The sequence below is a fragment of the Rhodococcus sp. NPDC055024 genome, assembly GCF_053608585.1.
The window spans coordinates 113303-169620 of sequence record NZ_JBSGVT010000013.1 but is presented as its reverse complement, the minus strand read 5'-3'; the positions used below and the strand labels follow the sequence as shown (position 1 = coordinate 169620).

General features: G+C 62.9%; 57 protein-coding genes (2 of these 57 running past the window's edge). 35 read left to right on the top strand and 22 right to left on the bottom strand.

All coding sequences use genetic code 11. From position 1 onward, the window contains the following. The 4 genes in view from ACWF6P_RS24980 to ppk2 are tightly spaced (at most 47 nt apart) and all read right to left on the bottom strand, a layout consistent with a single transcriptional unit that may run on beyond the window. Positions 1 to 859, bottom strand: partial view of an endonuclease/exonuclease/phosphatase family protein gene (locus ACWF6P_RS24980; protein ID WP_452622893.1) — the 5' portion only. It extends 107 nt beyond the left edge of the window; only the first 859 of its 966 coding nucleotides appear in the window; it begins with the start codon at positions 857 to 859; its stop codon lies off the left edge, out of view. A gap of 47 nt (positions 860 to 906) precedes the next feature. Beyond that, positions 907 to 2601 (bottom strand): SulP family inorganic anion transporter, encoded by a 1695-nt coding sequence (locus ACWF6P_RS24975; RefSeq protein ID WP_452622892.1) that lies wholly within the window; start codon positions 2599 to 2601, stop codon positions 907 to 909. A gap of 18 nt (positions 2602 to 2619) precedes the next feature. Next, a complete protein-coding gene (locus tag ACWF6P_RS24970; RefSeq protein ID WP_452622891.1) occupies positions 2620 to 5361 on the bottom strand; it encodes a cation-translocating P-type ATPase in 2742 nt (913 codons plus the stop codon). Positions 5362 to 5388: 27 nt separating this feature from the next. Beyond that, the gene (gene ppk2 / locus ACWF6P_RS24965; protein WP_452622890.1) at positions 5389 to 6237 is read right to left on the bottom strand and encodes a polyphosphate kinase 2; all 849 of its coding nucleotides are present in this window, start codon (positions 6235 to 6237) and stop codon (positions 5389 to 5391) included. Between the two features lie 172 nt (positions 6238 to 6409). On the opposite strand from ppk2, the gene ACWF6P_RS24960 reads away from it, so the two are divergent. After that, positions 6410 to 6661, top strand: coding sequence for a three-helix bundle dimerization domain-containing protein (locus ACWF6P_RS24960; RefSeq protein WP_452622889.1), 252 nt, complete (start codon positions 6410 to 6412; stop codon positions 6659 to 6661). A gap of 130 nt (positions 6662 to 6791) precedes the next feature. Beyond that, complete coding sequence (locus tag ACWF6P_RS24955; protein ID WP_452622888.1) at positions 6792 to 7169, top strand: SHOCT domain-containing protein; 378 nt, start codon at positions 6792 to 6794, stop codon at positions 7167 to 7169. Here ACWF6P_RS24955 and ACWF6P_RS24950 read toward each other — a convergent pair. Both ACWF6P_RS24950 and ACWF6P_RS24945 read right to left on the bottom strand, forming a co-directional pair. Continuing rightward, positions 7147 to 8544 carry a hypothetical protein gene (locus ACWF6P_RS24950; protein WP_452622887.1) on the bottom strand — a complete coding sequence of 466 codons (1398 nt, stop codon included), beginning with the start codon at positions 8542 to 8544 and terminating at the stop codon, positions 7147 to 7149. The genes ACWF6P_RS24955 and ACWF6P_RS24950 overlap by 23 nt on opposite strands. Before the next feature lie 78 nt (positions 8545 to 8622). Continuing rightward, positions 8623 to 9021: a DUF7144 family membrane protein gene (locus ACWF6P_RS24945; RefSeq protein WP_378449497.1), complete on the bottom strand. Its 399-nt coding sequence runs from the start codon at positions 9019 to 9021 to the stop codon at positions 8623 to 8625. 162 nt (positions 9022 to 9183) lie between these two features. Here ACWF6P_RS24945 and ACWF6P_RS24940 point away from each other — a divergent pair, with 162 nt between their 5' ends. Next, positions 9184 to 9777, top strand: a complete 594-nt coding sequence (locus tag ACWF6P_RS24940) for a GNAT family N-acetyltransferase (RefSeq protein ID WP_378545775.1) — start codon at positions 9184 to 9186, stop codon at positions 9775 to 9777. A 17-nt stretch (positions 9778 to 9794) separates the two neighbouring features. On the opposite strand, the gene ACWF6P_RS24935 is transcribed toward ACWF6P_RS24940, so the two are convergent. The 4 genes from ACWF6P_RS24935 to ACWF6P_RS24920 all read right to left on the bottom strand — a co-directional run bounded on the left by ACWF6P_RS24935 (position 9795) and on the right by ACWF6P_RS24920 (position 12579). Beyond that, the gene (locus ACWF6P_RS24935) at positions 9795 to 10871 is read right to left on the bottom strand and encodes an ABC transporter substrate-binding protein (RefSeq protein WP_452622886.1); all 1077 of its coding nucleotides are present in this window, start codon (positions 10869 to 10871) and stop codon (positions 9795 to 9797) included. A gap of 142 nt (positions 10872 to 11013) precedes the next feature. After that, a complete protein-coding gene (locus ACWF6P_RS24930; protein WP_452622885.1) occupies positions 11014 to 11850 on the bottom strand; it encodes an AraC family transcriptional regulator in 837 nt (278 codons plus the stop codon). Positions 11851 to 11905: 55 nt separating this feature from the next. After that, positions 11906 to 12232: a DMT family transporter gene (locus tag ACWF6P_RS24925; RefSeq protein ID WP_452622884.1), complete on the bottom strand. Its 327-nt coding sequence runs from the start codon at positions 12230 to 12232 to the stop codon at positions 11906 to 11908. After that, positions 12229 to 12579, bottom strand: coding sequence for a DMT family transporter (locus ACWF6P_RS24920; RefSeq protein WP_452622883.1), 351 nt, complete (start codon positions 12577 to 12579; stop codon positions 12229 to 12231). Before ACWF6P_RS24920 ends, ACWF6P_RS24925 begins: the two co-directional genes overlap by 4 nt. A 70-nt stretch (positions 12580 to 12649) precedes the next feature. Here ACWF6P_RS24920 and ACWF6P_RS24915 point away from each other — a divergent pair, with 70 nt between their 5' ends. The 5 genes from ACWF6P_RS24915 (at position 12650) to ACWF6P_RS24895 (ending at position 17370) form a co-directional block, all read left to right on the top strand. Then, positions 12650 to 13387 carry a transglutaminase domain-containing protein gene (locus tag ACWF6P_RS24915; RefSeq protein ID WP_378630950.1) on the top strand — a complete coding sequence of 246 codons (738 nt, stop codon included), beginning with the start codon at positions 12650 to 12652 and terminating at the stop codon, positions 13385 to 13387. Between the two features lie 29 nt (positions 13388 to 13416). Then, positions 13417 to 14274, top strand: coding sequence for a type I methionyl aminopeptidase (gene map / locus ACWF6P_RS24910; RefSeq protein WP_378533654.1), 858 nt, complete (start codon positions 13417 to 13419; stop codon positions 14272 to 14274). A gap of 8 nt (positions 14275 to 14282) precedes the next feature. After that, a complete protein-coding gene (locus tag ACWF6P_RS24905; RefSeq protein WP_452622882.1) occupies positions 14283 to 15794 on the top strand; it encodes a cobyric acid synthase in 1512 nt (503 codons plus the stop codon). 96 nt (positions 15795 to 15890) lie between these two features. After that, a complete protein-coding gene (locus ACWF6P_RS24900; protein WP_452622881.1) occupies positions 15891 to 16460 on the top strand; it encodes an RNA polymerase sigma factor in 570 nt (189 codons plus the stop codon). 76 nt (positions 16461 to 16536) lie between these two features. Next, positions 16537 to 17370, top strand: a complete 834-nt coding sequence (locus ACWF6P_RS24895; RefSeq protein WP_452622880.1) for an ANTAR domain-containing protein — start codon at positions 16537 to 16539, stop codon at positions 17368 to 17370. Here ACWF6P_RS24895 and ACWF6P_RS24890 read toward each other — a convergent pair. Both ACWF6P_RS24890 and ACWF6P_RS24885 read right to left on the bottom strand, forming a co-directional pair. Then, positions 17367 to 17792, bottom strand: a complete 426-nt coding sequence (locus ACWF6P_RS24890) for a DUF6069 family protein (RefSeq protein WP_452622879.1) — start codon at positions 17790 to 17792, stop codon at positions 17367 to 17369. The two genes, ACWF6P_RS24895 and ACWF6P_RS24890, sit on opposite strands and share 4 nt — an antisense overlap. An 84-nt stretch (positions 17793 to 17876) precedes the next feature. Next, on the bottom strand, positions 17877 to 18746 hold the full coding sequence (locus tag ACWF6P_RS24885) for a PhzF family phenazine biosynthesis protein (protein WP_452622878.1): 870 nt from the start codon (positions 18744 to 18746) through the stop codon (positions 17877 to 17879). Between the two features lie 121 nt (positions 18747 to 18867). On the opposite strand from ACWF6P_RS24885, the gene ACWF6P_RS24880 reads away from it, so the two are divergent. Both ACWF6P_RS24880 and ACWF6P_RS24875 read left to right on the top strand, forming a co-directional pair. After that, positions 18868 to 19329 (top strand): PPOX class F420-dependent oxidoreductase, encoded by a 462-nt coding sequence (locus ACWF6P_RS24880; protein ID WP_452622877.1) that lies wholly within the window; start codon positions 18868 to 18870, stop codon positions 19327 to 19329. Between the two features lie 192 nt (positions 19330 to 19521). Beyond that, positions 19522 to 20067 (top strand): alpha/beta fold hydrolase, encoded by a 546-nt coding sequence (locus tag ACWF6P_RS24875; protein ID WP_003942671.1) that lies wholly within the window; start codon positions 19522 to 19524, stop codon positions 20065 to 20067. An 80-nt stretch (positions 20068 to 20147) separates the two neighbouring features. Here ACWF6P_RS24875 and mtr read toward each other — a convergent pair whose 3' ends face one another. Together mtr and ACWF6P_RS24865 are read right to left on the bottom strand one after the other, a co-directional pair. Continuing rightward, on the bottom strand, positions 20148 to 21524 hold the full coding sequence (mtr, locus tag ACWF6P_RS24870; protein ID WP_452622876.1) for a mycothione reductase: 1377 nt from the start codon (positions 21522 to 21524) through the stop codon (positions 20148 to 20150). Further along, positions 21521 to 22570: an alpha/beta hydrolase gene (locus tag ACWF6P_RS24865; RefSeq protein WP_378533644.1), complete on the bottom strand. Its 1050-nt coding sequence runs from the start codon at positions 22568 to 22570 to the stop codon at positions 21521 to 21523. Before ACWF6P_RS24865 ends, mtr begins: the two co-directional genes overlap by 4 nt. Positions 22571 to 22716: 146 nt before the next feature. Here ACWF6P_RS24865 and mqo point away from each other — a divergent pair, with 146 nt between their 5' ends. From mqo to ACWF6P_RS24815, 10 genes are all read left to right on the top strand, one after another. Continuing rightward, entirely contained in the window at positions 22717 to 24255 is a 1539-nt protein-coding gene (mqo, locus tag ACWF6P_RS24860) for a malate dehydrogenase (quinone) (protein ID WP_452622875.1), read from the top strand. An 11-nt stretch (positions 24256 to 24266) separates the two neighbouring features. Beyond that, on the top strand, positions 24267 to 24743 hold the full coding sequence (locus tag ACWF6P_RS24855; RefSeq protein WP_003942808.1) for a GNAT family N-acetyltransferase: 477 nt from the start codon (positions 24267 to 24269) through the stop codon (positions 24741 to 24743). A gap of 224 nt (positions 24744 to 24967) precedes the next feature. Then, positions 24968 to 26899, top strand: a complete 1932-nt coding sequence (locus tag ACWF6P_RS24850; RefSeq protein WP_452622874.1) for a magnesium chelatase subunit D family protein — start codon at positions 24968 to 24970, stop codon at positions 26897 to 26899. Between the two features lie 21 nt (positions 26900 to 26920). Then, entirely contained in the window at positions 26921 to 27535 is a 615-nt protein-coding gene (gene cobO / locus ACWF6P_RS24845; protein ID WP_019748043.1) for a cob(I)yrinic acid a,c-diamide adenosyltransferase, read from the top strand. Next, complete coding sequence (locus tag ACWF6P_RS24840; protein ID WP_452622873.1) at positions 27529 to 28905, top strand: cobyrinate a,c-diamide synthase; 1377 nt, start codon at positions 27529 to 27531, stop codon at positions 28903 to 28905. The genes cobO and ACWF6P_RS24840 overlap by 7 nt, the downstream gene beginning before the upstream one ends. Beyond that, complete coding sequence (locus ACWF6P_RS24835) at positions 28889 to 29302, top strand: cobalamin biosynthesis protein (protein WP_452622872.1); 414 nt, start codon at positions 28889 to 28891, stop codon at positions 29300 to 29302. The genes ACWF6P_RS24840 and ACWF6P_RS24835 overlap by 17 nt, the downstream gene beginning before the upstream one ends. Next, positions 29299 to 30525 (top strand): uroporphyrinogen-III C-methyltransferase, encoded by a 1227-nt coding sequence (cobA, locus tag ACWF6P_RS24830; protein WP_452622871.1) that lies wholly within the window; start codon positions 29299 to 29301, stop codon positions 30523 to 30525. Before ACWF6P_RS24835 ends, cobA begins: the two co-directional genes overlap by 4 nt. A gap of 59 nt (positions 30526 to 30584) precedes the next feature. After that, entirely contained in the window at positions 30585 to 32051 is a 1467-nt protein-coding gene (locus tag ACWF6P_RS24825) for an MFS transporter (RefSeq protein ID WP_452622870.1), read from the top strand. A gap of 80 nt (positions 32052 to 32131) precedes the next feature. Further along, positions 32132 to 32560 carry a CBS domain-containing protein gene (locus ACWF6P_RS24820; RefSeq protein WP_452622869.1) on the top strand — a complete coding sequence of 143 codons (429 nt, stop codon included), beginning with the start codon at positions 32132 to 32134 and terminating at the stop codon, positions 32558 to 32560. A gap of 35 nt (positions 32561 to 32595) precedes the next feature. Continuing rightward, a complete protein-coding gene (locus ACWF6P_RS24815; protein ID WP_452622868.1) occupies positions 32596 to 34104 on the top strand; it encodes a protein adenylyltransferase SelO in 1509 nt (502 codons plus the stop codon). Positions 34105 to 34120: 16 nt separating this feature from the next. Here ACWF6P_RS24815 and yaaA read toward each other — a convergent pair whose 3' ends face one another. Continuing rightward, a complete protein-coding gene (gene yaaA / locus ACWF6P_RS24810) occupies positions 34121 to 34864 on the bottom strand; it encodes a peroxide stress protein YaaA (protein ID WP_452622867.1) in 744 nt (247 codons plus the stop codon). 55 nt (positions 34865 to 34919) lie between these two features. On the opposite strand from yaaA, the gene ACWF6P_RS24805 reads away from it, so the two are divergent. From ACWF6P_RS24805 to ACWF6P_RS24785, 5 genes are all read left to right on the top strand, one after another. After that, positions 34920 to 36665, top strand: coding sequence for a proline--tRNA ligase (locus ACWF6P_RS24805; protein WP_378449472.1), 1746 nt, complete (start codon positions 34920 to 34922; stop codon positions 36663 to 36665). A 79-nt stretch (positions 36666 to 36744) separates the two neighbouring features. Next, entirely contained in the window at positions 36745 to 37416 is a 672-nt protein-coding gene (locus tag ACWF6P_RS24800) for an O-methyltransferase (protein WP_452622866.1), read from the top strand. Positions 37417 to 37438: 22 nt separating this feature from the next. Next, positions 37439 to 38098, top strand: a complete 660-nt coding sequence (locus tag ACWF6P_RS24795) for a rhomboid-like protein (protein ID WP_003942804.1) — start codon at positions 37439 to 37441, stop codon at positions 38096 to 38098. A 58-nt stretch (positions 38099 to 38156) separates the two neighbouring features. Next, a complete protein-coding gene (locus ACWF6P_RS24790; RefSeq protein ID WP_452622865.1) occupies positions 38157 to 39887 on the top strand; it encodes an acyl-CoA dehydrogenase family protein in 1731 nt (576 codons plus the stop codon). Continuing rightward, positions 39884 to 40663 carry a nuclear transport factor 2 family protein gene (locus ACWF6P_RS24785; protein ID WP_452622864.1) on the top strand — a complete coding sequence of 260 codons (780 nt, stop codon included), beginning with the start codon at positions 39884 to 39886 and terminating at the stop codon, positions 40661 to 40663. Before ACWF6P_RS24790 ends, ACWF6P_RS24785 begins: the two co-directional genes overlap by 4 nt. Before the next feature lie 77 nt (positions 40664 to 40740). On the opposite strand, the gene ACWF6P_RS24780 is transcribed toward ACWF6P_RS24785, so the two are convergent. Further along, the gene (locus ACWF6P_RS24780) at positions 40741 to 41166 is read right to left on the bottom strand and encodes a pyridoxamine 5'-phosphate oxidase family protein (protein ID WP_317555043.1); all 426 of its coding nucleotides are present in this window, start codon (positions 41164 to 41166) and stop codon (positions 40741 to 40743) included. 156 nt (positions 41167 to 41322) lie between these two features. Here ACWF6P_RS24780 and ACWF6P_RS24775 point away from each other — a divergent pair, with 156 nt between their 5' ends. Beyond that, positions 41323 to 42618: an MFS transporter gene (locus tag ACWF6P_RS24775; protein ID WP_452622863.1), complete on the top strand. Its 1296-nt coding sequence runs from the start codon at positions 41323 to 41325 to the stop codon at positions 42616 to 42618. 43 nt (positions 42619 to 42661) lie between these two features. Continuing rightward, positions 42662 to 43666, top strand: coding sequence for a DMT family transporter (locus ACWF6P_RS24770; protein WP_452622862.1), 1005 nt, complete (start codon positions 42662 to 42664; stop codon positions 43664 to 43666). Here ACWF6P_RS24770 and ACWF6P_RS24765 read toward each other — a convergent pair. From ACWF6P_RS24765 to ACWF6P_RS24755, 3 genes are all read right to left on the bottom strand, one after another. Beyond that, complete coding sequence (locus ACWF6P_RS24765; RefSeq protein WP_452622861.1) at positions 43628 to 44461, bottom strand: SDR family NAD(P)-dependent oxidoreductase; 834 nt, start codon at positions 44459 to 44461, stop codon at positions 43628 to 43630. The genes ACWF6P_RS24770 and ACWF6P_RS24765 overlap by 39 nt on opposite strands. Next, positions 44458 to 44955, bottom strand: a complete 498-nt coding sequence (locus tag ACWF6P_RS24760; RefSeq protein ID WP_452622860.1) for a nuclear transport factor 2 family protein — start codon at positions 44953 to 44955, stop codon at positions 44458 to 44460. Before ACWF6P_RS24760 ends, ACWF6P_RS24765 begins: the two co-directional genes overlap by 4 nt. A 93-nt stretch (positions 44956 to 45048) precedes the next feature. Continuing rightward, on the bottom strand, positions 45049 to 45684 hold the full coding sequence (locus tag ACWF6P_RS24755) for a TetR/AcrR family transcriptional regulator (protein ID WP_452622859.1): 636 nt from the start codon (positions 45682 to 45684) through the stop codon (positions 45049 to 45051). Between the two features lie 83 nt (positions 45685 to 45767). Between ACWF6P_RS24755 and ACWF6P_RS24750 the strand changes: the two genes are divergently transcribed. Further along, positions 45768 to 47192, top strand: a complete 1425-nt coding sequence (locus tag ACWF6P_RS24750) for an MFS transporter (protein ID WP_452622858.1) — start codon at positions 45768 to 45770, stop codon at positions 47190 to 47192. A 54-nt stretch (positions 47193 to 47246) separates the two neighbouring features. Here the strand turns inward: ACWF6P_RS24750 and ACWF6P_RS24745 are convergent, their stop codons facing one another. Together ACWF6P_RS24745 and ACWF6P_RS24740 are read right to left on the bottom strand one after the other, a co-directional pair. Continuing rightward, positions 47247 to 47702: a ferritin-like domain-containing protein gene (locus tag ACWF6P_RS24745; RefSeq protein WP_452622857.1), complete on the bottom strand. Its 456-nt coding sequence runs from the start codon at positions 47700 to 47702 to the stop codon at positions 47247 to 47249. Further along, a complete protein-coding gene (locus ACWF6P_RS24740; protein ID WP_452622915.1) occupies positions 47699 to 48151 on the bottom strand; it encodes a hypothetical protein in 453 nt (150 codons plus the stop codon). Before ACWF6P_RS24740 ends, ACWF6P_RS24745 begins: the two co-directional genes overlap by 4 nt. A gap of 271 nt (positions 48152 to 48422) precedes the next feature. On the opposite strand from ACWF6P_RS24740, the gene rimP reads away from it, so the two are divergent. The 5 genes from rimP (at position 48423) to ACWF6P_RS24715 (ending at position 53909) form a co-directional block, all read left to right on the top strand. Then, positions 48423 to 49031, top strand: coding sequence for a ribosome maturation factor RimP (rimP, locus tag ACWF6P_RS24735; protein WP_452622856.1), 609 nt, complete (start codon positions 48423 to 48425; stop codon positions 49029 to 49031). Further along, positions 49028 to 50059 carry a transcription termination factor NusA gene (gene nusA / locus ACWF6P_RS24730; RefSeq protein ID WP_452622855.1) on the top strand — a complete coding sequence of 344 codons (1032 nt, stop codon included), beginning with the start codon at positions 49028 to 49030 and terminating at the stop codon, positions 50057 to 50059. The genes rimP and nusA overlap by 4 nt, the downstream gene beginning before the upstream one ends. Positions 50060 to 50103: 44 nt before the next feature. Beyond that, complete coding sequence (locus ACWF6P_RS24725; protein ID WP_452622854.1) at positions 50104 to 50454, top strand: YlxR family protein; 351 nt, start codon at positions 50104 to 50106, stop codon at positions 50452 to 50454. A gap of 108 nt (positions 50455 to 50562) precedes the next feature. Continuing rightward, a complete protein-coding gene (gene infB / locus ACWF6P_RS24720; RefSeq protein WP_452622853.1) occupies positions 50563 to 53505 on the top strand; it encodes a translation initiation factor IF-2 in 2943 nt (980 codons plus the stop codon). 113 nt (positions 53506 to 53618) lie between these two features. Then, complete coding sequence (locus ACWF6P_RS24715) at positions 53619 to 53909, top strand: DUF503 domain-containing protein (protein ID WP_003942205.1); 291 nt, start codon at positions 53619 to 53621, stop codon at positions 53907 to 53909. A 3-nt stretch (positions 53910 to 53912) separates the two neighbouring features. Here ACWF6P_RS24715 and ACWF6P_RS24710 read toward each other — a convergent pair whose 3' ends face one another. Next, a complete protein-coding gene (locus ACWF6P_RS24710) occupies positions 53913 to 54656 on the bottom strand; it encodes a glyoxalase (protein ID WP_452622852.1) in 744 nt (247 codons plus the stop codon). 249 nt (positions 54657 to 54905) lie between these two features. On the opposite strand from ACWF6P_RS24710, the gene rbfA reads away from it, so the two are divergent. Continuing rightward, entirely contained in the window at positions 54906 to 55385 is a 480-nt protein-coding gene (gene rbfA, locus ACWF6P_RS24705; protein ID WP_283303841.1) for a 30S ribosome-binding factor RbfA, read from the top strand. Positions 55386 to 55397: 12 nt separating this feature from the next. Next, positions 55398 to 56318 carry the 5' portion of a DHH family phosphoesterase gene (locus ACWF6P_RS24700; RefSeq protein WP_452622851.1) on the top strand. 72 nt of this gene lie beyond the right edge of the window, so 921 of the gene's 993 nt are visible here — the first part of the coding sequence; the start codon lies at positions 55398 to 55400; its stop codon lies beyond the right edge, outside the window.

Sequence of the window (56318 nt, the reverse complement as noted above, 5' to 3'; positions counted from 1 at the left end):
TGCCGACTATCGCAGGGAACCGCTTGTCAGCGGGATAGGTGGGAACGATGCCGACGCCCAATTGGTCTGCGGCGTCGGAGTAGCCGACGTCGAGGAGGTCTCGGAATTGTTTGTGCATGAAGGTCGTATTGAAGTCACCGCTGACGATGACGGTGTCCTCGGCGGCAGCGGCGTCGAGCGCGTTCCGGAGAGTGCTCAGCTCGGCAGTCCACACGTCGGGCGGGGTCACGTACGCCGGTCCGGGGTGCACCGCCAAAAGCGTGAACGGGGTAGAGAAACCTACTGTTGCAACCAGATTCGTGGGTCCGAAGCCGTTCAGCTCTCGCGTATCCGTCAGCGGGAAGCGGCTGTAAATCCCTGCTCCACCGCCGCCGGCGTTGTCCGGCATCAAGAAGCGGTACGGCAATAGTTGTTCGAGGCCCTGATCTCGCAGGGATCCTTCGAGTGATTCGGTCAGTTCCTGAACTGTCAGGACGTCGACTGCCTTCTCGCGCACCGTCGCGGTCAAACTGGCAGGGTCTGCTTGTCCGAACAGGAGATTCGCCTGCATCACCCGCAGGGACGGCCCGTCGATTTCGGAACCGTTCGCGACGTACAACGGGCTGATCACCGAAGCGCCGATCGCTATGAGCGCAACCGAGATCGCCAGGAGGATCCAGCGCCGAAAGGCCAGGCAGATCAGAGATGCGACGAGCGTGACTGCAAGCAGAATCGGGACGAAAGAGGCCACGGCGATCAACGGGTTGATCGGTTTGGAGGAGTACAACGCGATCAGCGCGACAACGCCGACGGCAATGCCGCCCACACCGGCGACCTGAGCGATACGGCGTGCCGGAACATTGTCCGTCGTGAATCCCATACCGAACGGTACCCAAAACGACCGATGCTCCCAACTTCGTCGTGCAGTCAGTCGCTGTTCCTGGCGCGGAATGCGCTCACCGCAGCCTCGAGTGTCGGGAAGAAATGCGTCGAATCGAACCGATCCCCGACGCCGAATCGGATGAGTCGATCCTTGATCGGACCTTTCATCTCCGCGAACGCCAATCGAATTCCTTTGCCTTCGAGGAATGTATCCAGATCGACGAGTTCGTCGACAGCCGTGGTATCGAGTCCGGTGATCGGTTCGGCGGCAATCACCACCCACTCGACCGGGTCCGGCGCCTTGGCGACGACGGAGCGAACGTACTCGTCGAAGATCTCGCCGTTCGCGAAGAAGAGTGGAGCGTCGAACCTCACCAACACCAACCCGGGGATGCGATGCCCATCTGGATGGCGTTCGACGTCGTGGAAGCCGGCCAGGTCACCGGTTTCGACGAGTTCGGTTCTGTGCGGTTGCCACACCTGCGCGATGACTGCCGCGAAGGACAGTCCGATCGCAACCAGGATGCCTTGAAGCACGCCGACCAGCGCGACCCCCAGGAATGCCGCGACAGCGAGGCCGAATTCGACAGTGCTCATCCGCCACATTCGAACCATGCCGCGCACGTCGATCAGCGCACACGCGGCGACGATGACGACGGCGGCCAGTGTCGCATCGGGCAGATAGGCCGTGAGTCCGGGAGCAACGAGCACAAAAACCAGTACGGCGAGCGCCCCGACGACGCCGGCCAATTGCGTATGCGCCCCGCTCTGTTCGGCTACCGGAGTTCGTGACCCGCTCGCCGAGATAGGGAATCCGCCGAAGAGACCGCCGGCCACGTTCGCGACACCGATTGCCTTCATCTCGGTACTGCCGTTCACGTCCTCGCCGTGTCGTGCGGCGAAGGTGCGCGAGAGAACGCCGGTGTCGGCAAAGGCAATCAATGCGATACCGGCCGCCGGCCCGATCAGATGGCCGACGTCCTGCCAGGTGACTCCGCCGACAGAGGGGAGGGGAAGTCCTTCCGGCAGTGCTCCCACCATGCCGATGTCATCGGTGAGACCGGCGACGGCGGACAAGACTATTGCCGCGACAACGGCCACCAGCACGCCGGGCACAACAGGTACCCAGAGTCGGAAGGCGACTATGACAACGAGTGAGCCGACACCGATGGCCGCAGCGAGTGGGTCGACATCGCCACCGATCAGGGCCTTCCCGATTTCACCGATTTCACCGAGGAGGCCCGATGCGTCGACCGAGAATCCGAGCAGCTTGGGAATCTGACCTACCACGACAACGACTGCAATGGCGTTGAGGTAACCGAGGCGGATCGGTTTCGAGAGGAGCTCGGTCACGAAGCCCAGACGAAGGAATCCGCCGATCACGAGGATGAGTCCGACAAGAATGGCGAGAACCCCGGCGAGTGCAAGCGCGTTCTCCGAATCCCCGACCACAGCCAGCGGTATGACCGCGGCGGCGATCAGCGGTGCCAGCGACGAATCAGGTCCGAGTACAAGAATTTTCGACGGTCCGACCAGCGCGTACGCCAGCAGCGGCACAATGGTGGCGTACAGCCCGGCGTACGCGGGCAGTCCGGCGGCTTCGGCGTAGCCCATACCTGCCGGGATCAGCAATGCCGTCAAGACAAGTCCGGCAGTGATGTCTGTTCGCAGCCATTCGCGGCGATACCCGCGGGCAGTCGCGATGCCCGGTAGCCGACCTAGACTCTCCGCCCACATCATCGTGTGATTGTCCCTCCCTCAGCGGAGTACACGCGCGCGTTCGGGGGCAACCGCAGCGGCCGCGGGCATCGGGACAGTCCTCTGTGCCAGGCGGCGGCGTCGGATCGCCTTCTCCAACTCGACGACAACCGGGATGACGAGCGACCATCCGAGGCAGGCGAGCCATTGGGCGCCGGTCAGTGAGGTGGTCATGAGGAGGTCCTGGAGGACACCCGCCTCAACGGCAAACACGGTGACGACCGTGGGAATCGTCAAGATTTTGACAGCACCGAGAACCGGCGGAACGAGACCCGACTCGGGATCGCGCCGCATGGTCAACCCCGCGAATATGGAACCGAGAGAAAGGACGACGAATGCGGTGGTCATGGGGACGTTCGCTTCGGTAGTGCTCATTTCACCCGGTGCGAGAAGCATCGCCGCGAGGGTCACGGCAAATTGCAGGACGCCGTACGCGAGCCACTGCGCGACCGCGCTTCGATGTGCGATCGGCATCTTGGGATCACGTGGCGGCTTGTTCATCAGATCCGGAGGCGGCGGGTCGAGCATGATCACGGCGACGGGGAACAGAGCAATGAAGAAGTGCTGGAACAGCACCATCAGCGGCGTCAGCGCGACACCCTCGTTGATGTTGAAGATGCTGGCAGCGAGGAAGAGGAGGACCAACGAGAAGAGCTTCGACATCTGATAGCGGATGTACGAGACGATCTTCCCGTAGATGTTGCGGCCCAAAGTGATCGCAGTGATGAGTGTTCCGAAGTTGTCGTCGGTGAGCACCATCTTGCCCGCCTGTTTGGTCACTTCGCTGCCAGAGCCCATGGCGACGCCGATGTCTGCCTTCTTCAACGCGGCGGCATCGTTGACGGCATCGCCGGTCATCGCGACGACGGCGCCACTGCGCTGCATGACATCGACCAATCGAAGTTTGTCCTGCGGGGTGACTCGGCCGAACACGTGCAGGTTCGGCAATGCGGTCGACAGTTCGTCGTCGGTCATTGCTTGCACATCGCTTCCGCTCACGGAACCCGGGCCGAGCCCGAGTTCGGCACCGATTGCGGCGGCGGTGACGGCATGGTCGCCGGTGATCATGCGGACCTCGATGCCGGCGCGGTGCGCGGTGCGCACCGAATCGACTGCCTCCGGCCGCAGCGGGTCGATGATGCCTGCCATGCCGACAAACGTCAGGTCCTCGACAAAGGACATGGGGTCCGCCACGACGGCTTCTTCCCGTCCGTCGAGTCGTCTGACAGCGAAAGCCAGCACCCGAAGACCCTTCTCGGACATGGACTGATTTGCTGCCGTCAGCTCGTCACGGACTTCGTCGATCGGTACCGGTCGACGGCCGGGGAGGAAGGCCGAACCACACCGAGCGAGGACGACGTCAGGCCCGCCTTTGACCAGTTCGACGAACTGACTTTCGCCGTCGACTTCGAGATGGTGGTACGTCGCCATGAACTTGTACGCGGAATCGAACGGAACCGTTGCGACTCGCGGATAAGTCCGTCTGGTGAGTGGGGCGTCCGCACCGATCTTCGCCGCGAGCACCACAAGTGCGGCCTCGGTCGGGTCGCCGACAACCTCTCCGGAATCGGAAACCGTTGCATCGCTGTCGAGGCACAACCCGTAGGCGAGGAGCGTGAAGTCGGGTGGTGCCTCGCCGGCAACCTGCGTGATCCTTCCGGTCTTGGCGTAACCTTCGCCGTCGACCGTGTACCACCGGCCGTGGACGTACAGCGATCGCACGGTCATCTGGTTCATGGTCAACGTGCCGGTCTTGTCCGAGTTGATCGCACTGGTCGCGCCGAGTGTCTCGACATCGGTCAGGTTCTTCACGACTGCCTTGGCGTCTGCCAGTTGACGGGCACCGTACGCCAGCATCGCCTGAACGAAAGTTGGTAAGCCGGTCGGTATTGCAGAGACCCCCATTGCGATACCGAGCAGCAGAAGCGTTGTCAGATCCTGCCCGCGAATCAGTCCGATGACGACGATGACGATCACCGCCGTCCACGCGATGATCCCCAGAAGTTTTGTGAGAGAGTCCAATTCTCGTTGCAGCGGCGACTTTCCCGGGGCGACCGCCGACAACATCGACGCTATCTGGCCGATCTGCGTCTGCATCCCGGTCTCGGTGACCACCATGGTTGCCGTGCCGCGAGTGACCGAGGTGTTCTGGAACACCAGATTGCTCCGGTCTCCGAGAGGAATATCCTGATTGCTCAGCGTTTTCGGGTCCTTCGGGATCGGTGCGCTTTCACCGGTCAGTGCGGCTTCTTGCGTCTCCAGGGTGGTCGAGGCGAGCAACCGTCCATCGGCGGCGATGATGTCTCCCGCCTCGACTTGGACGACGTCACCCGGCACCAGTTCGGTAGCGTCGAGCTCAATCAGGTTCGCGTCACGAATGACCCGCGCTCGAGGTGTCTGCATCTTGGCGAGCGCGTCGACGCTGGCCCGCGCCTTCAACTCCTGTCGAGTTCCGAGGACGATGTTGAGCACGACGAGCACGGCCACCACGATTGCTGTCGGTACTTCACCGATGGCGATGCTGACCGCAGCAACGGCGACCAGCATCAAGTTCATCGGATCTTTCAGTTGTAACAGCGCGATCGACCACGTCGACGGAGGTGGTGTCGACGTGATTTCGTTCGACCCGTATCGTCGTCGGCGCTGGTCGGCATCAGCCGATTGCAGCCCGCGCTCCTGGTCCGACTGCAGTGCGGACACGACTGACTCGCCGCTCTGCGCATGCCACGGCGTGGGGCTCATGACCGCACGTCCTTTCCTTGGCGATCGTCAATACCGGGTCGGAATCCAGTGCAGCGGTTGTTTGGGCGTCTGGTAGCCGTGGGCCTTCTGCCGCTTCGGCAACGTGATGTCCGTCGATTGCAACGGTTCGTAAGGGATCTGACTCAGAATGTGGCTGATGATGTTGAGTCGCCCGCGTTTCTTGTCGTCGTTGTTCGCGACATACCAAGGTGCCCAGCCGGTGTCGGTGAAGCGAAACATCTCGTCGCGGGCACGCGAGTAGTCGTACCAATGACTGAACGACTTCAGATCCAGATCTGACAGCTTCCAGATCTTTCGAGGGTCGTCGATTCGGCTTTGCAAACGCAGAAGCTGCTGCTCTTCGCTGACCTCGAGCCAGTACTTGAGCAGAATGACGCCGGATTCCACGATCGCGCGCTCGACGGTCGGAATGAGCTGGAGAAACTGATGTGACTGTTCTTCGGTGCAAAAGCCCATCACCCGTTCGACACCGGCACGGTTGTACCAACTTCGGTCGAAGATGACGATCTCACCAGCCGCCGGAAGATGCGGGACGTAACGCTGGACGTACATCTGCGAGTGTTCGCGTTCGGTCGGGGCGGGCAGCGCAACGACCCGGAATACTCGCGGACTCACTCGCTCGGTGATGGCCTTGATGACACCGCCCTTCCCCGCGGTATCTCGCCCCTCGAATACGACGCAGACCTTGGCGCCAGACGATTTGACCCACTCCTGCAAAGCCACGAGTTCGCCGTGGAGAGGCTTGAGTTCGCGGCGGTACGCCTTGTTCTTCATCGGCTTTTCTGCGACGGGTGCCGCGTCGTCGTGAAGAATCGACGCCGTGTCGTCGCGGCGAGTCCGAGCGTTCTTTCCCACTTCGACTCCCTGCCATCGTGAGCGCATCGTGAGCGTGCGGGGATCGTCCGCTCGTATGTGTATGCCCCGTATTCGGTCAACCTATTCTCCCCGTGATCGAGACCCGAATCGTGTTGTTTTCGAACCTGTTTCGAGTCTTGACGTGCTCGTCTGGACGGACGACCATTAATGGATGACTGGCGACGAAGAGTTGCTCCACGTCGAGCGGGTGATCACTCGCCTGATTTCCCGCTATCCCGCCGTTTCGCCAGCGGAGATGGAAGCCAGAGTGCGCAAAATTCACGAGCGCTTTGTCGGCTGTCGGATCCGTGACTTCGTACCTCTCCTCGTCGAAAAGGCGGCCACACAAGAGATCTTGAATCGGAGAATCGTGATTCCGATACTGGATGAGCGGTCGGCGAGCCTCAACTCACTCGAGCTGTAGCCGGAACGGACGTCGTCGGCGCATACTGAAATGACCTTGGACCAGGGAGTTCTGGCCGCATGCGGATTTCAGGCGCGGAACGTCAGTCTCCCGACTCCTTATATGGAAACCGAGTACAGGGAGCGTTGACATGGAAGGCTTCTGGGAATTCTTCTGGTTCATCTTCGTTTGCTTTGCGTTTGTGGCCTACTTGAGTGTGCTGTTCTCGATCATCACCGACTTGTTCCGTGATCAAGAGACTTCGGGCTGGGCCAAAGCTTTATGGATGATATTCCTCTTCGTCATTCCATTCTTGTCCGCAATGATCTACGTGGTCGTCAAGAATGACGGAATGACTCGGCGGTCGATGGAGGCCGCCCAACAGCACATACACGCGCAAAGTGACTACATCCGAACCGTCGCCGGCAAATCTCCGACTCAGCAGATCGCCGACGCCAGAGAGCTTCTCGACTCCGGCGCGATCAACGAACAGGAATTCCAGGCCGTCAAGGCAAAGGCGCTGGCGTAGTTTTCTCGTTTTCCTGTGCGGCAGCGCGGGCAGGACGAACCAGCACTTCCAGTGCGACGAGTGCGACCAAGGCAATCACGACGATCCAGCCCACGACCAATCCGGTGGGGTAGCGCCAGAAAAGCAGCAACAGTGCGGCGATGCCGATGATTGTGCAGCGCAGCGGAACACGAAGCTGATTGGCCCATCGCTCGACCTGATTCGGCCTACGGCCGCTTGCAGAATGGCGGACGAAGTCCAACGCCTGCCCGTAGCCTCGACGAACCGCGATCGCCGACGACGACCCACCGACGAGGTAGGCGCCGAGTCCCACCACCACGCCGAGGACCGCAACCGCGCGCAGGCTCGTCCGCAGCGGCACCAGAACAGTGTCGATGACCGCTGTGGCGGCGTCGGGCGAGAGAATGTCGGTGGGGACACTGTCGAGGTAGATTGCACGCCCGATCAGAATTCCGATCGCGAGAACAAGCATTCCCAAGGCGATCGACAGGCCGACCAGGGACAGTGCACGGAGCCTTCGACCGCTAGGGGCAACGGCGACTGCGGCTGCGGCGCAGGCGATTCCCAGCCATGGCAACACCGACGACACTTTGTCGAGTGCCGAGACAGCTCGCTGGGCCTTCACCAGTTCGGGGGACTGGAAGAGGACAAATTCCTTGTCCACGGAGGGGATTTTGTCTGCAAAAGCGAAGCCGCGGTCGGTCAAGGCCGTTTTCACCCGGTCGATGATCGTGCTCAGTGAAATGCTGACGGTTCCGCTCTGGTCGACCTCGACGGAGTCGGGGCCGTAGTTTCCGGTCATCACTGCGACGAGAGAGTTGTGCGCCGCTCGGTTGGCTTGAATCCACAGGTCTTCGAACTGCTGCGTCTGTACGAGTGAGCCCACTGTGTCGTGGACGAAACTCTTCGCCTGGCCGGCGATCACCGGTGCCAAACCCACCAGCGCCTGGTCCACTCGAGGCGCGTTGGCTGCGAGATTCGAAACGTCCGTCAATGCGGTGAGTGCCTCGGTGGTGAGCCCCTCGACGTCGACGCGATCGAATATCTCGTCCGTGACTTGATTCGTGATCTCCGCTTGCACGGCTGGATTCTCACCCAGCGGCGCTACCGTGCTGACGTAGCGGTCCGTGTCGAGGATCTGACTTCGAACGAAGCGGGTGGTTACCGACAAGACTGCGAGTAGTGCTACCAGCACCAGCAGGATAGTCACCGCGGTCCACCGCAGCCCGTGTCGAGGTGGTCGGGAGACTTTCTCGACGGTCGTTTCGCGGGCGCTGGGAGTCTGCTCGCGAAGTGTTGTTACTTCTTCGCGTAACCGGGCTAGTTCGGCACGTTCGTCCTCGTGGAGTGGGCCGTCGCTCGTGCCGTTTGCCATCGTGTTCCTCTCCGGAGGGAAACTGCTGCCGCACAGATGAAAACGTTGAAGTCGAGGGGTGGAACCGAAGGTGTGGCCTCAGATCACGTCGGGATTCCATGTCGCGACAGCCCAGATGACGAACACGTCGAGCGCGATGATGGTGATCGACCACCACGGCGAGTGGGGTAGCCACAGGAAATTCGCGAGGATCGACAGCGAACAGAAGATTATCGCGCCTACCCGTGCCCACGTCGCGCCGGTGAAGAGCATGATTCCGACAGCGGTGACGAGCACGCCGAGTGCGAGGTGAATCCATCCCCAGGAGGTGAGGTCGAATTGGTACGCGTATTCAGGGCCGACGACAATAACGTCGTCCTCGGATATCGCCGAGATGCCTTGGAGAATTTCGAGCACACCGACAGTGACGAGGAGAACCGCTCCGCCCAGGGCGCTTCCTTTTGCTACACCCTGCTTGACCAGTGAATCCTCGGACATGACCGCCCCTAGATTTCAAGTGCGAAATTGCCTGGCATAACTCCGTATTCCGACCTTTTACGGTGGTGAAGTAGCCCGTCGGAGGGCAAATCAAACATTGAGCGCTGCACGGCATTGCGATATTCATTCGCCTGCGAATTCGAAAGAACCTACCGTGTCGGCATGGATATGGCGGACGTAGGTGAGGCGACGACGACTGCACCGGAAATGATTCGGACGGATCGGTTGGTGCTTCGTACCTACCGTCCAGGCGATCACCGGGATCTCCTCACCTTCTACGGGCGCAGCGACGTATGCCGGTATTTGCTGAACGATCCCTGGGATCTCGCGGAGGCTCGAGAGGCTGTGCAGAGCAGGATCTCTCGTCGTGACCTTGCTGCCGGAGCGGTAGCACTTGTCGTTGAAAGTGACGGCATGGTTGTCGGAAGTGTGAGTGCCTGGCTAGTCGAGGAATCGGGTTGCACAGCCGAAACCGCGCACACGGCTGAAGTCGGGTGGGCATTCTCGCCCGACTTCGGCGGCCGAGGATTCGCGACGGAAGCTGTGACCGCTCTGATCGACCTGGTGTTCGCAACACCCCGATTACGCCGTGTGGTTGCGCAGATGGATGCGAGAAACGAATCCTCGGCACGACTCGCGCGGCGAATCGGGATGCGGCGAGAGGCGCATTTTCGGCAGAACGCGTGGATCAAGAACGAGTGGACCGACACTGTGGTTTTTGCAACGCTGCGCAGTGAGTGGCCTTCAAATCTCTGATCAGGAGGGTCGAGCTGCTACTTCGCAACCAGTTCGGTCAACTGAGGCACGAGCTGGTCGGTTGCCCACGGGACGCTCAGAACACTGACGTACATGGTCGCGGCCGTCAGGCGATTGTCGGTGATCCACAAGTCTTTTCCGTTGGCGATGACCGGCCACCGTGCAAACAGAGTGTTGGCCAACGTGCTGTCGACCTCCGACTGATCGCTTGCCCAGCCGAGATAAACGTCGGTGTTGATCGTGTCGAGCTTCTCCATGCTGATGCCGAACAAGAACGAGTCGCCGGCGAAGTTCTTGGCGCCGTTCACTACGTCGGGAGCGACTGTGAGCCCGAGGTTTTCGACAAACTTGACGCGTGGATCGTCCGGGCCGTAGATGGCGGTTTCGGTTTCTCCTTCGCGGATATAGGACCCGAAGGCAAAGGTGACTCCGTTGAATTCGGGATGGCTCGCCTTCGACTCCTGAACCGTTTCCTCAACCGACTTGATCAGCGCTGCGGTCTGAGCGGGACGGCCGAGGGCCTTGCCGACATCGGTGGCGAGGTTTTGCCACGAGCTCGGCTGATACGGCTTGGTGTCGTAGGGAAGGGTAGGTGCGATCGAGCTCAGCCGCTGGTAATCCTGCTCGGAGAAGCCCGAGTACGGGGCAAGAATCAGATCGGGCGCGGCATTGAGAATCTGCTCGAACAGAAGCTCACCGCTGTCGGAGTAGTACGGCGCGGGGGTGGGCAGCGTCTGGCCTGACTTTTCGAGTTCGGCCCGCGTCCACGGCAGGAACCCGTCGGCGTCGCCGGCCCACGAGTCCTTCTGCATCGCGATCGGGGTGACGCCGAGGGCGATGACGGTGTCTGCCGCCGCGGAATCGAGGGTGAGGATCCGTGTCGGTTCCTTGTCGATGGTGGTGCCGCCGAATGCGTGCTCGATCGTGACGGGATATGCGCCGTCCTCGACAGCGGATGCCGACGAACTATTTTCCTGGGCGTCCGATGACGACTGCGTGCAGCCGGTCAGAGGCAGTGCGGCCGCCACCATCAGCGCAACGACAATTCGCCTCTTCCGTTGCGGACGAATTCTCTGACGGGCAGATCTGAACACGCGAAACTCCTCGGGATTGATCGGGGAAGTGCTTGCACGACTCAGCGCGGTACGCACATGAGAGCAGGCTTACCTAAGTGAATGTAGGGCGCGTGCGTGTAGCGAAGGGGCCAGCCGATGTCGACAACAGGTCAGGCTCGAGTCAGTTGACAGCGGCGAGCGCATTGCCGGGGGTGTAGCCGACCGTCTTGCGAAAAGCGGCGATGAAGGAACTCGACGTCCCGTAACCGACACGGCGGCTGACGGCGTTCACACTCATTCCGGTCCCGAGCATGCCGAGGGCTGTGCTCATGCGAACCAGAGTGCGCCACTGCGCAAAACTCAGGGCGAGTTCTGCGGCAAAAATCCGGGTGACCGTGCGTCGGCTGAGGCTGAGAACGTGCGCCCACTGATCGAGTGATCGATCGTCGGCGGGGTCCGACAGCACCTTGTCGACGAGTATCCGTAGCCGCGGATCGCGGGGGATCGGCACGTCGAAATGCGGAGCCGATGCGGGAGTGAGGAGATCGACGCAGACCTGCTGCGCCCGAAGGCGTTGTTCGGCAGGCATTCCGGTGTGCGCGAGGTGGATGAGCAGTACCCGGGCCGCTTCACTCAACGTCACGATGCACGGTTCGTTCCAGGCGGGAGTCCACAACTCGGGCGTGAAGAGGGTGGCACGGAATGCGACGTGGGGATTGGCCTGACCTTCGTGGAGGACTCCGCGAGGGATCCACAGGCCGACGCCGGGCGTGACGGTCCAGAGTTGATTGTCGATGATCATGTTGACGACGCCCCGATCGGACCAGATCAGTTCGTGCTCGGCATGAGCGTGCTGTGGCCACCGGGTGATGTGGTCGGTCTCGACGATGTACGTCGTCAGTTGAAATGGCGCCGGGACGGCACGCGCCATCGGAGTGTGGCGGTCGGTTTCCCGCACGTGGGGACCGTCGTCCAGGTGTGGACCGTCGTCGATTTCACGAAGGGCAGGGATCAGCACCGCGGACTACCTCCAGAGCAAAGTTAGGTAAACCTTACACTGAAATGTGCTGGGCTCAGTGACCCGCTCCGAGTTCGATGAGAAGCACGCCTGCGGCGATGAGACAGATCCCTACGATCATCAGTTTGGTCAGCGGTTCGCGAAAGAGAATGCGGGATGCGATTGCGGTCAGCGCCACCCCGCACGCGGTCCAGATGCCGTACGCCACGCCGATCGTCAGGCCCGCGTCGAGTGCGAGTGTGAGGAAGGCAAAAGCGGCGAGATACCCCACGGCGACAACTGCAAACCAACGCTTGTCGCTGCCGTCCTGCGACGCCATCCTCAGTGAGAGTGTTGCGGTGACCTCGGAAATAATCGCAGCGATCAGAAACACGAAGGTCATGCCGGATCCGCCGGTCCGCTGTCGGCTGCTGCCTGAGAGCCGAGTTCGACGCACAGCACTCCGCCGATGACCAATGTAATCCCAACGCCCATGGTGGCCGTCAGAGGATCCCCGAAAAGGGCAGTCGCGAACACCGCGGTCAGGACGACTCCGGTTGCGCCCCAGATTCCGTATGCAACACCGAGTCCCATGCCCTCTCGCAGGACGAACGACAAAGCGGTGAACGCCGCCAGATATCCGGCGACGACCACGACGTACCAGGCGGGGTGATCGAGGGCCGCGCGCAACGACAGGGTCGCAGACACCTCGGTCAGGATCGCGGTGATCAACAGCAGCCATTTCTTCACGGGTCGGATTCTGTCAGGCTCGACGGATTCCGGTCGCGCACTGGTTCCGGTCGCACACTACGGTCGAGCCATGACGTGCGTGCTGCTCGGCGGGATCCGCGACGGTGACATCCGCCACGACGCGTCGGGTGGCGATGTAGCCGCGACGCCGATTCTCGACTGGGGCAACGACGACGTGGCCCGCCTCTACGACGACATTGCGGGAGGTGCAATTCAGTCCGCGCAGGAGTTCTTGGTGTCGGCGCATCGCAGCGTCGGCGCAAGGATTCGGGCGGTCTACGGGCTCGACGACCGGCAACCCGTGTCGGTGACATTGAGTCGACGACGCGGATCGTGCAGTCAGAGACTTGCCGTCGTCGAAGCGTTGGCTCGCCGCCGCGGTATCGCCACCCGAGTGCGCGGTCTCGTACTCCGTGGGGAGTTCTGGTATCCACGATTTCGGCATCTACATGCGGTGATTCCGAAATCAGTGCTGCTGGCCTGGCCGGAATTCCTGGTCGACGAACGCTGGCGGGATATCTCCGAGATCGTTTCACTCCCGGCCCTTCCAGAAGTCTCTGCGGTCTCATCTGTCGAACCGTTCACGAACGCCGGCGAGGAAACTCTGTTCGACGCGATCGGACGTGCTCCGATCAGTTGGGGTAAGTCGGTTTCATGTGATTGCTTGGACTTCTCCGAATTCGTCGACCGTGATCTGGGCACCTTCGAATCCCGTGACGAACTCTTCGAGAAATTCGGACAGACGATGTCGACCCCCGTCAGGGTCCTGCTCGATCCTGCTTTCCGGAACTGGAGTGCATCCGGCTGACGTGCGACGCGAGGTCTAGGCTGTTCTGCATGTCTGTGCGCACCCCATTGGTCCCTGGAACCGTCTCTCCCGTCCTCGCAGTGCCCTCGAAGATCGAGCGGCCCGAGTACGCGTGGAAGCCGACCGCCAAAGAGGGCAACGAGCCCTGGGTTCAGACGCCGGAGACTATCGAGGCGATGCGCATCGCCAGCAAGATCGCCGCAGGCGCACTCCAGGAAGCCGGCAAGGCGGTGGCTCCCGGTACCACGACCGACGAGCTCGACCGCATCGCACACGAGTTCATGCTCGACCACGGCGCCTACCCGTCGACGTTGGGCTACAAGAGCTTTCCCAAGTCGTGCTGCACGTCCCTCAACGAGGTGATCTGCCACGGAATCCCGGACTCGACCGTGATCCAGGATGGCGACATCGTCAACATCGACGTCACCGCGTACATCAACGGGGTACACGGGGACACCAACGCGACGTTCCTTGCCGGTGATGTGTCCGAGGAGAACCGCTTGCTCGTCGAGCGCACACACGAGGCAACGATGCGAGCCATCAAAGCCGTCAAGCCCGGCCGCGCGCTCAACGTGATCGGACGCGTCATCGAGTCGTACGCCCACCGCTTCGGGTACGGCGTCGTCCGGGATTTCACCGGGCACGGAATCGGTGAGACCTTCCACAACGGTCTCGTGATCCTGCACTACGACGAGCCCGCGGTCGAGACCATCATCGAACCGGGCATGGTCTTCACGATCGAACCGATGATCAACCTCGGTGGTATCGACTACGAGATCTGGGAGGACGGCTGGACCGTCGTCACCAAGGATCGCAAGTGGACGGCACAGTTCGAGCACACCCTGGTGGTCACCGAGAGCGGTGCAGAGATTCTCACCCTGCCTTGAGTTCGGAGATGCATGGCGCTCTGCTGGTAGCGGGCACAACGTCCGATGCCGGCAAGAGCGTTCTGGTGGCCGGATTGTGTCGCATGTTGGCGCGTCGAGGCGTCCGAGTCGCGCCCTTCAAAGCACAGAACATGTCGAACAATTCCGTCGTCACGCTCGACGGCGGAGAGATCGGCCGTGCGCAGGCCCTTCAGGCACGGGCGTGCGGGCTCGAACCGAGTGTTCGATTCAATCCGGTGCTGCTCAAGCCGGGCAGTGACCGGACGTCGCAGCTTGTCGTTCGGGGCAAGGCGACCACCACGGTGGGTGCTCGCGACTACATGCAGCATCGCCAGTGGCTTCGAGGAGTCGTGGCCGAGGATCTCGAATCGCTTCGATCCGAGTTCGACGTCGTGATCTGTGAAGGCGCCGGTTCACCGGCCGAAATCAACCTACGCGCAACGGATCTTGCCAACATGGGGTTGGCAGAGGCCGCACGGATTCCGGTCGTCGTCGTCGGTGACATCGATCGCGGCGGCGTTCTGGCCCATCTTTTCGGCACCGTAGCGGTGCTCTCGCCGAGCGATCAGTCGTTGATCGCCGGGTTCGTGATCAACAAATTCCGCGGCGACGTTGCCCTGTTGGAACCCGGCCTCGAACAACTGCACAGCCTCACCGGTCGGCCGACGCTCGGCGTGATTCCCTTTGCCGACGACCTCTGGCTCGATGCCGAAGACTCGTTGGGGGTGACCGGGAATGCTCCCGTCGGCCGACCGCGTCCGCCTCTGGGGGATCGGTGGTTGAGCGTCGCCGCGATCAGGCTGCCGAGGATCTCCAATTCGACGGACGTCGAGGCACTGGCATGTGAACCGGGCGTTGCGGTTTCGTGGATCACCGACGCGGCACGTATTCGCGACGCGGACCTCGTGGTGATTCCGGGGAGCAAGTCCACTGTCAGCGATCTCGAGTGGTTGCGCAGTACCGGTCTGGCCGACGAGATCATCGCTCGCGCAGGTCGCGGGCAGGCAGTGCTGGGAGTCTGCGGTGGCTATCAGATGCTGGGCAAGTCCATCGTAGACGACGTCGAATCGGGGTCGGGTACCACGGCGGGACTCGGACTGCTGGATCTCGAGATCGAGTTCGCACCCGACAAGGTGCTGACGCAGGTGACCGGCACGGCAGACGGTATCTCGGTGTCCGGGTACGAGATTCATCACGGCCGGGTAGTCCGCAACGGCGACCGTCCACTGTTGGAGGGTTCCGAAGGCACACCGGAAGGTAGCGTGCGAGGGTCTGTTCGAGGAACCCACTGGCACGGACTCCTCGAAAGTGACGACTATCGGCGCAGTCTGCTGCGGGAGATCGCGGTTACCGGTTTTGTTGTTGCACCCGACACCTCGGTTGCCGCCGTGCGCGAGCAACAACTCGACCTGCTTGCCGACCTGGTGGAACAGCATCTCGACCAGGATCTGCTCGAGAAACTGATCAACGGCGGGGCGCCGCGTGGGCTCCCCGTCATTGCCTCCGCACTCGACGGCTGAGAGCGCTCCCGCAGGCTTCGATGTGGACGTCTGCTTGGACGCGGTAGAATAGCCAGGCCTCACTCCCGCGACGGCTCCCTAGTAGGAGTGTGCGCGGTGGCAGATCAATTCGACGGCTTGCTGGCCGACTTCAGTGACGAGGTGCTGGTCGAGTCGGCAATGCTCGGCGATCACGCAGCCTTCGATGTCATCGTTCGCCGATACGGCCCGCACTTGTATCGATTTGCCCGTCGACTGCTCGCGAGCGAGAGTGACGTCGACGACATCGTCCAGGAAACGTGCGTTGCCGCGTGGCGCCAACTTCCGGGGTTTCAGCGGCGCTCGAGCATCAAGACGTGGTTGTTCGCGATCTGTTCTCGCAAGATCGCGGATTTCTATCGAAAAGTCGGCTCCTGCGCCGCCGACGTGGACGAACTCCGCGAAGAAGCCGATCCCCGATTACGCGATCCGAGCGAAGAAGTATGCGGCACAGCATTTCTCGACGCCTTGGAATCCGAACTCGATCGCCTGCCCCTGCACCAGCGCGCCGCCTGGGTCCTGCGGGAAGTGGAGGGTATGACGTATCCGCAGATCGCGACAGTTCTGGAACTGAGCCCGGACGCGGTTCGCGGCCAACACACTCGGGCGAAAAGAAATCTCGGCGCCGCACTCCACCGATGGCGATGACAGCTCGCCGGTTTGCCGGGTTTTGTCGCCGAACTCACTCTCCTTCCTGCCCTCGAAACTGGAAGAATGCTTCGTCGTGGATACCGCTTTCGACCCCAGAGGCTTCGACCCGCGAACCGAGGATTCGGTCCCGTCGGTGATGCCGGACGATGCGACGGCAGCCGGCGCTGACGTCGCCGTCGAGGCTGCGGAAACTCGACTGACTGCAAGCGCGGTCCGAGAGTTGCTGGTAGCGCTCGGGGGAAGTATCGGCGACGAGGACGAACTCGTGATCCTGCTCCAGCGCGCCGTCGAAATCGCGAACGACGCCATCGACGGGGCCGACAGCATCGGGGTCACGATCGATCTGGCGGGACAGACCTACACCGCCGTTCACACAGATTCGCGGACTCTACGCGTCGACATCGAGCAGTACGACGCCGGCGACGGACCGTGTCTGCACGCAGCCCGAACCGGTGAAACCGTTGTCGTCGACGCCGAGAGAAGTGCGGAACGCTGGCCACGGTTCGCGGCGGCGGCGAAAGACGAAGGAATCAAGTCATTTCTCGCGGCGCCGCTCTTCACACCGGATCAACGGCTCGGTTCGTTCAACCTGTACGGACGCGCTCCAGCGGCCTTCGACAGCGTCGACGCGGACGTCATGGAGATCCTCACGACAACAGTCTCACGCGCGATCGGCGACTTCTCTCGCTTCAAATCTGCCAGGGCGGTGGCTGATGCCCTGCAACGCGCGCTCGAGACCCGGGCGCCGATAGAACAGGCCAAAGGCATGCTGATGGCCATCCATCGGATCGACGCCGACACCGCATTTCACATGCTGCGCAAGCAGTCTCAGACCACGAACACCAGGTTGCGCGACGTGGCAGCCGAAATCGTCGAGACGTATTCCGCGCCGCCAACCGCGGTCTAGTTCGACGGAGACCGACGTACAGCCTCGAGCGCGACGACGACGCCCGCGGCGACAACCACGTGCATCAGAGCGAGCATGACCGTGCTGGCGGCGTCGAAGTCCGCAGCGATCGTCAGAGCGATGGTGCCGAGCGCAAACACTGCACCCACGACCTGAGCCACGCGGATGATCGGCTCCCACTTCAGTGAGATCAACATTGCGAGCGACAAACCGACCAGCAACGGCACTACCGTCAGTGTGATGACCCCGCCGGGCGCGACGCTCGCCACCTTTCCCTGATCTGTCATCTCGAACGATCCGCCCAATGCCAGGCCGACCAACCACAGGATCAGGTTGACGACGAGGGCAATGACGGTGGCGCCGAGTACGGCACGCGGCTTGGTGAGGTGGAGGTTGTGTGCGGTTGACGCGATTGCAGACATGATGTTCTCCCGGTTCGATGCCATGGTCTTGTGACGGTGTGGTGATGTAGACCTGCGGACCCGGAGAAACTCATCGCCGGGCAGCTACCGCGGATCGGTGATGGGCACGGAGGTGCCCGTGACCGCGATACCGCCGTCGACCGGGATCTCGACCGCGAGAACGCTGGGTCGCCCGACGTGTCGGCCCTGGTGGATGGTGATCCGGCGAGGAGTGGCCGCGGGTTCGAGTTTGCGCAGGTAACCGCCGGTCGACGCCGCTGCAGACCCGGTCGCGGGATCCTCGACGATGTTTCCGACCGGAAACAGATTTCGAGCTTCGAAGGTGTTGTCGTCGAGGGGATGCAGGATCGTCACCGTGCCCGCCCACCCCTGCGCGTCCATCAGAGTTCGCATTGCGGATGGATCGAAGGTGAACTCGTCGAACGTCCCCTGATCCCGAAGGACAACGATCGGGTGCGTGTTGCCGGCGTACGAGAGCATGGCGGGATACCGCTGGTCCAGTGCAGACGAATCGACGCCGATGAGCCCGAGCAGTGCTGTGAGCACAGCATGATCGATCGGCGTGACCGATGGTTCGACGCTGGTGAAGGTCGCGGTGGATCGCCCGTCTTCGTCGGTCGCCGTGTCGATGGATACCGGTCCGATCGGTGTTTCGAAAACGAAGGTTCCGCTGCCGTCGCGCTCGGTGAGTGCTACGGCTGTCGCGATGGTGGCATGACCGCAGAACGGTACTTCGGCGATGGGGGAGAAGTAGCGGATCCTGCTGTGGCGCGGGTTGTCTCCGAGTTCCGGTTCGGTGAGAAACGCCGTCTCTGCATACCCGATTTCGGCTGCAACAGATTGTAATTCGGAGTCGTCGAGCCCACGGGCGTCGAGCAGCACGCCGGCCGGATTGCCGCCGGCCGGTTCCGAACTGAACGCAGTCAACCGGAGAATATCGCGAGAATTTGCCATGTCGACCATCTTCGTCCGCCGCAGTCGATCGGGGGAAGAGCAGTCGCGCGATTGCGGTCCGCAATCTTCGAACTGGACTGCCTCCGGAACAAACCGGCCGCACGGCGTCGTTGGTGCAGTCATGAGCAATGACACAGGCACTGACGACGCGTTGTTCGCACTTGTGGCCGAGGGAAAGCAAGGCGTGCTGGCGACCGTCAAACGTGACGGCCGTCCGCAGCTTTCCAACATCATCTATCGATGGGACGCCGAGTCGAAGACGGCTTCGGTGTCCATCACCGCAGATCGTGCCAAGAGCCGTAATGCTCTGCGCGATCCGCGGGTTTCCCTACACGTCAGCGCGCCCGACTTCTGGAGCTACGCGGTGATCGAAGGCCTTGCCGTCGTGACACCCGTAGCGGCCGATCCCCACGACGAAGTGTCGGACGCACTGGTCGAGCTCTACCGGGACATCAGCGGTCAGGAGCATCCCGACTGGGAGGAGTACCGCGAAGCGATGGTGGCAGAGCGTCGACAGATCCTCACGGTGCGCGCTGATCACGTCTACGGAATGACGCGGCTCCCGAAGCCGTCCGGCACCTAGCCTGCCCCACCCCCACTTCGAGCGAACGGTACGTCTGTCGCCTCAGATGCGCCGAAAGCCACTTTCGCTCAGGGGGGAGGCGATGCAGAGCGAACAAATCGGACTCGCAGGCGGTGGCGAGAATGTATGAGTGGTCATACTTCTGTCGACTCCAGGGTCCTCCACAGTGTGGATCGCGTACCGTTTCCAGACATGGAATTGACTCGAGTAGCGGTGGGCAGTGGTTCGTGCACCGTTCGGATCGACGGGCCGGTCAGCAAGCATGCGGTACTCCTGCTCCCCGGCAAGGGCGACCCCGTCGACTTGTACGACGATGTGTGTGAGCGACTGCATCATTCGGATCTGCGGACCGTCGCGGTGGAATCGATCGAGAATCTCGACGAGACATCAGCAGTGGTACTTCTGGATGAGTTGAACATCGCCTGGGTGAACCTGGTCGGTCACCGGGAGGGGGCTGATCTCGCCTGGCTGTTGGCGGCACGGCAGTTCGGCCGCTTCGCGAGTCTGATCGCGGTGGACCGCGGACATCCCTCGGCAAGCGATATTGCCGGCGTTCCACCGGTCGAGGTTCCGACCACGGTCGTCGTGGGCAGTGGAGGTCGGGCCATTGCCGACGCCAGCGGTCGTTTCGTGTACTCCGATTTCCGCGTGACGGAACTTCCGGGTGTCGACGACGTCGTGAAGTCTGCGCCGGCCGAACTCGCAACCGAGATCGTGCTGCGTACCAGCCCCTGGTGAAACACTGACATACGAAAAAGGCGGGCACTCCCATTGTGCGGAGTGCCCGCCTTTTCGTATGTCGTACGGGGTGCGGGGGCTCAGATGTCGAGGCCGAGCAGCGCGTTCTCGACTACTTCGGCCAGGGCCGGGTGGATCCAGTACTGGCCGCGCGCCATGTCCTGCGCCGACAACCCGAAGCTCATCGCCTGGATGAGCGGCTGGATCACCGTCGGAGCCTGCGTACCCATGACGTGGGCACCGAGAATGCGTCCGGTGCCGCGCTCGGCGATCACCTTGCAGACACCCTCCTGATCCTCCATCGCCCAGCCGTACGCGACGTCTCCGTATGCCTGCACCTTGACGGTGATGTCGAGTCCGGCGTCGCGGGCCTGCTTCTCCGTCATTCCGACATCGGCGATCTGCGGGTCGGTGAACACTGCGGCGGGTACGAAGCGGTGATCAGTGCTGCGAAGCCCGGACGTGTCCTTCCACGCATCCTGAAGCAGGTTGTGCTGAACAACGCGCGCTTCGTGGTTGGCGACGTGCTTGAGTTGGTACGGCGACGAGACGTCGCCGAGTGCGAAGACGCCCTCTGCGGTTGTGCGTTGGTATTCGTCGACGACGATCGACCCCTTGTCGTCGAGTTCGACGCCGGCCTTGTCGAGATCGAGCAGATCGCCGTTGGGCCGGCGACCCACCGCGACTAGGAGGACGTCACCGGAAACGACTGTGCCGTTTGCCAGTTCGACGGCGACGTTGTCGCCGTCACCGCGCACTGACGTGAGGGGGGAGCCCAGATGAACGTCCCACTTCTTTTCGGCCAACTCGGTGAAACGCTCGGAAATCTCGTCGTCGAGGTGCCGCAGCAGTCGCTGGCTGCGACCGATGATCGACACGCGAGAACCCAACGCGGAGAACACGTGTGCGAATTCGGTGGCGATGAATCCGGAGCCGACGATGACCAGGTGCTCGGGAAGTTCGGGCAGTCGCATGATGTCTTCGTTGGTGTAGTACTTCACCCCACTCGACGCGATCTCGTCCGGGATGATCGGACGTGACCCGGCCGCGATGACCACCTGATCGGCGGTGATCGTCTCGCCGGTTCCGGTGTCGATCGTCTTCTCGCCGGTGAACGTCGCGTGGCCGCGGTAGACGGTGGTGTTGGGGCTGTCTTCGCTGCGATACCGCTCGCCACCTGCGGAAATGGGATCGATGCGGCCGAAGACGCGCTTGACGATGTCGGACCAACGGACGCCGTCGAGCGTGGCGTCGACGCCGTACTTCTCGGCAGTGGTGATGGTGCGTGCCACCTCGGCGGCGTAGACGAACATCTTGGTCGGGATGCACCCGACATTGAGGCACGTGCCGCCGAACGTGCCCTCTTCGAGGATTGCGATCTTCTTGCCGTCGAACCGTTCGTCGGGCAGCGAGTTCCCGGATCCGCTGCCGATGATTGCAAGGTCGTAGTGCGTCACTGCGCGATCTCCTGTGTGTTGCTTGCGGTGCTTGCCGAACTTTCTACCGCCTGCGTGAGGTGGCCGTCGAGCCACTCCAGCCACAGGTCGAGTTCGGAAAAGGCTGTGGCCAAGGGCTTCTCGGTGGACAGGAACACGTCGTGACGGGCGCCGTCGATCGGGACGATGCTGGTGCGATCGCCGAGGCAACCGGCCCAACGTGCGATCTGCTTGACGTCGAGCACGGAATCCGCCAGGTCGACGCTCGGGTTGTACGCCTTGGCGAACTGCGACTTCTTCGAGCGCAGAATCAGCGCAGGCACCCCGATGTCGAGGCCGCGGTGCAGTTTTGCGTGACCCGCTCGGACGGCCCGCATCCAGCCGAAGGTGACGGGGCAGCCGGCCAGCGGCTTCCAGTCGAGGTTGTAATCCCAGACTCCGTTGGCCGAAACGTGAAGACTGGAACCGTAAGTCGGTAGCCCGGTGCCGGGGATCACGGTCTTTGCCGAGACCCGACCGAGGGCGTCGATCGCGGTGGTACCGACGTTGCGAACCATCGAAGGTCCCTGAAGGTCGAACCACGGGCTGTTGAGGACGAGACCGCAGATTCCGGCGCCGGCGCTGCCACCGGGCTTGCGCTGCAAGCGGTTCAGCCACAGCGGAACGATCAGACCACCAGTGGAGTGCGCCATCAGCAGCACCTCGCTGCCGTCGGTCTCGTTGCCGACGATGCGCAGCGCCTCGTTCAGCTCGGCGTCGTAGAGCGCGAGGTCGGAGACGTAGTGCGCTGTGTGTCCCGGCTTGAGGGACCGGCCGCACTTACGCAGGTCGAGTGCAAAGAAGGCGTAGCCCTGCTCGGCAAAGTGCTCGGCAAGGTGCTTCTGGAAGAAGTAATCGGTGAAACCGTGCACGTACAAAACGGCACGGCGTGTCTTCACCGCCTCCTTCTGCGGTTGGTAGCGGACCAGTGTCGCGTCCACCTCGCCTTCGCCGTCCGGATCCGTTCCGAGCGGGATCGTCAGCTGCTGATATCCGTCACCGAGGACGTCTGGAACCCAAGTAGTCACAAATCACAATCTAATCGTCGTTTCGAGTGCGCGTTGTAGAGCACAATTGGGGGTGGTGAACCGCGCGTGTACGCACGGGTAACCTGTTCGGCGTAACACAGCAGGCGGATGCGCGCACGGCTAATGACAAGGAAGTCGATTCTCCAGTGTCGAATCAGAACGCGGTAGAGACGAAGACGGATGTAGTGCTCGTGGGCGCAGGCATCATGAGCGCCACGCTGGGCGCATTGCTGCGCCAGCTGCAGCCCGATTGGTCGATCTCGACCTTCGAGCGGCTCGATGCCGTCGCAGCCGAGAGCAGCGACCCCTGGAACAACGCAGGAACCGGTCACTCCGCCCTGTGTGAGCTCAATTACACACCCGAGAACTCGGACGGCACGGTCGACATCAAGAAGGCCGTCAACGTCAACGAGCAGTTCCAGGTGTCCCGCCAGTTCTGGGCGCACGCGGTCGAGCAGGGCGTCCTGACTCAGCCCAAGGAATTCATCAACCCCATCGCTCACGTGAGCTTCGTTCACGGTGAGGCCAACGCCAAGTACCTGCGTGCTCGCTACGACGCACTTGCCGGCCACACGCTGTTCCGCGGTATGGAGTACATCGACGATCCGGCCGAGTTCAGCAAGCGTTTGCCGCTCATGGCCAAGGGACGCGACTTCTCCGAGCCCTTCGCACTGAACTGGAGCCAGGACGGCACCGACGTCGATTTCGGAGCGCTCACCAAGCAGCTCATCGGCTACATCGGTAAGACCGGCGGCAAGATGTACTTCGGTCACGAGGTCACCAACCTGACCCAGAACTCGGACAAGTCGTGGACCGTCAAGGTCACCAACCGTCGTACCGGTGAAAAGCGCACCGTTCGCTCGCGCTTCGTGTTCGTCGGCGCTGGTGGTGGCGCCCTGCACCTGCTGCAGAAGTCGGGCATCAAGGAAGCCAAGGGCTTCGGCGGCTTCCCGGTCAGCGGTGCCTTCTTGCGATGCACCAACCCCGAACTCATCGACCAGCACAGCGCCAAGGTTTACGGCAAGGCCGCCGTCGGCGCCCCGCCCATGTCGGTGCCCCACCTCGACACCCGTGTCATCGGCAACAAGCCGGGTCTGCTGTTCGGTCCCTACGCAGGCTGGTCGCCGAAGTTCCTCAAGGAGGGTCGCGTCACGGACTTGCCCGGCTCGGTCAAGCCCAACAACATCCTCTCGATGCTCGGCGTCGGCGTCAGCGAGCTCGGCCTGGTCAAGTACCTGGTGAGCGAACTCGCCAAGAACGAGGCCGGTCGTATCTGGGATCTGCGTGAATTCGCGCCCAAGGCGCAGGCGCAGGACTGGGAACTGATCACCGCAGGCCAGCGTGTCCAGGTGATCCGCCGGGCCAAGGGCAAGGGCGGCGTCCTCGAATTCGGTACCGCTGTGGTCGCCGCTGAGGACGGTTCCATCGCCGGTCTGCTCGGTGCTTCGCCCGGTGCTTCCACGGCCGTCCCGGCGATGCTGGACGTACTCGAGCGCTGCTTCCCGACCGAGTTCCAGGGCTGGAAGGGCAGGCTTCGCGAGATGGTTCCGTCCATCGGCGTCAAGCTCACCGACAACGAGGGCCTGTTCAACCAGGTGTGGGATTGGTCCTCGAAGGTCCTCGAGCTCGATTCCGCCGGTGCTTCCGGATCGGCTCCGGTCGCGGATACCGCCGCGACTGTGTGATAGTCCAACCCATGACGGCAACAGCAGCTTTGAAGCGTTCATGGGCACTCGATCTCGACAACAAGACGTTCTACGAGTTGTTGAAGCTTCGAGTGGAGGTCTTTGTCGTCGAGCAGGCTTGCCCGTATCCAGAGTTGGACGGGCGGGACCTGCTGACGGAGACGCGTCACTTCTGGCTCGAGCAGGACGGCCAGGTGGTGTGCACACTCCGTCTGCTCGAAGAGCATGACGACGGCAACAAGAGCTTCCGAATCGGACGTCTGTGCACGTCGCGTCAGGCGCGCGGTCAGGGCCACACGACCCGCCTCCTGCAGGCCGCACTGGCCGAGGTCGGCGAAGCGCCGTGCCGGATCAATGCGCAGACCTACTTGGTCGAGATGTACGCCAAGCACGGATTCAAGGCTGACGGCGAAGAGTTCATCGAAGACGGCATCCCGCACACCCCGATGCGTCGTGGTGGGGGAGAGCCCTTCGTGGCTGTCAGCTAGTTTGTTCGAGATTTGACCCTGGTCGGCTCATGGGAAAGTGAGCCGACTAGGGTTTTTTCGATACCGAATGCTCGCGGGGAAGTCCTGTTCGATTCAGGCGCGGTCCCGCCACTGTGAAAGATCTCTCCTCTACTGATCGTCCGGGAGATCTCAGCCAGGTTGCCGCGACATTCGAGTGCAGCCAAATTCTCGGCGAGGAAACCGAGAGGTGGAGGGATATCGACGTGCGAAGTGAAGAAGATCGACCAGTGGCGGGCTTCCCGTTCAGTGCTGTGGTCGGCCAGGATCAATTGCGATTGGCGCTGATCCTGTGTGCCGTGCATCCGGGGATCGGTGGAGTCCTGGTTCGCGGTGAGAAGGGAACTGCCAAGTCGACGGTCGTGCGCGCGCTGACTGCGCTGCTGCCGGCGGTCGCCGACGCCGGAACGACGCGACCGGCCCGCTTGGTGGAACTGCCCGTCGGCGCCACCGAAGACCGGGTGATCGGGTCCATTGATCTCGAGAAGGTTCTCCGTGACGGGGAACGCGCTTTCCAACCTGGACTTCTCGCTGCCGCCCACCAGGGTGTTCTGTACGTCGACGAGGTGAATCTGCTTCACGACCACCTGGTCGACGTGCTTCTCGACGCCGCGGCGATGGGCAGGGTTCACATCGAGCGTGACGGCATCTCTCATTCGCATCCGGCCAAGTTCGTACTCGTCGGCACGATGAATCCCGAAGAGGGAGAACTGCGTCCGCAGTTGTTGGACCGTTTCGGTCTGGCGGTCGATGTCGCAGCTTCCCGCGACGTCGACGTTCGCATGGAAGTGGTGCGTCGCCGCCTCGACTACGAGCGTGACCCCGAGGCATTTGTCGCTCGGTACGAATCAGCCGATCAAGAGTTGGCAGCCGAAATCCTTACGGCGCGTGAGAAACTGGACTCCGTTGAGTTGAGCAATCGGGAGCTGCGACGTATCGCCTCACTGTGTGCGTCGTTCGACGTCGACGGAATGCGCGCCGACTTGGTGCTCGCGCGCACCGCGACCGCCCATGCCGCGTGGCGAGGCGACAGCGAGGTCACTGCGGAGGACGTGCGAGTAGCAGCGGAACTGACGCTGCCGCATCGCCGCCGCCGTGACCCGTTCGACGAGCCCGGCTTGGATCAGCAGCAGTTGGACGATGCACTCGAGCAGGCTGATCAGGATGCCCAGTCGCAGGTCGAGGACGACGCGCGCGACGGGGAGCCCGAACCTCCCGAGAATCCCGACGGTCGCGGCCCCGAAGATGGTGGCTCCGGCGATGATGGCCCAGACGATGACGGCCCTGAAGACCCTGACGGACCAGGTGGGGGAGTGCGCGCTACTGAGCGACCCTCGGCTCCGCCCGCCGGCGAGTTCAAGGCCAAGCTCCTCGAGGTTCCTGGCGTCGGCGAAGGTGCTCCGGGACGCCGCTCGCGATCCATGTCGTCCCGCGGACGGGTCGTGCGATCCACCCGGGAGCGGGGTCACGGGTTGCATTTGACGAGCACGGTCTTCGCCGCAGCCGAGTCCCAAGTTGCGCGCGGTCGTACTGCGGGGCGGCTGCGACTGGCACCTGATGATCTTCGCGGCGCGATTCGTGAAGGGCGAGAAGGCAATCTGATCGTCTTTGTTGTCGACGCCTCGGGGTCGATGGCAGCTCGCGATCGGCTCTCCGCGGTCACCGGTGCGGTCGTCTCGCTGCTCCGCGATGCCTACCAGCGCCGCGACAAGGTCGCCGTCATCACTGTTCGCGGCCGCGAAGCGGAGCTCGTCCTGCCGCCGACATCTTCGGTGGACATCGCTGTCCGTCGCTTGCAGTCGATGCGTACCGGCGGCAAATCCCCACTCGCAGAGGGATTCCTGCGTGCTCGCGAAGTGGTTCTGCGTGAACGACTTCGTGACCCGCAGCGTCGCGCCCTCGTCGTCACGCTCACCGACGGCCGGGCTACCGGCGGCAAGGACGCGCTGCATCGCGCCCGCGTCGCCGCGCATCTTCTTGCCGACGCGTCCGTCGCGTCCATCGTCGTCGACTGCGAGACCGGCCTCGTTCGTCTGGGCTTGGCGGCCGAGTTGGCCCGAGAACTACGTGGCGGATACGTCCGCCTTGCAGAATTGTCAGCGCAGCAGGTCGCGGGTGTCGTCCGCGCCGCAGCCTAGATCCCAGCTCAGGAGTTCACGATGCCCAAGGGTGTTCCCGAGACAGTTCCCGACGACGGGCTGACCACGCGTCAGCGTCGTAACGCACCGGTGCTCGCCGTGCACACCGGCCCTGGAAAGGGTAAGTCCACTGCCGCTTTCGGCATGGCGCTGCGCGCCTGGAACCAGGGCTTCGACATCGGCGTCTTCCAATTCGTGAAGAGTGCCAAGTGGAAGGTCGGTGAGGAAGCCGCATTCCGCGCCCTCGGAAACTTGCACGACGAAACCGGCGTCGGTGGGCCGGTGCAGTGGCACAAGATGGGCGAAGGCTGGTCGTGGACACGCAAGGCCGGTAGCGAAGAAGACCATGCCGCTGCCGCCGCTGAGGGTTGGCAGGAGATCGCGAGAAGGCTTGCAGGCGAGGAACATCGATTCTATGTCCTCGACGAGTTCACCTATCCGCTCAAGTGGGGCTGGGTCGACGTCGACGAGGTCGTGCAGACACTGCGCGATCGTCCGGGCAACCAGCACGTTGTCATCACGGGACGCGACGCCCCGCAGGCGTTGATCGATGCCGCCGACCTCGTGACCGAGATGACCAAGATCAAGCACCCGATGGATGCCGGCCGAAAGGGCCAACGGGGCATCGAATGGTGAGTGTTTCCACACCGGCCGTGGTGATTGCCGCCCCTGCCTCGGGTAGCGGAAAGACCACGGTGGCAACGGGATTGATCGGTGCGCTCCGGCGGTCCGGCAGCAGCGTCGCGCCTTTCAAAGTGGGGCCGGACTACATCGATCCCGGTTATCACGGGCTCGCCGCGGGTCGACCTGGACGCAACCTCGACACTGTCCTGGTGGGCTCCGATCGCATCGGCCCGCTCTACCGGCACGGAACAGGCGGCTGCGACATCGCAGTGGTCGAAGGTGTCATGGGCTTGTTCGACGGCAAGATCGACGAGGCCAACTCGCAGCCGTCGGCCGAAGGATCGACGGCGCAGGTCGCGTCGATCCTCGGTGCGCCGGTGGTTCTCGTGATCGACGCCCGTGGACACAGTCAGAGTCTGGCCGCCGTACTGCACGGCTTCGCGACGTACGACGCGGGTGTGCGGATCGGCGGCGTCATCCTCAATCGTGTCGGCAGTGCTCGCCATGAACAGGTGTTGCGGCATGCTTGCGACAAGGTTGGCGTCGCGGTGCTCGGAGTTGTACCGCGGTTGACGGAACTCGAAGTTCCCTCCCGTCATCTCGGGTTGATCCCGGCGGCAGAGCACGGCGCGGCCGCCGTGGCCGCGGTGGACGCGATGTCCGACCTGATTGCCTCGCACGTCGATCTCGGCGCTGTTCGCGAGCTGGCCGCATCGAACGTGAGTTCAGTTGCGTGGGATCCGGTTGCCGAAGTCGGCGAACACGGCGACTCTCGGCCTGTGGTCGCCATGGCTGGTGGACCCGCCTTCACCTTCGGCTACGCCGAGCACCGAGAACTGCTGTCCGCTGCCGGCGCCGACGTCCAGGTGTTCGATCCGTTGCACGACGAGCTTCCCGCGGGAACTGCCGCTCTGGTCCTTCCCGGCGGTTTCCCGGAAGAGCACGCTGTCGATCTTGCGGCCAATACCGTTCTGCTGCAGCAGGTTCTTGACCTGGCGGACGGCGGTGCGCCGATCCATGCGGAGTGTGCCGGTCTGCTCTACCTTGCACGCAGCCTGGACGGTCACAGCATGGCCGGTGTTGTCGGGGTGGATGCGAGGTTCGGGAAACGCCTGACCCTCGGGTACCGGGAAGCGGTCGCGATCAGCGGATCGAGCCTCTTCGACCCCGGCGCCCGCGTCACCGGGCACGAGTTCCACCGGACCTCGCTGGTCTCGGCCGACGCCGACGGGTGTGCAAGTGCATGGGGTTGGCGGCCGTGGGACGGCGGCAGCGTCCGCGAGGGATTCATTCGCGGCGGTGTCCACGCGTCGTATCTGCATACTCATCCGGTGGGGCAGCCCGAATCGATCGCGAAGTTCGTCGATGCCGCCCGAGGATGACCTCTGTCTTGGCATTGGATTCACGACGAGTGCCACCGCGAAGGACATCGTCGCTGCGGTGAACGCCGTACTGCGAGGGCGATGGAAGATCGTGGTACTCGCCACTGCGACGGCAAAGGCTGCGTCTCCGGCTCTGCTGGCAGCGGCCGATGAACTGAACGTCCCGATTATCGGTTTTGCACCGGACGTGCTTGCGCGAGTTCAGGTTCCGTCGCCGTCATCTCGCGTCGAGAACGCGATCGGGACGGCGAGCGTCGCGGAAGCGGCTGCGATCCTCGCGTCCGGGGGCGGCCGGCTCGTGCTGGCCAAGACTGCCAGGGATGGAGTGACCGTAGCCGCGGCCCGTAAAGTTCCCTCCAGCTTGAACAATTCTGACGACGAAACGGAGTGCGAGTGAGCGAGTCCACCGCAGACGAGACCAACTACCTGGTCGGCCTCAACCTGACCGATCGACGCGTGGTCGTGTTGGGCGGTGGCACGGTGGCTCAGCGCCGTCTCGGACTGCTTGTCGCATCCGGTGCCCGTGTTCACGTCATCAGCCGCGCGTTCACTCCAGCGGTCGAAGGCATGGCCACGGCCGGGCAGATCACGGTCGAAGAGCGTCCGTACGCAGATGGTGACCTCGAAGGTGCGTGGTACGCCATCGCGTCGACCGACGAACCGGAAACCAATGCGGCGATCGTCGCCGAAGCGGAGCGTCGCCACATCTTCTGCGTGCGGGCCGACAACGCGAAGCACGGCACGGCGGTAACTCCCGCCAGCGCCGAGTACGACGGTATGAGCATCGGAATTCTGGCCGGCGGCGATCACCGTCGTTCGGCAGCAGTCCGCACCGCCGTCGTCGAAGGTCTTCAGTCGGGCGTACTCGCCGATACTGCCGAGCCTGCCGCTGCGGGCGTAGCCCTCGTCGGTGGAGGCCCCGGTGACCCCGATCTGATCACCGTGCGCGGACGCCGGTTGCTCGCTCGCGCCGACGTCGTCGTCGCCGACCGACTGGCTCCACCCGAGCTGCTCGCCGAACTTGGTCCAGACGTCGAGGTCATCGACGCCGCGAAGATTCCGTACGGCCGCGCGATGGCTCAGGAGGCCATCAACGCCGCGCTGATCGACAACGCCAAGGCCGGCAAGTTCGTCGTCCGACTCAAGGGCGGTGACCCCTACGTCTTCGGGCGGGGATACGAAGAACTCGAAGCCTGCGCCGCTGCCGGCGTTCCGGTGACCGTAGTGCCCGGAATCACGAGCGCGATCTCGGTCCCGTCGGCCGCAGGCATCCCGGTCACCCACCGCGGCGTCACCCACGAGTTCGTCGTCGTGAGTGGGCACGTGGCTCCGGATCATCCGGATTCGCTGGTCGACTGGTCGGCGCTGGCCAAGCTGCGCGGCACGATCGTGCTGCTCATGGCGGTCGAGCGCATCGATCAGTTCGCCAAGGCACTCGTCGACGGTGGACGCCCGGCAACCACTCCGGTCATCGTCATCCAAGAGGGCACACTTCGTACTCAGCGTGAGGTGCGTGCCGATCTCGCGACCGTTGCTCAGCGCGTCAAGGACGAGGAGATCAAGCCTCCGGCGATCATCGTGATCGGGCCGGTCGCGGGCTTTTCTGTCGACGCTGGGTAACGTGAAGTCTTGTGTCTGATTCCCTGAGATCCGAAAACGCTGCTGGGTCCGAAAACACCATGACGAAGTACCCCGTGGCAACACGGGCATTCGGACTGGCGATCATCGTCTTGAGCGGTATGCAGTTGATGATGGTGCTCGACGGCACGGTGGCGTCGTTGGCCTTGGCCCGGATCCAGGAGGATCTCGATCTCAGCGACTCCGGTCGGAACTGGGTCATCACTTCATACGCACTGACCTTCGGCGGACTGATGCTGCTGGGCGGCCGACTGGGTGACACCTTCGGGCGCAAGAAGGTGTTCCTCAGCGGAGTCATCTTGTTCACGCTCGCTTCGCTGGCATGTGGTTTGGCTACCAACGAAGCGATGTTGGTGGCGGCCAGATCCGTCCAGGGCGTCGGCGCAGCGATCGCCTCACCCACTGCGTTGGCTCTCGTGGCGACAACTTTCGCACCCGGCCCCGTAAGGAATCAGGCCATCGCGATCTTTGCTGCCATGACCGGAATCGGTTCGGTGACAGGGTTGATCATCGGCGGTGCACTCACCGAGGTTTCATGGCGGTGGATCTTCCTGATCAACGTCCCCATCGGACTGATGATCATCGGGTTTGCATTCAGGGCCTTGGTCGAGACCGGAGCCGAGCGACTCAAGCTGGATGTGCCTGGGGCAATTCTTGCGACTGTGGGCTGCACCGGAATCGTTTTCGGGTTCACCGAAGGCCCCGAGATGGGTTGGACCAGTCCTGCGGTTTTGGGTGCTCTCATCGGGGGAGTCGCACTGTTTGTCGTCTTCCTCCTGGTCGAACGGCGCGCCGAGAATCCACTGTTGCCGTTCAGCCTCTTCAAGAACAAGAACCGCGTCTTCACGTTCATTTCACTCGCCTTGATCGGTGCCGTCATGTTTTCGCTGGCGCCGTTCGTGGCGCTCTTCGTCCAGGACATCCTCGGGTACAGCCCGTTGCACGCGGGTCTGGCTTTTGTGCCTTTCGCGTTCGGGCTGGGTGCGGCAGCATTCGTCGCGTCCAAACTTGCCGTTCGCGTACAGGCACGATGGCTGATCGTGACGGGTTCGCTGCTGACGTTCGTGGGACTTCTGTACGGGTCGACGTTGGACGAGACGACCACATACATGGGCAATCTCTTTGTTCTCGTCGTGGGAATCGGCTTCGGTGTGGGTTTGGCCGTCGTTCCCCTGCCGCTGTGCGCTATCGCGGGTGTTGGCCCACAGGACATCGGTCCGTTGACCGCAATCGCACAGGTTGCGCAGGTTCTGTTCGGTCCCGTCGGACTTGCGATCGTGGGTGCGATGGCGACGTCACGAACCCTCTCGCTCGGAGGTGTGAGCGGAGTCGCTGCAGACATGACTCCCTCGCAGTTGTCGGCGCTGAGCGAAGGCTATGTCTTCGCCCTCTTCGGTTGCGCGATCTTCGCAGCCTTGGCAGCGATCTCCGCACTGTTCATCAAGTTCACTCCCGCTCAGGTTGCCCAGGCGCAGGCGGCGGAGAAGGCAGCCCAGGGAATCGCCTGATCAGTCCTGTTTATCCGCTTCGCTAGCCGATACGATCGTTGCAGGACGTGCCGAGAGTCTCGACGAATCGGGGTGCCGTGATGCGGATCGCGGACATATTGCGAAACAAGGGCAACAGCATTGTCACCATTGACGCCCACACGACGGTGAACGGGTTGCTGTGCGATCTCGCCCGTCACAACATCGGCGCCATGGTGGTGATCGACGAGGACGCGGTCGTCGGCATCATTTCCGAACGAGACGTCGTTCGACGCCTGCACGAGCGTGGCCCGGATCTTCTCGACACACCGGTCTCCGAGGTCATGACTGCCCTGATGTACACATGCGTTCCGGCAGACGCCGTGGACAGCATTGCCGCGATCATGACCGAGCGTCGAATCCGCCACCTACCGGTGATCGAGGACGGCAGCCTACTCGGCATCGTGAGTATCGGGGACGTGGTGAAGAGTCGCATCGACGAGCTCAAGAGTGAACGCGATCAACTGGAGTCGTACATCGATCAGGGCTGATCGATAGGTCGTCTCACGGTGACTACTCTCGTGTGATGGCCGCAATCGAGGAAACCACAGCAGACACGGTCACCATCGTGGCCGGCCTGGAGAGCACCTTTGCTGACGAACTGGGCGATCTGACCGTGCCGTGGCATGGTGCTGCCGCGCCTGACCCGCAGTTGCTCGTTGTGAACGAGCGGCTGGCTGCGTCGTTGAGATTGGACGCAGCAGTGTTACGAAGTGTTGAGGGGGTTGCCGTCCTGTCCGGGTCGACGGTGCCGGTCGGGGCCACACCGGTGGCGATGGCGTATGCGGGTCATCAGTTCGGTGGATACGCACCAATTCTCGGGGACGGTCGGGCGTTGTTACTCGGTGAACTCGTGAGCAGTGACGGTCTGCGAGTGGACCTGCATCTGAAGGGCTCCGGGCCCACGCCGTTCTCTCGGGGCGGCGACGGGTATGCGGTCGTCGGGCCGATGCTGCGCGAATATCTGGTCAGTGAGGCGATGTATGCCCTCGGTATCCCCACTACGCGCGCGCTGTCGGTGGTGGCGACGGGCCGAGACGTTCGCCGTAGCGGCGCCGAACCCGGTGCCGTGCTTGCACGGGTTGCGTCGAGCCATCTTCGAGTTGGGACCTTCGAGTTCGCGGCCCGGCAGGGCGAGGTCTTGCAGCCGCTCGCCGACTACGCGATCGCCCGTCACTACCCGGAGCTGACCGAACTGCCGACCTCGGGTGCGCACAATCGCTACCTGAGGTTCTTCGAGGACGTGGTCGAGGCGCAGGCGTCACTGGTGGCGAGGTGGATGCTCGTCGGTTTCGTACACGGCGTGATGAACACCGACAACACGACAATTTCGGGGGAGACCATCGACTATGGTCCGTGCGCCTTCCTCGACGCTTTCGATCCGGCGGCAGTGTTCAGCTCGATCGACCGCGGCGGCCGCTACGCATTCGGCAATCAGCCCGCTGTACTGAAGTGGAATCTGGCGCGCTTCGCGGAAACCCTGTTGACGCTGATCGACTCGACACCGGACGAAGCGATTTCCGCGGTATCAGCAGTTCTCGAGACCTTCGACGAGCGTTACGAGAACCACTACGCGGCCGGTATGGCGGCAAAGCTCGGTTTGGCCCTGCCGATTGTCGATCGGACGCTTGTCGACGATCTGCTGACGTTGTTGGCGGAACACGGTGCTGATTGGACGGGCAGTTTCCGCGCTCTCGCGGACGAATTGCGCGGAAATTCGGCGCCCCTCGACCAACTCGTGCCACGGGAGCACATCGCGCCGTGGTTGCAGCGGTGGCGCGGCGCCCTGGCGGAACAGGGACATGGGGCTGTGGAGACCGCTGGCGCGATGGATCGCGTCAACCCGCTGTACATACCGCGCAATCATCAGCTCGATGCTGCCCTGCGCGGCGCGAACGACGGCGACCTCGTTCCCTTCGAGATGCTGCTGGAAGTGGTCACGCACCCGTTCGACCGGCGCGACGAGTGGGCTGCCTACACCGCGGCGGCCCCGCAGTCTTTCAGTGAGACGTTCCAAACCTTCTGCGGCACTTGACAGACAGACGAATCCATCAATCCGTCAGGATGATCAATTCACGCTCCGACGCGATCTCCACCCGCAGTCCCGCTTTCGACGCCACCCGCGCAACACCTTTGATGTCCGTGGGTTCGGCGCGCGAGATCACGAGTGCCCGCGCGAGCAGACCCTTGTGGTGCTTGTTGAAGTGACTGACGACAGTGCGGGTGCCGTCCGGCTTCTCGGTGAGGACCGTTGCGATCAGTGCGTCCGGAACCGGTCCGAGGTCTTGGTAGGTGCCGGACCGTAGATCGATCACAAGTCCGTCGGCTTCGGCGGCCAACGCCTTCGGCAGTTCCGGCTTCCACAGTGAGCGGAGCGTGCCCAATCCGGGCAGTTTGGAGCCGCCGGAGAGGCGGTAGGCGGGGATCAGATCACCGGCGCGGACCGCACCGAACAGGGCGGAACCGATAGCGATCCGATCGAGGGCCTTGGCCTTCTGGGCGCGGGTGAACGACTTGGCGTCGAGGGCGTCGAAGAGCACCCCGGTGTAGCGCTGCAGCGCGGGCCGCGTCGCGGACACCCACAGCTTGGCGTTGCGCTCCACTTCGTCCGCTTGCGTCGGACCAAGGCCGAGCGCTTCGCACGACGCCTCGACGTCGGCGGCCAGATCGACCAGCGTCTGAACCAGCAATTCGCGCGTTTCGGTCAACGGTGGCATCGACAGTTCGCCCAGATCGAGGGGCGCATCCTTGCCGCCGTCGGACTTGGTTTCTGAGGGAGGCAGCAGTACAAGCACGCTGTAACCGTACCGAGGCCCGCTCGGCCGACTGCGGCGACTATCCTTACACCTCGTGATTACCCGTCTGTCCCACCTGTTCCTGCGTACCCTGCGTGACGATCCCTCGGACGCCGAAGTTGCCAGCCACAAACTGCTGGTTCGTGCCGGCTACGTCCGTCGTATCGCTCCAGGCGTCTACTCGTGGTTGCCGCTGGGATTGCGGGTGCTGCGCGAGGTAGAGCGCGTTGTCCGTGAAGAAATGAATGCCATTGGCGGACAGGAAATCCTGCTGCCTGCGCTGCTCCCGCGCGATCCTTACGAAGCGTCGAACCGCTGGACCGAGTACGGCCCCAACCTGTTCCGCCTCAAGGACCGCAAGGGCAACGACTACATGCTCGGCCCGACCCACGAAGAGCTCTTTGCTCTGACGGTCAAGGGTGAGTACAACTCCTACAAGGACTTCCCGGTCACCCTGTACCAGGTGCAGACCAAGTACCGGGACGAAGAGCGTCCGCGTGCGGGCATTCTGCGCGGTCGCGAGTTCCTCATGAAGGATTCCTACTCCTTCGACTTGACTGACGAAGGTCTGACGGAGTCGTACCAGGCGCACCGCGGTGCCTACGAGAAGATCTTCACGCGCTTGGGCGTCAAGTACGTCATCGTCTCGGCCACCTCCGGTGCGATGGGCGGCAGCGCGTCCGAGGAGTTCCTCGCCGAGAGCGAGATCGGCGAAGACACCTACGTGCGCTGCCTCGAATCCGGCTACGCCGCCAACGTCGAGGCCGTCAAGACGGTTGTTCCCGACGCGATTCCGTTCGACGGACTGCCCGAGGCGAAGGTGTACGACACCGCGAACACGCCCACCATCGACACCTTGGTGGACTGGGCGAACGGCGCTGACCTCGGCCGTACGGTCACCGCGGCCGACACCCTCAAGAACATCATGGTCAAGACCCGCCTGCCCGGCGGCGAGTGGGAACTGCTCGGTATCGGCATCCCCGGCGACCGTGAGGTCGACGAAAAGCGACTGGAGGCTTCGCTGGAGCCGGCCGAGTTCGTGATGATCACCGAGACCGACTTCAAGAACAACCCGTTCCTGGCCAAGGGCTACATCGGCCCGAAGGCGCTGCAGGCCAACGGTGTTCGTTACCTCGTCGATCCGCGCGTCGTCGACGGCACCAGCTGGATCACCGGAGCCGACGAAGACGGCAAGCACGTGGTCGGCCTCGTCGCAGGGCGTGACTTCACGCCGGACGGAACCATCGAAGCTGCCGAAGTTCGCGACGGCGACGCCTCTCCCGACGGAGCCGGTGCGCTGGTCTCGGCTCGTGGCATCGAAATCGGGCACGTCTTCCAGCTCGGCCGCAAGTACACCGACGTGTTCACCGTCGACGTCCTCGCCGAGAACGGCAAGCCCGTCCGCCCGACCATGGGTTCGTACGGGGTCGGCGTCTCGCGCCTGGTTGCCGTCATTGCCGAACAGCACCACGACGAGAAGGGCCTGCGCTGGCCGGCTGAGGTCTCACCGGCCGACGTCTACCTCGTCATCGCGAACAAGGACGAGACCGCTCGGGAAGGTGCCGAAGGCCTCGCCGCGCAGCTCGACCGCGCCGGACTCGAAGTGATCCTCGACGACCGCAAGGCATCGCCGGGCGTGAAGTTCAAGGACTCCGAGCTGATCGGTGTTCCGCTGATCGTCGTCGTCGGCCGTGGTTGGGCTGACGGCAAGGTCGAAATTCGCGATCGCTTCACTGGTGAAAGCCGTGAGATCGACGCCGACTCGGCGATCGAGGAGATCATCAGCGCAGTTCGCGGCTGATTCGAATAGGCGTCTGGGCCGCCGCAGCCACCTTCCGAGGTGTCTGCGGCGGCCCTTCTTTTCTGCCACAATCGTGGCTATGGAACGCGAACCGGATTGGGCAGAAGTCGACGGCTATCTCGTTTCCACGTTGGTAGGTGAAGATCCGGTTCTCGCCGCGGCACTCGCCGCCAATTCCGAGGCAGGTCTCCCGCCCATCGACGTGGCGCCGAACCAGGGCAAGCTCCTCAACCTTCTGGCGCGAATGTGCTTGGCGCGCAATGTTCTCGAGATCGGAACGCTCGGCGGATACAGCACGATCTGGCTCGCTCGCGCGGTCGGTCCCTCGGGCCAGGTCATCACGCTGGAATTCGATCCCACCCACGCGGATGTCGCGCGGTCCAATATCGAGCGGGCCGGCGTGGCGGACCGGGTCGACATTCGCGTCGGCGCGGCTCTCGACAGTCTTCCGTCGATTGCGAAGGAGGAGTTGGGACCTTTCGACTTGGTCTTCATCGACGCCGACAAGGAGAACAACACCGAGTACGTTCGGTGGGCTTTGGCCCTCTCGCATCCCGGAACCGTCATCATCGTGGACAACGTGGTGCGTGGGGGACATGTGTCCAACCCGGATATCGACGACGAGCGCGTCAAAGCGAGTCGAGCAGTGTTGGAGATGATCGCGGCCGAACCGAAGCTCGACGGCACTGCCATTCAAACCGTGGGTTCGAAGGGGTGGGACGGGTTTGCCGTTGCAGTAGTGAACGAGTGAGCGCAGACTCGAAGCGGTGAGGATGCTGGGGGCAGCAAAAGCGGCGTGGCGGTGGGTGCGCAGTGCACCCGGTACGTATGTCTGGCTGTTGGCCTTGCTGTTCACCACACTGTTCCTGCGGCATCTGCCTGACAACGTCGAGGAACGATTTCTCGGCAAGCGCTCGACCAATCTGCATCACCTGGCCGAAGACCCGCTACGAGTCCTGTTCTCGAGTGCGTTCTGGCTCGAAGGTGGCGGCTGGTTGGGATACCTGGTGCTGTTCACGATCTTTCATGCCACAGCTGAGCGTTGGCTCGGGACGTGGCGGTGGTTGTGTGTTGTCGTCATCGCCCACGTCGGAGCCACGTACATCAGCGAAGGTGTTCTGTACGAAGGTATTCGGCACGGATACGTGGCGGAGTCCGCGGTCAACACTCTCGACGTGGGTGTGAGCTACGGTCTGGCCGGTGTCATGGGGATTCTGGTGTACCGCATCGTCGATCCGTGGCGGTACGTCTATCTCGCAGGTCTGCTGCTCTTCTACGGGGTACCTCTGATTTTTGCCACCAATTTCACCGCCATCGGCCACATGTCCGCGTTGTTGCTCGGGTTGGCGTGTTACCCGATCACGCGTGCTCGGGCCGGTACGTGGAACCCGATGGACCTGTGGCATTCGCGAAGAATCGCAGGTCTTCCATGAATCGCACCGCGGAATGTTACCCGCTGGTAGTTTAGCGTCATCGACGAAAGGTAATGACGTGTCTGGCACCGATGGACTGCTCTTCAACCCCCATACTTACGACCCCGCTCAGTTCGATCCTGAGACCCGCCGCCTTCTCCGAGCCACCATCGAGTGGTTCGAGAGCCGCGGCAAGCAGCAACTGCTTCAGGACGACCTCGACGCCGTGTGGGTCTCCGACTTTCTCGAGTTCGTCGGCAAGGAGAAGTTGTTCGCGACGTTCCAGACTCCGGCGGCATTTGCCGACGGTGACGAGAACCGTCGTTGGGACGGAGCCCGCAACGCAGCCCTCAGTGAAATCTTCGGTTTCTACGGGCTCGCGTACTGGTACGCGTGGCAGGTCACGATCCTCGGACTCGGACCGATCTGGATGAGTGACAACGACGCTGCGAAGAAGCGTGCAGCACAAGAGCTTGCCGACGGTGGTGTCATGGCGTTCGGGCTGTCCGAGCGCGATCACGGGGCCGACGTCTACTCCACCGACATGCTTCTCACGCCCGCCGACGGTGACGTCGTCTTCCGTGCGAGCGGCGAAAAGTACTACATCGGAAACGGCAACGTCGCCGGAATGGTGTCCGTGTTCGGGCGTCGTACGGATGTCGAGGGTCCCGAAGGCTACGTGTTCTTTGTCGCCGACAGCGCACATCCGAACTATCAGCTTGTGGATAACGTTCTGCGCGGGCAAATGTATGTCAGCAACTTCCGCCTCGAGGACTACCCGGTGCGTGAGGAAGACATTCTGCACACCGGCGTCGCCGCATTCGAGGCCGCACTCAACACGGTCAACGTCGGAAAGTTCAACCTCTGCACCGGCTCCATCGGGATTACCGAGCATGCGTTCTTCGAGGCAATCACTCACGCGCAGAATCGAATTCTCTACGGCAACCCGGTCACGGACTTCGCCCACGTTCGCGCCGCCTTCGTCGACGCGTATTCACGCTTGGTCGCGATGAAGCAGTTCAGTGCGCGGGCGGTCGACTACTTCCGCAGTGCCAGCCTCGAGGACCGTCGCTACCTGCTGTTCAACCCCATGACCAAGGCCAAGGTCACCTCCGAAGGTGAGAAGGTGGTCGGGTTGCTGCACGACGTGATCGCGGCCAAGGGTTACGAGAAGTCCACGTACTTCCGCGAGGCCGCGCAGATGATCGGCACACTGCCCAAGCTCGAGGGCACCGTCCACGTCAACGTCGGCCTGATCCTCAAGTTCTTGCCGAACTATTTGTTCAACTCGGCGGAGTTCCCGGAGGTCGTCACTCGCGACGACGCCGCCGACGACGAGTTCTTCTGGAACCAGGGGCCTACCCGCGGCGCTGCGAAGATTCAGTTCCACGAGTGGAAGCCCGTCTACGAGAAGCACTCGTCGATTCCGAACGTCGCTCGTTTCTACGAGCAGGCGATCGCGCTCACCGAATTGCTCACTGCTGCAGCGCCGGACGCGCAGCAGCAGAAGGATCTCGATTTCATGCTCAACGTCGGGCACCTGTTCTCCCTCGTCGTGTACGGTCATCTGATTCTCGAGCAGGCCGAGATCACCGGACTCGACGTCGACGTTGTCGATCAGATCTTCGACTTCCAGATCCGCGACTTCTCGGGATACGCGATCGCACTGCACGGAAAGCCCTCGTCGACGCCGGAGCAGCAGCAATGGGCACTGGCCGCGGTGCGTAAGCCCGTGGTCGACGGCGAACGCTTCGACCGGGTGTGGCAGCAGGTCAAGGCGTACGACGGTGCGTACGAGATGCGCGCATGACCGCCCCGGTGACGCGCGAGCAGTTGATGACCGTCGTGGAGGGATCTCCGAAAGCCGTCGGCGCGCATGACCGCTCGACGTGGGTTGCCCTGTTTGCAGGCGACGGGCAGATCAACGACCCTGTTGGTTCGCGTCCGCACAACGGTCAGGCGGCGATCGAAAGCTTCTACGACACGTTCATCGCCCCCAATTCGATCACTTTCCATGTCGAGCGCGACATCGTGTGCGGCCGGACGGTGTGGCGCGATCTGAGCCTGGCTACCGAAATGTCGACCGGAGTCGTTCTCGACGTTCCGATGCACTTGCGTTACGACTTGGTGGGGGAGCCCGATTCCTTGCGGATCGGAACCCTTTATGCGCATTGGGAATTGGCGACGATGTTGAGCCAGCTCGCTACTGCTGGTGTGGCAGGGGTGAAGGCGGCCGCGAAGTTGACCCCGCAGCTGCTCGCGAACCAGGGGATCGGCGGGGCGCTCGGGTTCTCACGCGGCATCTTCGGAGTTGGAGACAAAGGCACGAAGGCAGCGTCGCGGTTCCTCGATGCGGCCGCCGTCGGCCGGACCCCGCCGGTACCCGTCGAGCTTCCGGCGGGCACACAGTTGTCCAACGCTGATGTCAACGCTCTGCTGACGGGCGTGACGAAGAGCAAGATGTTGGTTGCCGGTCGTACTGTGACGGCGAGCGTCATCGTGTGCGGGGAACCGGCCATCGCACTGTTCGGCTTCGAGGCGAGCGGTCATCGCATTAACCGGGTGCGTTTCTTCACGGAGAGCTGACTCCGAGAGCCCTCCACATGCAGGTCAGGCTCGGCGCGCCACTCCGGCGCGCCGAGCCTTTCGGGTTCCGGTTGTTGTCAGAGGGCCCCGAGATCCGCGGACAGCCAGTGCTGCGGGTCCATGAAGATCGCCACCTGCTCGCCCAACTGAGATCGTGCGAATTCGAGGTATCCGTCGACCTTGTCCGGAGTCAGGTAGCGCCGCGAGACTTCGACCAGCATCTCGTCGGTGCCCGGAACGATCTTGTCGACTGATCCGCTGACACTGACGTAACGGATTGTCGGATCAAGCCTTTCGGCCATCAACGAGAAATGACCGGCCGACGCGATGAGCTGCGCTTTTCGCGAATCCTTTCCCGTGAGGATCCACGGTTTGCCGCCGGGTGAGTACAGGTACCAGATCGGGACGGTCAACGGACCGCGCTCGGGACCGTCGGATACCGACAGTGCCCCGATGTGTGGCTCGGACAGAAACTGTTCACGCTCATTTTCGGAGAGTGCCATTCCTCGAGATTACCGCGACGTTTGACATGGCGTTGTGACTCCGTACACAATCGATGTGCTCATTATGAACAGGCGTTCGCAATGCGAACAGATCATTCCAGGCAAGCAGATCTGAAGCATCGTGAATGCCCACAAGCAGTGAATGTCGAGGATCCGATGACCGCACCGCGTACGCAGTCGAGTTCAACCACCGGTTCGCGTCGGGTGAGTGCCGCAATGTGGGTAGCACCGTTGTGTTGGATCGCTGTGCTTCTGGACGGATTCGACCTGGTCGTACTCGGCGCGGTGATTCCCTCGCTTCTCGACTACGACGCCTGGGGATTGAGCACAGGCACGATCACGATGATCTCGACCTTCGGGCTCATCGGCATGACTATCGGCGCCCTCGTCATCGGCACCCTCACCGACGTCATCGGTCGACGCCGCGCGCTGCTGTACGCCGTTGCCGCATTCTCGATTCTCACTCTGTTATGCGCAATTGCGCCTAACCCCTTCATCTTCGGTCTGCTGCGCTTCCTGGCCGGTGTGGGACTGGGTGGCGCCCTGCCGACGGCATTGGCTCTGGTCAACGAATTCTCGAAGAAGCAAGGCGGCGGATCTGCGTCCACCTTGCTGATGACCGGCTATCACGTCGGCGCCGTTGCCACCGCCGCGCTGGCGCTCGTTGTGATCGAACCTTTCGGTTGGCGAGCGATGTTCGTTGTCGGCGCACTTCCTGCCGTCGTCCTGATTCCGCTCATGTTGCGGTATCTGCCGGAATCTCCGTCGTACCTTCTCGCTCACGGAAAGCGTGCCGAAGCCGAGGAAATCGCTGCCCGTTACGGAGTCGAACTCGAGGCCGCGCCTACGTCTGAAGCAGGGCGTGCAGAAGCCGCCAATCCCGTTCGCGCACTGTTCTCTTCGAAATTCCTACGCAACAGCATCGCTATCTGGATCACCAGTTTCATGGGCCTGCTGCTCGTCTACGGATTGAACACGTGGCTTCCGACAATCATGCGTGAGGCCGGATACAACCTCGGGGCGTCGTTGACGTTCCTTCTGATCCTCAATGCCGGAGCTGTCGTCGGACTCTTGATCGCCGGGGGTGTCGCGAACAAGATAGGCCCGCGCACCGCAGCCATCGTGTGGTTCGCCGGAGCGGCGCTGTTCCTGGCGCTTCTGAGTGTGAAGGTGTCGTTCGGCATCTACGTGATGGTCTTCCTCGCCGGATGCTTCGTCTTCAGTGCACAGGTGTTGGTCTACGCCTTCACCAGCGCCAATCATCCTCCTCAAATTCGCGCGACAGCGCTCGGATGGTCGGCCGGTGTCGGTCGGGTCGGTGCGATCTGTGGCCCGATTCTGGGCGGAGTTCTCCTGGGTGCGGGTTACGCCGTGCCGTGGGGCTTCTATGCATTCGCGCTTGTCGGTCTGCTCGGTGCAATTTCGATCTCCTGCACACGGGTACGCATCTGAAATACCAGTTTCGCAGGTTGGTGCGCTACTGCTATCGTAAAACATGAGTATCAAGAGTAGCGCTATCGCCACGCCGCAGGCACTGCTACCGACGACATCGTCTCGATCCGGTTTGTGGTGGGGCTTGCTCGGAGTGCTGGCGTTCTCGTTCACCGTTCCGCTCACGAGAGTCGCCGTCGCGGATCTCGACCCCTTGTTTGTCGGTGCGGGCCGCGCCGTCGTTGCCGGAGTCCTTGCGATTGTGATGCTTTCGGTAACTCGCGCGACGCTTCCGACGCTTCGGCAATGGTTGCGGATCGCACTCGTGACCGTTGGCGCGGTTCTGGGGTTTTCACTGTTCACCACGTTTGCGTTGCAGACATCGCCGGCAAGTCACGCGGCGGTGGTGATCGGTCTACTTCCCGCGGCTACCGCGGTTTTTGCCGTCGTTCGAGGAAAAGAGCGCCCCAGTCCGGGATTCTGGTGGGCAAGCGCCGCCGGTGCGGTGTCCGTCGTAGGGTTCGTGGCCGTCGCAAACGGTGGACTCGGCTCGTTCCATCTCGCTGACCTTCTTCTGTTCGCCGCGGTTGTGTGTGCAGCGCTGGCATATTCGGAAGGTGCGTTGCTGGCGCGCGAGATCGGCTCGTGGCAGACGATTGCCTGGGCATTGATTCTCGGACTGCCGGTAACGATTGCGTTGACGGTGGCGTCCATGGCACAGGCCTCGGTCTCTGCCGATACGAACTCGTGGCTTTCGTTTGCCTACCTGGGGTGCGTGAGTATGTTTCTCGGGTTCTTCCCCTGGTACCGGGGCCTGGCGATCGGTCCCATTTCCACAGTGAGCCAAACACAGCTGGTTCAACCGGTGCTCAGCATCGCGTGGTCGGCGCTGATACTCGGTGAGGCGTTGTCGCCCTCGATCATGGCCGGTGGCGTCGTCGTGATCGGTTGCGCCTGGCTTGCTTTGAAGGCCCGAGTGGCAGCGCCGCGTGCTGTGTCGGCACGCGACGCGCCTACTGCTGCAGATGACTCAGAAAAGCGGCCCGCCGCCGAAGGCACTGCGATGTGACGCCGGTTGTTTCCCGTTGGCGTCGGTGATCCCGTATTCGACAGCCGTTTCGGCGGTGATCAGAGTGTGACCGCTGCGCGCGTTCACTTCTGGGTCGTTGGCCAACGCGGTGATGACCTGACCGACGAATTCCGGGGTTTCGGCCTCGGCCAGTGAGAAGCCTTCGAAGCTCTCGATTCCGCTCGCTTCCATGCGTTCGTTGCGGATCAATCCGAGCCAGAAGGACAGCGCGGTGACGCCGGTTCCCTTCAACTCGACGGCCATGTCCGCAGCCATCTTGTCCAAGCCTGCCTTCGACATGCCGTACAGCACCGAGTGCAGGTACCCGCGGGTCCCGAATGACGAGATGTTGCCGATCACTCCGCTGCCCCGGGGAACCATCAACTTGGCCGCTTCCACCGAAGCAACATAGTGGGCACGTAGTCCGATCCCGATCAGCGAATCCCAATCGTCGATCGGCCTCTTCCAGAACGGATCAGCGAAGCCTGCATAGCCGGCCGGGTTGGCCCAGACGTTGTTGACCAGGAGATCGAGGCGGCCTGACTGTTCGTCTGCGATACGTGCAAATAGATCGACGATCTGCTGATCGTCGCTGTGATCGCACTGCACGGCAATGCCGTGACCACCGCGCTCGGTGATCTCCGCCGCGGTGCGATCGAGCGGGCCGTCAGCGCCGACGGTTCCTCGTGCCGTCACGTACACAGTCCACCCGTCGCTTCCCAGTGTGAGGGCAATGCCCTTACCGACGCTCCGGCTGGCACCGGTTACGAGCGCAACTTTTCCGTTCGTCGTCATCGCGGCCCACCCAACGAACCCTCGGCGATGTCAGCGTCAGGGGACAGGGGAGTGGTGATCGACCACGTCTCCGTGAAGTGGCATTGACTCATTTTCCACACACCGTCCTCGATCACGTATTTGTCGTCGTATTCCCCGGTCATCAACTTCTCGGTGCGTCCGACGGTGTCGACCTGGCGGAACTGCAGGGTCCATCGACCTACCGCGGAAGTCTCCGAGGTCAGTGCGATATCGGGATGCAATCCGTGATGCATGTCGAGGACCGCGTACTGGCCGTCGACCTTGCGGAGGGCGATCTTCTCGAAGATGTCCGCCATCGGCCCCGCGTCGTCGAACGCGCCGAGGCGACCGTAGTCGATCGACGCTCCGGAACGGATGAAGCTGTTGCGGAACTGAACTGGATCTTTGGCGTCACATGCTCGCCAGTAGCCGTGCTTGAGCTTCTTGATTTCCTCGATCTGTTCGAGCGCGTCGAGGCGTTGTGCGAGATCCAACGTCGGTCCTTTTCGTCTGGGTTTCCCGGAGACATGTCGGATCGACTGTAGGGTGTCCTCAGTCACATGTGTGGAGTTTTTCCCAGTGACCGGTCAGGAAATGCTGTCGGTTTCGCTCGAGGATTCGTCGCCGGTGAGCGTGATCGCAGTCGAGTCGCTGAAGACGCTGCCCCAGAGCTCGCCGAGTGCCGGATCTTCTTCGGCGTGTTCGGGCGCCATCATTGCGAGCAGATTGTTGATCAGCATCCCGTTCGCGATGAACAAACGCGCTTGCTCGGGCGTGCAGCCGGTGCGCTCACGCAGCAAGCTGTAGATGCCGGACATGGCGGTCCGGGACACGGCGGCGACATCATCGGTGCTGGTGGCGAAGCCGTGCAACATGACAAGCAGTAGGTCTCGGTCGAGAACCAGTTCACCGTAGGCGGATCCGAGCTCGGCCCAGAATTGCGGATTGCTCGGATCGATCGTGACCGTATCCAATTTGTCGTTGAAGGTGCGCACGATTTCGTCGAGCGCGCGCGTGAACACCGCGTGGAACAGATCTGCCTTGGTTCCGAACATGCGCACGACGTAGGGCTGCGAGACACCGGCTTCTTTGGCGACAGCGTCCGTACTGGTCCCGGAGTATCCGCCCTTTGCGAAGGCTCGCGTTGCCGCGGCAAGGACGAGCGCGCGACGTTCCGGTGCGCTCATCCTGCGGGTACGTGGTTCAGCTGCACCGATCGACATGTTGACACGTTATCACCGGATAGCTTAGTTTCGGCTTAAGTAATCATTCGATGCCTTAAGGCACCTTCACTCGAGGAATCACGATGACCGTTTTGACGAAGTCCGGATCGGACGCCGCATCCGGGTCGGAAAACAGTGGAGGACGGAAGGTTCCGATCGCGATAGCGATGGTTGCTGCCTCTCTGCCCATGTTCATGGCCACCCTCGACAACCTCGTGATGACGAGCGCGCTGCCGGTGATCGAGAAGGAGTTGAACGCGTCCGTCGGGCAACTTCAGTGGTTCATGAACGCGTACACGCTCTGCTTTGCGACGCTGATGCTTTCGGCGACGACGCTCGGCGATCGGTGGGGACGCCGCCGGATGTTCGTGTTCGGAATCGGGCTGTTCACGGCGGCATCGATTGCTTCGGCGTTGTCGACGACACCAAGCCTGCTGATCGCGGCCCGAGCTTTTCAGGGCGCCGGCGCTGCCGCGATCATGCCGCTCTCACTCACTCTCCTCGTAGCAGCCGTACCGGAAGCCAAGCGCGCCATGGCAATCGGCGTGTGGGGTGGAGTCTCCGGGCTGGGAGTCGCGATGGGTCCGGTTGTCGGTGGAGCAGTAGTCGACGGGTTCTCATGGCAGGGCATCTTCTGGATCAACGTGCCGGTTGCGATCGTCGCTGTTCCTCTCGCGTTGTACGCGTTGCGCGAATCGACTGGTCGCACACAGCCTCTCGATCTTCCCGGTGTCGCGCTCGCCGGGCTCGGCGTGTTTCTGGCGGTATGGGGAATCGTTCACGGCAACGACGAGGGCTGGGGATCCTTCGGAGTGGTGGCGTCGCTGGTGGGTTCCGCAGTTGCCCTGGCGCTGTTCGTTCTTCGCGAGATGAAGACGTCGCATCCGGTGATGCCCCTACGTCTGTTCCGCTCACGCAGCTTCTCGATGGCGAACGTCATCGGCTTGACCTTCTCGATCGGTATCTTCGGGGCGGTGTTCCTGCTGTCGCAGTACCTCCAGATCGTGATGGGCTACAGCCCGTTCCAAGCAGGCCTGCGGACGCTTCCGTGGACGGCAGCGCCGATGATCTTCGCGCCTCTCGCCGGTTTTCTGGCACCGAAGGTCGGGCTCCGTTCGCTCCTGCTGACCGGACTGTTGCTCCAGGCCGGAGCCCTGTTCTGGTTGGCCGCGTTGATCGGTCCGGACGTGACGTACGGGTCGCTGGTTCCGGCGCTGCTGATGGCCGGCATCGGCATGGGCTTGACCTTCGCGCCGAGTTCGACAGCTGTGCTCGTCGACATGGACGAACCCGATCACGGAACGGCCAGTTCGACGAACTCCACGCTTCGTGAGATCGGTGTTGCTCTGGGAATCGCAGTTCTCACCGCAGTTTTCCTCGCCGCCGGCGGTGCGCTCACTCCGCTGGGCTACGGCGATGCACTGACACCCGCTCTGCGCGTCGGCGGTTGCTTCGTGTTGGTCGCGGTGGTCGCGGCGTGGTTCGTGCCCTCGCATCGCAAGGCCTGAAAAACTGCTGTGCGCCTTTATTAACCGCCGGGGGTTAATAAAGGCGCACAGCAGTTACGTGGTCGGGTCCCCCGGAAACGCTGAGGTGGCCGGAGTGGTTCCCAGTGCGGACCGCCAACCGGCACCGCGGATTGCCGCATCGGTGAGGCCGTCGATGCCGAACGTGCGGAGTTGGTCGGTGTCGACCTGTTCGACAAATGCACGGTAGGTCACGGCAGTGTCGGCTTCGATCTGTGCAGCCAGTTGTGCTGCGGTAACGGCATCGGTCACCGGGAACGGAATCTCGTAGGCCGCTGCGGCTGTCGGCGGGGTCTCGCCGGCTTCGGTCGAGAGTGCGACCAGAGCATCGCGTCGAGCGCGGTGCGCAGCTGTATGCGTGGCAACTTCGTTGACGCGGGCAGGGTTCGAAAATGCGGCGACTACTCCGTAAGCGAAGATCGCGGCATTCTCGGATTCGATGGCGGTCAGCAAGGCAGAGCTCTCGGATCGACGGTTGTGCGAAGTGATCACGGAAGCAACACCGCAACCTGGGTTGAACACGACGCGCTGATCGAGCCGAGCAAGCCTGCGCGATAGCCGGACATCGTCCGTGCCAGGTCCGCGGCACTGCGCGCCGAATCGGCCAGCGAGGTACTCAGCGTGTCGACGCCCGCAGGAGCGTTCGCGGCCGAGGTTGACGGCGATGCAGTGGTCGTAGCGGCGGCGGCGCCCGCTGCCCGCGCAATCTCGGCGTCGAGTTCGAGTGCATGCGCTGTTCGTTCGGCGCTGATCGTCGTCAGCGAGGCCGACTTGTCCGGTGCAAGAGCGATCGCGGCGGTTGCCGCTGCCGCGTCCGAACGGGCTCGCTCGGCCTGGGCTGTCAGCTGGTCGACTTCTGCAGCCGCCTCCGCTGTGCCGTCGTCGGTGCAGGCGGACAAGGTGAAGGCTGCAGCGCCCAACACTGCTGCGGTTCCCGTCATCTTGATCGCACTCCGCCGGGAGAGTGGGGTAGTGGTCATGGGCGTCAGCACCAGTCCATCGTGCCAGGTGGTCGGCCGATCGTTCGAATCCGCGGGTCGTGTTCAACTGTGACGTGCGTCGGGCACTCTGGTCACGGAGACGCGCAATGAGCGGTACTCTTGGATGCTTGCAGCATGTGGCACCTGGTGTCTTTTCATGCTCGCAGCCGCCCACGTCGACCGTCGACACAAGTCGGACAATCGACGACAACTGAAATGAGGAGTTCGCGAGATGCCGGTGCCATCCAGGGAGAGGGTGATCGAGCTGATCTCCGAACTCGTGCACGCCCAGGGTTACGACGTCGAAGACGTAGTCGTGACCAATGCGGGCAAGCACAGCGCGGTGCGCATCATGGTCGACAGCGATGCCGGGATCGAACTCGATGCCGCCGCAGAGATCAGCAGACTCGTTTCGGAACTCTTCGACAGTCTCGAGGAAATCGGTGAAACGCCGTACACCCTCGAGGTGACCTCGCCGGGAATCGATCGTCCGCTGACGCTCGAGCGTCACTGGCGTCGAGCCCGGGGACGTAAGGCGCGCATCGATCTGGCCGGCGAGACCGTAGTGGGCCGTATCGGAATGTTGAACGACGATTCGGTTGCGGTTGTCATCGGTGGGCGCGGCGGGCTGACCGTGCGAGAGATTGCCCTGGCCGACGTACAGAAGGCGGTCGTTCAGGTGGAGTTCTCGAAGCCCAGTGAGGCGGAGTTGGAACTCGCTGGCGGCATTCCGGAGGGCCGTGCAGTCCCGTCGGATGCGATCGATGTCGGTGTCGACAGCACTGAAGACGACGAAGCAGAATTAGAAGACGTAGAAAACGAAGAAGGGTTCGACAAGTGAATATCGACATTGCAGCGTTGCGAGCGATCGAAGCCGAAAAAGGCGTCTCGATCGAAACTGTGATCGCCACGATCCAGACCGCGCTGCTGACGGCGTATCGCCACACCGAGGGACACAAGCAGAACGCTCGGATCGACGTCAACATCAAGACCGGCTCCGTGCGAGTGATGGCGCACGACACCGATGCAGACGGCAACATGATCGGCGAAGAGTGGGACGACACTCCTGAAGGATTCGGCCGGATCGCGGCGACAACCGCACGCCAGGTCATCCTGCAGCGCCTGCGCGACGCCGAGCACGAACGCAGTTTCGGTGAGTTCTCCACGCACGAGGGTGAGATCGTCGGCGGTGTCATCCAGCGCGACACACGCGCGAACTCTCGTGGAATGATCGTCGTTCGCATCGGCAGCGAATCCAACGGCGCCGAAGGGCTGCTGCCGCCGGCAGAACAAGTTCCCGGCGAGAACTACGAGCACGGTGAGCGCATCAAGTGCTACGTCGTCGGAGTTGCTCGCGGCGCCCGTGGCCCACAGATCACCCTGTCGCGGACCCACCCGAACCTGGTACGCAAATTGTTCGCCCTCGAGGTTCCGGAGATCGCGGACGGCAGCGTCGAGATCATCAACGTCGCGCGTGAAGCGGGACACCGTTCCAAGATCGCCGTTGCTTCACGCGTGCAGGGACTCAACGCGAAGGGCGCGTGCATCGGCCCGATGGGTCAGCGCGTCCGCAACGTCATGAGTGAACTCGCCGGGGAGAAGATCGACATCATCGACTTCGACGAAGATCCGGCGACCTTTGTCGGCAACGCACTTTCCCCGTCGAAAGTGGTCTCCGTCACTGTCGTAGATCCCGAAGCTCGTGCGGCCCGTGTCATCGTGCCCGATTTCCAGCTTTCGCTGGCCATCGGAAAAGAGGGCCAAAATGCCCGCCTGGCTGCACGGTTGACAGGTTGGCGCATTGACATTCGCAGTGATGCGGCACCCGTCGGCGACGCGTCCGAGCGGCCCGCCACGTCCAACGGATAACGGTGGAATGCAGTGATCGAGACGGTTCGGCGGTAGAGTGGACAATGGTTCGACGTGAGTCCTCGGATTCTGCGCGCGTGAAACCCGGTTTCCCGGTCAGAACGTGTGTGGGGTGCAGGGAACAAGGGTCGGCTGTCGATCTGTTAAGGGTCGTGGTTGGTGGGCAGGGGCCGGAGGGTTCCCCGCTGATCCCCGACGTATCGCGAAGACTCCCCGGTCGAGGTGCATGGCTGCACCTGGATCCGAGTTGTCTGAGCCTGGCAGAGCGGCGCCGAGCATTCAGCAGAGCACTGCGAGTGTCCGGAAATCTGGACACGTCCGCTGTCGACCAACTGGTCGACGCAGTTCACACAAAAGCAGTACCTCTCGAGAAGAACAGGCACAAGCACTCATGAGCACACCGTGAAGCACCAACGATGAACGTCCATCGGCGATAACCCGAGGTCGTGCGGGACCCACATCTGTGGGATGCCTCCTGCTCGACCTCATCAGTGAGGAGAGCAGTGGCAGGCAAGGCCCGCGTGCACGAGTTGGCTAAAGAACTCGGTGTCACCAGCAAGGAACTACTCGCAACGCTCAAAGAGCAAGGCGAGTTCGTGAAGTCTGCGTCATCCACAGTGGAGGCGCCCGTCGCCCGTCGTCTGCGGGAGTCATTCCCGTCGGCAGGCGGAGCAGAAACCAAGACCGAGACCGGCGCATCCGCTCCGGCCCGCCCCGCGGCAAAGCCCGGTGCACCGTCGCCGTCAGCTGCAAAGCCCGGCGCCCCGCGTCCCGGCCCCAAGCCGGCCGCACCCGCACCGGCCGCTCCCGCAGCACCGGCACCGGCAGCCCCCGCGGCTCCCGCAGCCGCTGCTCCGGCAGCACCGTCGGCGCCGGTCCCCACCCCGACGTTCAACGCTCCGAAGCCAGCACAGCCGGCACGCCCGGCTCCGGCTGCTCCCGCAGCGTCGGCACCGGCAGCCCCCGCGGCTCCGGCCGCACCGTCCACCGGCGCAAAGCCCGGCGGACCGCGTCCGGGACCGAAGGCACCTCGCGTCGGTAACAACCCGTACTCCTCGGCTCCCGCCGAGCGTCCGGCACCTCGTCCGGCTCCCGGCGCACCGCGTCCGGGTGCCAATCAGGGCGGTTCTCGTCCGGCTCCGGGTCAGGGCGGTCCCCGTCCGGCTCCCGGCCAGGGCGGTTCTCGTCCGGCTCCGGGTCAGGGCGGCCCCCGTCCGGCTCCCGGCCAGGGTGGACCTCGTCCGCCTGCAGGTCAGGGCGGACCCCGTCCCAGCCCCGGCTCCATGCCTCCTCGCCCGAACCCGGGTGCAATGCCTGCTCGTTCCGCTCGTCCCGCGCCCGGTGGCGGCGGACGTCCGGGTCGTCCCGGTGGCGCTCCCGGTGGTCGTCCGGGTGGCGGCGGCGGTGGATACCGCGGTGGCGGCGCTCCCGGCGCCGGTGCCGGTGCAGGTGCTCCCGGTGGAGCAGCTCCGGCCGGTGGATTCCGCGGTCGTCCCGGCGGCGGTGGCCGTCCCGGTCAGCGCGGCGCAGCGGCAGGTGCATTCGGTCGTCCCGGCGGAGCAGTTCGCCGTGGACGTAAGTCGAAGCGGGCGAAGCGCGCCGAGTACGAAAGCATGCAGGCTCCCGCAGTCGGCGGCGTCAGGCTGCCACGCGGCAACGGTGAGACCATCCGTCTCGCTCGCGGCGCATCGCTGTCGGACTTCGCGGACAAGATCGATGCGAACCCCGCAGCACTCGTGCAGGCGTTGTTCAACCTCGGTGAGATGGTCACGGCAACTCAGTCGGTCAACGACGAGACGCTGGAGCTGCTCGGCGGCGAAATGAACTACGTCGTGCAGGTCGTCAGCCCGGAGGACGAGGATCGCGAGCTGCTCGACAGCTTCGACCTCACCTACGGCGAGGACGCCGGCGGAGAAGAGGACCTCGAGTCCCGTCCGCCTGTGGTCACCGTCATGGGCCACGTCGACCACGGTAAGACCCGTCTGCTCGACGTGATCCGTAAGGCGAATGTCCGTGAGGGCGAAGCCGGCGGCATCACGCAGCACATCGGTGCCTACCAGGTGCTGACCGAGCTCGAGGGCAACGAGCGTCTCGTGACGTTCATCGACACCCCGGGTCACGAGGCCTTCACGGCCATGCGTGCTCGTGGTGCCAAGGCCACCGACCTCGCGATCCTTGTTGTCGCAGCCGACGACGGCGTCATGCCGCAGACGGTGGAAGCGATCAACCACGCCCAGGCGGCCGACGTGCCGATCGTGGTCGCGGTGAACAAGATCGACAAGGAAGGCGCGAACCCGGACAAGATCCGGCAGCAGCTCACCGAGTACGGACTGGTGGCCGAGGAATACGGCGGAGACACCATGTTCGTCGACATCTCGGCGAAGCAGGGCCTCAACATCGACGCACTGCTCGAAGCAGTGCTGTTGACGGCCGACGCTTCCCTGGATCTGCGCGCCAACCCGGACATGGACGCTCAGGGTGTTGCCATCGAGGCGCACCTCGACCGTGGCCGCGGCCCCGTCGCTACCGTGCTCATTCAGCGCGGAACGCTGCGGGTCGGCGACTCGATCGTTGCCGGTGATGCTTACGGCCGCGTCCGCCGCATGGTGGACGAGCACGGTCAGGACGTCCACGAGGCATTGCCTTCACGTCCGGTTCAGGTCATCGGCTTCACGTCGGTCCCCGGTGCAGGCGACAACCTGCTCGTGGTCGACGAGGACCGTATTGCTCGCCAGATCGCAGACCGTCGCAACGCACGTAAGCGCAACGCGCTTGCAGCGAAGAGTCGTAAGCGCATCAGCCTCGACGATCTCGATGCAGCTCTGAAGGAACATTCACAGCTGAACTTGATCCTCAAGGGTGACAACTCGGGAACCGTGGAGGCCCTCGAAGAGGCTCTCCTCGCAATTCCGATCGACGACGAGGTGCAGTTGCGCGTCATCGACCGCGGTGTCGGTGGCATCACGGAGACCAACGTCAACCTGGCTGCTGCGTCCAACGCGATCATCATCGGCTTCAATGTCCGCGCCGAAGGCAAGGCAACGGAGCTGGCGAACCGCGAGGGCGTCGACATTCGCTACTACTCGGTGATCTACCAGGCCATCGACGAGGTCGAGAAGGCCCTCAAGGGTCTGCTCAAGCCGGTGTACGAAGAGGTCGAGCTGGGCAAGGCAGAGATCCGCGCCATGTTCCGTTCGTCCAAGATCGGCAACATTGCCGGTTGCTTGGTCACGTCGGGCAGCATCCGTCGCAACGCCAAGGCACGTCTCATCCGCGACAGCAAGGTTGTCGCCGAGACGGTCACCATCTCCTCGCTCAAGCGGGAGAAGGAAGACGCTACCGAGGTTCGCGAAGGCTACGAATGTGGTTTGACCGTCACCTATTCCGATATCAAGATCGGTGACGTTCTCGAGTGCTACGAGCTTCGCGAGAAGCCGCGCGACTGATTATGTCGACACGGGCGTTGGGGCGGACGCACGTGAGTACTAGCTGACATGGACTCTCCCGGACTTGAACATACAAGTCGGGGGGAGTCCATTCGGCTCTGTCTAGGGGGAATATGTTTGTAGGGGCACTGGAGTTCGACATCCTTTTCGGGGATGTCCACTCACTCAAGGAAAAGCGTTCGATGCTGTCGCCGATCCTGACGGAACTCCGTCGATTCGGCGTGAGTGCAGCGGAGGCGGGGGAGCAGGGACGCCTGCGTCGTGCGCTCGTGGGCGTCGGTGTGGTCAGCTCGTCCGTCGATCACCTGCACGACGTTCTCGATCATTGTGAACGGGCAGTGGCCGAGCGTCCGGAGATTCAGTTGCTGGCAGTGCGAAGGCGAATCTTCGGCCCGGAAGACTGAGCGTCACCGATCGGTCTCAGTGAGCCACGCTTCCAGACGGCGTACCGAATCGAGTTCGTCGGCAAGGGATTCGGCGTCTGCGGGACCCAGTGTGACGCCGTCCACCGCGTCGCGCATTTTTCGCACAATCTCGGTTTCGCCCAGCGCAATGGCGATCTCGGCGCGAGCGGTCAGCGCTTTCACCAGATCCACCGCGCCGGCGCCGGGGAATCGACGTAGGCCGACGTCCAAAACCCGAGCGGCAGTGCGATCGTCGTTCTTGAATTCCCGAAGAATGCGGGCGTTGTCGACGACCCTCGCCAACCCTTTCAAGGACTTCGATCCGCCGTATTCGAGGTCTTCGGGTTCGTCACGCTGAATGAAGATGATGTTGTTGCCCGACGGATCGACGACGGTGAACCGACTCTGACCCGGCCGGAAGCGTGTGATTCGCGGCGCGCCCTTGGCGAGGACCTTCCCGTAGGCGGCGCGCAGTGCGAGCGTGAACGCGTGGTGGTAGGGCGCGACCGTGTCCACCATGACGAGGCATCCCGAGGACTCTTCGGCTGGATCGAACGTCGAACTGGGCTTCCCGTAGTGCAATTCGACACCGCGCCAACGGAACGCGAGATACAAGTAGGGGCGCGTCATCTCGTAGGTGACCTGAAATCCGAGTGCCTGCAGGAATTCGAGCGTGCTCGGCACGTCCGAGCACGGGAGAAGTGGGACGGTGGTCTCGTTCTCGACTACGGAGTCGATATCGGTCACAGGACTCTCCTCGATGCGATCAGGGTGGGGCTGATGTGTCGATGCTCACGCCCGATGTCCCCGGTTGCCGTAGAGATCGACGACGGGCCTGCCAGCGGTGTCAATGTGGTCGAGGACCTCTGCGTATGGTGATTTGGTTGCCGGGTAGCCGATGGACGAGACTGTTGTCGGTAATAATTCTTGTTAACCAGAACTTTGATCGATCGAGTCACCTCGATTCGAGTGGCCAGGTAGAGGAGACTGACAGTCATGGTAGATCCAGCCCGGGCACGCAAGTTGGCAAAGCGTATCGGAACCATCGTCGCAACCGCGATCGATCACGAGATCAAGGATCCGCGACTCGCTTTTGTGACCATCACGGATACCAAGGTCACGAACGATCTGCACGACGCGACGGTGTACTACACAGTCATGGGCGAGAAGGTCGATTCCGCGCCCGATGTAGAGGCCGCCGCTGCAGGGCTCGAGAAGGCCAAGGGTGTTCTGCGCTCGAAGGTCGGTGCCGGAACCGGAGTCCGCTTCACACCGACTCTGACGTTTGTCGCCGATACCGTTCCCGACACCGCGCGTCATATGGAAGAACTGCTGGCCCGTGCCAAGGCCGCCGACGACGAGGTCGCCAAGGCTCGTGAGAACGCTCAGCCCGCCGGAGATGCAGATCCGTACAAGGAGCCGCGAGTGGCGGCAGACGAAGACGAGGCGTCGCCAGATGTTCGTGAAGCCGACTGACGCGCACCGAGAATGACGATCACCGCACTTTCAGATGTCGACCCCTGCGAGGCGAAGTTCGCTCAGGTGGCCGAGGTTCTCGAAGCAGCACACACGGTGACAATTCTCTGCCATGTGCAGCCGGATGCGGACACGATCGGTAGCGGACTAGCACTCGGCCTCGTTCTCGAGGGTCGGGGCGTTTCGGTGCAGGTCGCGTTCAGTCGGCCGTCGGCGCTGCCCGAGTCGATGTGCGATTTCCCTGGTGTTCACTTGCTCGTGGCGCCCGCCGATGTTCGGGAAAGCGTCGATGTACTGGTGACCGTGGACGTCGGGAGTGAGGGCAGGCTCGGTGAGTTGGCGAGTCGACTCGCCGGCGCGAATCGCACGATCGTCCTCGATCACCATCGCTCCAATTCCGAATTCGGAACCATCAACGTCGTCGACGAAACCGCGGCTTCGACGACGGCACTCATCGCACGATTCTTCGATGCGTGGGGAATCGCGATCGATCGCGATCTTGCGCACTGTCTCTATGCCGGACTGGTCACCGACACTGGCTCCTTCCGTTGGGGCGGACCACTTCCGCACGTGCTCGCGGCGCGTTTGCTGGCGACCGGCATCGACGGCGACGCGATTGCGCGAAAGCTGCTCGACACCCATCCGTTCGGGTGGTTGCCGATGCTGGCTTCGGTACTCGGGTCCGCGGTGCTGGTCCCGGAAGCCGCGGACGGCCGTGGGCTGGTGTACGCGGTGATCCGACGCAGTGACATCGGCGATCTTCGTTCCGAGGAGATCGAAAGCGTCGTCGATATCGTGCGAACCACTTCGGAAGCCGAAGTTGCCGCGGTACTCAAGGAGTCGGTTTCCGGAAGCTGGTCGATCTCGTTGCGTGCAAAATCGGCGATCGACGTGTCGGCGGTCGCCGAAGGTCTTGGTGGTGGCGGGCATCGG

Excerpts from the sequence above, each read along its gene's own strand:
- ACWF6P_RS24975 (WP_452622892.1), bottom strand. The coding sequence starts at position 2,601 with ATGATGTGGGCGGAGAGTCTAGGTCGGCTACCGGGCATCGCGACTGCC.
- ACWF6P_RS24855 (WP_003942808.1), top strand. The coding sequence starts at position 24,267 with ATGACGGCAACAGCAGCTTTGAAGCGTTCATGGGCACTCGATCTCGAC.
- ACWF6P_RS24750 (WP_452622858.1), top strand. The coding sequence starts at position 45,768 with ATGACCGTTTTGACGAAGTCCGGATCGGACGCCGCATCCGGGTCGGAA.
- rbfA (WP_283303841.1), top strand. The coding sequence starts at position 54,906 with ATGGTAGATCCAGCCCGGGCACGCAAGTTGGCAAAGCGTATCGGAACC.
- ACWF6P_RS24770 (WP_452622862.1), top strand. The coding sequence starts at position 42,662 with ATGAGTATCAAGAGTAGCGCTATCGCCACGCCGCAGGCACTGCTACCG.
- ACWF6P_RS24890 (WP_452622879.1), bottom strand. The coding sequence starts at position 17,792 with ATGTCTGCAATCGCGTCAACCGCACACAACCTCCACCTCACCAAGCCG.
- cobO (WP_019748043.1), top strand. The coding sequence starts at position 26,921 with ATGCCCAAGGGTGTTCCCGAGACAGTTCCCGACGACGGGCTGACCACG.
- ACWF6P_RS24740 (WP_452622915.1), bottom strand. The coding sequence starts at position 48,151 with ATGACGGGAACCGCAGCAGTGTTGGGCGCTGCAGCCTTCACCTTGTCC.
- ACWF6P_RS24755 (WP_452622859.1), bottom strand. The coding sequence starts at position 45,684 with ATGTCGATCGGTGCAGCTGAACCACGTACCCGCAGGATGAGCGCACCG.
- ACWF6P_RS24955 (WP_452622888.1), top strand. The coding sequence starts at position 6,792 with ATGGAAGGCTTCTGGGAATTCTTCTGGTTCATCTTCGTTTGCTTTGCG.
- ACWF6P_RS24885 (WP_452622878.1), bottom strand. The coding sequence starts at position 18,746 with ATGGCAAATTCTCGCGATATTCTCCGGTTGACTGCGTTCAGTTCGGAA.
- ACWF6P_RS24940 (WP_378545775.1), top strand. The coding sequence starts at position 9,184 with ATGGATATGGCGGACGTAGGTGAGGCGACGACGACTGCACCGGAAATG.
- ACWF6P_RS24880 (WP_452622877.1), top strand. The coding sequence starts at position 18,868 with ATGAGCAATGACACAGGCACTGACGACGCGTTGTTCGCACTTGTGGCC.
- ACWF6P_RS24820 (WP_452622869.1), top strand. The coding sequence starts at position 32,132 with ATGCGGATCGCGGACATATTGCGAAACAAGGGCAACAGCATTGTCACC.
- ACWF6P_RS24915 (WP_378630950.1), top strand. The coding sequence starts at position 12,650 with ATGACGTGCGTGCTGCTCGGCGGGATCCGCGACGGTGACATCCGCCAC.
- rimP (WP_452622856.1), top strand. The coding sequence starts at position 48,423 with ATGCCGGTGCCATCCAGGGAGAGGGTGATCGAGCTGATCTCCGAACTC.
- ACWF6P_RS24875 (WP_003942671.1), top strand. The coding sequence starts at position 19,522 with ATGGAATTGACTCGAGTAGCGGTGGGCAGTGGTTCGTGCACCGTTCGG.
- ACWF6P_RS24725 (WP_452622854.1), top strand. The coding sequence starts at position 50,104 with ATGGTTCGACGTGAGTCCTCGGATTCTGCGCGCGTGAAACCCGGTTTC.
- ACWF6P_RS24905 (WP_452622882.1), top strand. The coding sequence starts at position 14,283 with ATGCATGGCGCTCTGCTGGTAGCGGGCACAACGTCCGATGCCGGCAAG.
- ACWF6P_RS24780 (WP_317555043.1), bottom strand. The coding sequence starts at position 41,166 with ATGGCACTCTCCGAAAATGAGCGTGAACAGTTTCTGTCCGAGCCACAC.
- ACWF6P_RS24815 (WP_452622868.1), top strand. The coding sequence starts at position 32,596 with ATGGCCGCAATCGAGGAAACCACAGCAGACACGGTCACCATCGTGGCC.
- ACWF6P_RS24840 (WP_452622873.1), top strand. The coding sequence starts at position 27,529 with ATGGTGAGTGTTTCCACACCGGCCGTGGTGATTGCCGCCCCTGCCTCG.
- ACWF6P_RS24925 (WP_452622884.1), bottom strand. The coding sequence starts at position 12,232 with ATGACCTTCGTGTTTCTGATCGCTGCGATTATTTCCGAGGTCACCGCA.
- ACWF6P_RS24775 (WP_452622863.1), top strand. The coding sequence starts at position 41,323 with ATGACCGCACCGCGTACGCAGTCGAGTTCAACCACCGGTTCGCGTCGG.
- ACWF6P_RS24825 (WP_452622870.1), top strand. The coding sequence starts at position 30,585 with ATGACGAAGTACCCCGTGGCAACACGGGCATTCGGACTGGCGATCATC.
- ACWF6P_RS24835 (WP_452622872.1), top strand. The coding sequence starts at position 28,889 with ATGCCGCCCGAGGATGACCTCTGTCTTGGCATTGGATTCACGACGAGT.
- map (WP_378533654.1), top strand. The coding sequence starts at position 13,417 with ATGTCTGTGCGCACCCCATTGGTCCCTGGAACCGTCTCTCCCGTCCTC.
- ACWF6P_RS24795 (WP_003942804.1), top strand. The coding sequence starts at position 37,439 with ATGCTGGGGGCAGCAAAAGCGGCGTGGCGGTGGGTGCGCAGTGCACCC.
- ACWF6P_RS24800 (WP_452622866.1), top strand. The coding sequence starts at position 36,745 with ATGGAACGCGAACCGGATTGGGCAGAAGTCGACGGCTATCTCGTTTCC.
- ACWF6P_RS24960 (WP_452622889.1), top strand. The coding sequence starts at position 6,410 with ATGACTGGCGACGAAGAGTTGCTCCACGTCGAGCGGGTGATCACTCGC.
- ACWF6P_RS24765 (WP_452622861.1), bottom strand. The coding sequence starts at position 44,461 with ATGACGACGAACGGAAAAGTTGCGCTCGTAACCGGTGCCAGCCGGAGC.
- ACWF6P_RS24785 (WP_452622864.1), top strand. The coding sequence starts at position 39,884 with ATGACCGCCCCGGTGACGCGCGAGCAGTTGATGACCGTCGTGGAGGGA.
- ACWF6P_RS24715 (WP_003942205.1), top strand. The coding sequence starts at position 53,619 with ATGTTTGTAGGGGCACTGGAGTTCGACATCCTTTTCGGGGATGTCCAC.
- ACWF6P_RS24945 (WP_378449497.1), bottom strand. The coding sequence starts at position 9,021 with ATGTCCGAGGATTCACTGGTCAAGCAGGGTGTAGCAAAAGGAAGCGCC.
- ACWF6P_RS24950 (WP_452622887.1), bottom strand. The coding sequence starts at position 8,544 with ATGGCAAACGGCACGAGCGACGGCCCACTCCACGAGGACGAACGTGCC.
- ACWF6P_RS24970 (WP_452622891.1), bottom strand. The coding sequence starts at position 5,361 with ATGAGCCCCACGCCGTGGCATGCGCAGAGCGGCGAGTCAGTCGTGTCC.